Origin of the sequence: Algoriphagus zhangzhouensis, from assembly GCF_900148515.1 — a bacterium.
GTDB lineage: Bacteria > Bacteroidota > Bacteroidia > Cytophagales > Cyclobacteriaceae > Algoriphagus > Algoriphagus zhangzhouensis.
On the sequence record NZ_FRXN01000003.1, the window covers coordinates 115,343 to 173,013 of the forward strand.

54 protein-coding genes (2 of these 54 running past the window's edge) are annotated in these 57,671 nt (G+C 39.1%); 28 read left to right on the forward strand and 26 right to left on the reverse strand.

What is annotated here, in order from left to right:
- The 6 genes from BUF13_RS10785 to accC all read left to right on the forward strand — a co-directional run.
- A protein-coding gene (locus BUF13_RS10785; protein WP_073571823.1) for a YceD family protein crosses the window boundary here: on the forward strand, nucleotides 1-352 show its 3' portion. It extends 215 nt beyond the left edge of the window; only the last 352 of its 567 coding nucleotides appear in the window; its start codon lies off the left edge, out of view; it ends in the stop codon at nucleotides 350-352.
- A 26-nt stretch (nucleotides 353-378) separates the two neighbouring features.
- Nucleotides 379-570 carry a 50S ribosomal protein L32 gene (gene rpmF / locus BUF13_RS10790; RefSeq protein WP_008201274.1) on the forward strand — a complete coding sequence of 64 codons (192 nt, stop codon included), beginning with the start codon at nucleotides 379-381 and terminating at the stop codon, nucleotides 568-570.
- A 220-nt stretch (nucleotides 571-790) separates the two neighbouring features.
- Nucleotides 791-1,789 carry a beta-ketoacyl-ACP synthase III gene (locus BUF13_RS10795; protein ID WP_073571824.1) on the forward strand — a complete coding sequence of 333 codons (999 nt, stop codon included), beginning with the start codon at nucleotides 791-793 and terminating at the stop codon, nucleotides 1,787-1,789.
- A gap of 26 nt (nucleotides 1,790-1,815) precedes the next feature.
- A complete protein-coding gene (gene efp, locus BUF13_RS10800) occupies nucleotides 1,816-2,379 on the forward strand; it encodes an elongation factor P (protein ID WP_073571825.1) in 564 nt (187 codons plus the stop codon).
- Between the two features lie 85 nt (nucleotides 2,380-2,464).
- Entirely contained in the window at nucleotides 2,465-2,926 is a 462-nt protein-coding gene (gene accB, locus BUF13_RS10805) for an acetyl-CoA carboxylase biotin carboxyl carrier protein (protein WP_073571826.1), read from the forward strand.
- Between the two features lie 24 nt (nucleotides 2,927-2,950).
- Complete coding sequence (gene accC / locus BUF13_RS10810) at nucleotides 2,951-4,300, forward strand: acetyl-CoA carboxylase biotin carboxylase subunit (RefSeq protein WP_073571827.1); 1,350 nt, start codon at nucleotides 2,951-2,953, stop codon at nucleotides 4,298-4,300.
- A gap of 49 nt (nucleotides 4,301-4,349) precedes the next feature.
- On the opposite strand, the gene BUF13_RS10815 is transcribed toward accC, so the two are convergent.
- Together BUF13_RS10815 and BUF13_RS10825 are read right to left on the reverse strand one after the other, a co-directional pair.
- Nucleotides 4,350-6,026, reverse strand: coding sequence for a patatin-like phospholipase family protein (locus BUF13_RS10815; RefSeq protein ID WP_073571828.1), 1,677 nt, complete (start codon nucleotides 6,024-6,026; stop codon nucleotides 4,350-4,352).
- 581 nt (nucleotides 6,027-6,607) lie between these two features.
- Complete coding sequence (locus BUF13_RS10825; RefSeq protein WP_134204423.1) at nucleotides 6,608-7,165, reverse strand: hypothetical protein; 558 nt, start codon at nucleotides 7,163-7,165, stop codon at nucleotides 6,608-6,610.
- A gap of 427 nt (nucleotides 7,166-7,592) precedes the next feature.
- Here BUF13_RS10825 and BUF13_RS10830 point away from each other — a divergent pair, with 427 nt between their 5' ends.
- The 4 genes from BUF13_RS10830 to BUF13_RS10845 are packed head-to-tail and all read left to right on the forward strand — an operon-like array spanning nucleotide 7,593 to nucleotide 14,240.
- Complete coding sequence (locus tag BUF13_RS10830; protein ID WP_073571831.1) at nucleotides 7,593-9,908, forward strand: PSD1 and planctomycete cytochrome C domain-containing protein; 2,316 nt, start codon at nucleotides 7,593-7,595, stop codon at nucleotides 9,906-9,908.
- Between the two features lie 3 nt (nucleotides 9,909-9,911).
- Nucleotides 9,912-11,366 carry a DUF1501 domain-containing protein gene (locus tag BUF13_RS10835; protein ID WP_073571832.1) on the forward strand — a complete coding sequence of 485 codons (1,455 nt, stop codon included), beginning with the start codon at nucleotides 9,912-9,914 and terminating at the stop codon, nucleotides 11,364-11,366.
- Between the two features lie 4 nt (nucleotides 11,367-11,370).
- Entirely contained in the window at nucleotides 11,371-13,497 is a 2,127-nt protein-coding gene (locus BUF13_RS10840) for a c-type cytochrome domain-containing protein (protein ID WP_073571833.1), read from the forward strand.
- A 5-nt stretch (nucleotides 13,498-13,502) separates the two neighbouring features.
- Nucleotides 13,503-14,240, forward strand: coding sequence for a sugar isomerase domain-containing protein (locus BUF13_RS10845; protein WP_073571834.1), 738 nt, complete (start codon nucleotides 13,503-13,505; stop codon nucleotides 14,238-14,240).
- 9 nt (nucleotides 14,241-14,249) lie between these two features.
- On the opposite strand, the gene BUF13_RS10850 is transcribed toward BUF13_RS10845, so the two are convergent.
- From BUF13_RS10850 to BUF13_RS10910, 13 genes are all read right to left on the reverse strand, one after another.
- Complete coding sequence (locus tag BUF13_RS10850) at nucleotides 14,250-15,128, reverse strand: formate/nitrite transporter family protein (RefSeq protein ID WP_073571835.1); 879 nt, start codon at nucleotides 15,126-15,128, stop codon at nucleotides 14,250-14,252.
- A gap of 56 nt (nucleotides 15,129-15,184) precedes the next feature.
- Nucleotides 15,185-16,216, reverse strand: a complete 1,032-nt coding sequence (locus BUF13_RS10855; RefSeq protein ID WP_073571836.1) for a hypothetical protein — start codon at nucleotides 16,214-16,216, stop codon at nucleotides 15,185-15,187.
- 115 nt (nucleotides 16,217-16,331) lie between these two features.
- A complete protein-coding gene (locus tag BUF13_RS10860; protein ID WP_073571837.1) occupies nucleotides 16,332-16,724 on the reverse strand; it encodes a group III truncated hemoglobin in 393 nt (130 codons plus the stop codon).
- Nucleotides 16,725-16,728: 4 nt separating this feature from the next.
- On the reverse strand, nucleotides 16,729-17,973 hold the full coding sequence (locus BUF13_RS10865) for an alkaline phosphatase family protein (RefSeq protein WP_073571838.1): 1,245 nt from the start codon (nucleotides 17,971-17,973) through the stop codon (nucleotides 16,729-16,731).
- A 114-nt stretch (nucleotides 17,974-18,087) separates the two neighbouring features.
- Nucleotides 18,088-18,612, reverse strand: a complete 525-nt coding sequence (locus BUF13_RS10870; RefSeq protein ID WP_083586433.1) for a GNAT family N-acetyltransferase — start codon at nucleotides 18,610-18,612, stop codon at nucleotides 18,088-18,090.
- On the reverse strand, nucleotides 18,602-19,213 hold the full coding sequence (locus BUF13_RS10875; protein WP_073571839.1) for a hypothetical protein: 612 nt from the start codon (nucleotides 19,211-19,213) through the stop codon (nucleotides 18,602-18,604). The genes BUF13_RS10870 and BUF13_RS10875 overlap by 11 nt, the downstream gene beginning before the upstream one ends.
- Nucleotides 19,214-19,234: 21 nt before the next feature.
- Nucleotides 19,235-20,221 (reverse strand): phosphotransferase, encoded by a 987-nt coding sequence (locus BUF13_RS10880; protein ID WP_073571840.1) that lies wholly within the window; start codon nucleotides 20,219-20,221, stop codon nucleotides 19,235-19,237.
- Nucleotides 20,222-20,243: 22 nt separating this feature from the next.
- Nucleotides 20,244-20,828, reverse strand: coding sequence for a YdeI/OmpD-associated family protein (locus BUF13_RS10885; RefSeq protein ID WP_073571841.1), 585 nt, complete (start codon nucleotides 20,826-20,828; stop codon nucleotides 20,244-20,246).
- Between the two features lie 100 nt (nucleotides 20,829-20,928).
- Nucleotides 20,929-22,071 (reverse strand): efflux RND transporter periplasmic adaptor subunit, encoded by a 1,143-nt coding sequence (locus tag BUF13_RS10890; protein WP_073571842.1) that lies wholly within the window; start codon nucleotides 22,069-22,071, stop codon nucleotides 20,929-20,931.
- Nucleotides 22,071-26,393 carry a CusA/CzcA family heavy metal efflux RND transporter gene (locus BUF13_RS10895; protein WP_073571843.1) on the reverse strand — a complete coding sequence of 1,441 codons (4,323 nt, stop codon included), beginning with the start codon at nucleotides 26,391-26,393 and terminating at the stop codon, nucleotides 22,071-22,073. The genes BUF13_RS10890 and BUF13_RS10895 overlap by 1 nt, the downstream gene beginning before the upstream one ends.
- Before the next feature lie 70 nt (nucleotides 26,394-26,463).
- Nucleotides 26,464-27,852, reverse strand: coding sequence for a sensor histidine kinase (locus tag BUF13_RS10900; RefSeq protein ID WP_073571844.1), 1,389 nt, complete (start codon nucleotides 27,850-27,852; stop codon nucleotides 26,464-26,466).
- Nucleotides 27,849-28,517: a response regulator transcription factor gene (locus BUF13_RS10905; protein WP_073571845.1), complete on the reverse strand. Its 669-nt coding sequence runs from the start codon at nucleotides 28,515-28,517 to the stop codon at nucleotides 27,849-27,851. Before BUF13_RS10905 ends, BUF13_RS10900 begins: the two co-directional genes overlap by 4 nt.
- Before the next feature lie 92 nt (nucleotides 28,518-28,609).
- The gene (locus tag BUF13_RS10910; RefSeq protein WP_073571846.1) at nucleotides 28,610-29,857 is read right to left on the reverse strand and encodes a PepSY-associated TM helix domain-containing protein; all 1,248 of its coding nucleotides are present in this window, start codon (nucleotides 29,855-29,857) and stop codon (nucleotides 28,610-28,612) included.
- 220 nt (nucleotides 29,858-30,077) lie between these two features.
- Between BUF13_RS10910 and BUF13_RS10915 the strand changes: the two genes are divergently transcribed.
- Entirely contained in the window at nucleotides 30,078-30,839 is a 762-nt protein-coding gene (locus tag BUF13_RS10915; RefSeq protein ID WP_134204425.1) for a DUF6503 family protein, read from the forward strand.
- A 2-nt stretch (nucleotides 30,840-30,841) separates the two neighbouring features.
- Here the strand turns inward: BUF13_RS10915 and BUF13_RS10920 are convergent, their stop codons facing one another.
- From BUF13_RS10920 to BUF13_RS10935, 4 genes are read right to left on the reverse strand one after another with little or no spacing between them, the layout of a single operon-like run.
- Nucleotides 30,842-31,699, reverse strand: coding sequence for a transglutaminase family protein (locus BUF13_RS10920; protein ID WP_073571848.1), 858 nt, complete (start codon nucleotides 31,697-31,699; stop codon nucleotides 30,842-30,844).
- Nucleotides 31,700-31,701: 2 nt separating this feature from the next.
- Nucleotides 31,702-32,451 carry a proteasome-type protease gene (locus BUF13_RS10925; protein WP_073571849.1) on the reverse strand — a complete coding sequence of 250 codons (750 nt, stop codon included), beginning with the start codon at nucleotides 32,449-32,451 and terminating at the stop codon, nucleotides 31,702-31,704.
- Nucleotides 32,451-33,428 carry an alpha-E domain-containing protein gene (locus tag BUF13_RS10930; RefSeq protein ID WP_073571850.1) on the reverse strand — a complete coding sequence of 326 codons (978 nt, stop codon included), beginning with the start codon at nucleotides 33,426-33,428 and terminating at the stop codon, nucleotides 32,451-32,453. The genes BUF13_RS10925 and BUF13_RS10930 overlap by 1 nt, the downstream gene beginning before the upstream one ends.
- Nucleotides 33,429-33,436: 8 nt before the next feature.
- The gene (locus BUF13_RS10935; RefSeq protein WP_073571851.1) at nucleotides 33,437-34,864 is read right to left on the reverse strand and encodes a circularly permuted type 2 ATP-grasp protein; all 1,428 of its coding nucleotides are present in this window, start codon (nucleotides 34,862-34,864) and stop codon (nucleotides 33,437-33,439) included.
- Between the two features lie 205 nt (nucleotides 34,865-35,069).
- On the opposite strand from BUF13_RS10935, the gene BUF13_RS10940 reads away from it, so the two are divergent.
- The gene (locus BUF13_RS10940) at nucleotides 35,070-35,972 is read left to right on the forward strand and encodes a YitT family protein (protein WP_073571852.1); all 903 of its coding nucleotides are present in this window, start codon (nucleotides 35,070-35,072) and stop codon (nucleotides 35,970-35,972) included.
- A gap of 113 nt (nucleotides 35,973-36,085) precedes the next feature.
- Nucleotides 36,086-36,712, forward strand: a complete 627-nt coding sequence (locus BUF13_RS10945; RefSeq protein ID WP_073571853.1) for a hypothetical protein — start codon at nucleotides 36,086-36,088, stop codon at nucleotides 36,710-36,712.
- A gap of 99 nt (nucleotides 36,713-36,811) precedes the next feature.
- Here BUF13_RS10945 and metG read toward each other — a convergent pair whose 3' ends face one another.
- Nucleotides 36,812-38,869 carry a methionine--tRNA ligase gene (gene metG, locus BUF13_RS10950; RefSeq protein WP_073571854.1) on the reverse strand — a complete coding sequence of 686 codons (2,058 nt, stop codon included), beginning with the start codon at nucleotides 38,867-38,869 and terminating at the stop codon, nucleotides 36,812-36,814.
- A 220-nt stretch (nucleotides 38,870-39,089) separates the two neighbouring features.
- Nucleotides 39,090-39,734 (reverse strand): TetR/AcrR family transcriptional regulator, encoded by a 645-nt coding sequence (locus tag BUF13_RS10955; RefSeq protein ID WP_073571855.1) that lies wholly within the window; start codon nucleotides 39,732-39,734, stop codon nucleotides 39,090-39,092.
- Between the two features lie 100 nt (nucleotides 39,735-39,834).
- On the opposite strand from BUF13_RS10955, the gene BUF13_RS10960 reads away from it, so the two are divergent.
- The 6 genes from BUF13_RS10960 to BUF13_RS10985 all read left to right on the forward strand — a co-directional run bounded on the left by BUF13_RS10960 (nucleotide 39,835) and on the right by BUF13_RS10985 (nucleotide 46,330).
- Nucleotides 39,835-40,179, forward strand: a complete 345-nt coding sequence (locus BUF13_RS10960; RefSeq protein ID WP_073571856.1) for a type II toxin-antitoxin system RelE/ParE family toxin — start codon at nucleotides 39,835-39,837, stop codon at nucleotides 40,177-40,179.
- A complete protein-coding gene (locus BUF13_RS10965) occupies nucleotides 40,176-40,475 on the forward strand; it encodes a helix-turn-helix domain-containing protein (RefSeq protein ID WP_073571857.1) in 300 nt (99 codons plus the stop codon). The genes BUF13_RS10960 and BUF13_RS10965 overlap by 4 nt, the downstream gene beginning before the upstream one ends.
- 272 nt (nucleotides 40,476-40,747) lie before the next feature.
- Nucleotides 40,748-41,134: a hypothetical protein gene (locus BUF13_RS20630; RefSeq protein WP_170865146.1), complete on the forward strand. Its 387-nt coding sequence runs from the start codon at nucleotides 40,748-40,750 to the stop codon at nucleotides 41,132-41,134.
- Nucleotides 41,135-41,222: 88 nt separating this feature from the next.
- On the forward strand, nucleotides 41,223-43,679 hold the full coding sequence (ligA, locus tag BUF13_RS10975) for an NAD-dependent DNA ligase LigA (RefSeq protein WP_073571859.1): 2,457 nt from the start codon (nucleotides 41,223-41,225) through the stop codon (nucleotides 43,677-43,679).
- Complete coding sequence (locus BUF13_RS10980; RefSeq protein ID WP_073571860.1) at nucleotides 43,676-45,205, forward strand: arylsulfatase; 1,530 nt, start codon at nucleotides 43,676-43,678, stop codon at nucleotides 45,203-45,205. Before ligA ends, BUF13_RS10980 begins: the two co-directional genes overlap by 4 nt.
- Before the next feature lie 57 nt (nucleotides 45,206-45,262).
- Nucleotides 45,263-46,330 (forward strand): serine hydrolase domain-containing protein, encoded by a 1,068-nt coding sequence (locus BUF13_RS10985; RefSeq protein WP_073571861.1) that lies wholly within the window; start codon nucleotides 45,263-45,265, stop codon nucleotides 46,328-46,330.
- 2 nt (nucleotides 46,331-46,332) lie between these two features.
- Here the strand turns inward: BUF13_RS10985 and BUF13_RS10990 are convergent, their stop codons facing one another.
- Nucleotides 46,333-46,950: a DUF4230 domain-containing protein gene (locus tag BUF13_RS10990; protein WP_073571862.1), complete on the reverse strand. Its 618-nt coding sequence runs from the start codon at nucleotides 46,948-46,950 to the stop codon at nucleotides 46,333-46,335.
- A gap of 66 nt (nucleotides 46,951-47,016) precedes the next feature.
- On the reverse strand, nucleotides 47,017-48,021 hold the full coding sequence (locus BUF13_RS10995; protein ID WP_073571863.1) for an LLM class flavin-dependent oxidoreductase: 1,005 nt from the start codon (nucleotides 48,019-48,021) through the stop codon (nucleotides 47,017-47,019).
- Between the two features lie 179 nt (nucleotides 48,022-48,200).
- On the opposite strand from BUF13_RS10995, the gene dapA reads away from it, so the two are divergent.
- The 4 genes from dapA to BUF13_RS11015 all read left to right on the forward strand — a co-directional run bounded on the left by dapA (nucleotide 48,201) and on the right by BUF13_RS11015 (nucleotide 51,393).
- A complete protein-coding gene (gene dapA / locus BUF13_RS11000) occupies nucleotides 48,201-49,064 on the forward strand; it encodes a 4-hydroxy-tetrahydrodipicolinate synthase (RefSeq protein ID WP_073571864.1) in 864 nt (287 codons plus the stop codon).
- Nucleotides 49,065-50,384 carry an exodeoxyribonuclease VII large subunit gene (gene xseA, locus BUF13_RS11005; RefSeq protein ID WP_073571865.1) on the forward strand — a complete coding sequence of 440 codons (1,320 nt, stop codon included), beginning with the start codon at nucleotides 49,065-49,067 and terminating at the stop codon, nucleotides 50,382-50,384. It abuts the gene before it with no gap.
- Nucleotides 50,381-50,560, forward strand: a complete 180-nt coding sequence (xseB, locus tag BUF13_RS11010; RefSeq protein WP_073571866.1) for an exodeoxyribonuclease VII small subunit — start codon at nucleotides 50,381-50,383, stop codon at nucleotides 50,558-50,560. The genes xseA and xseB overlap by 4 nt, the downstream gene beginning before the upstream one ends.
- Before the next feature lie 131 nt (nucleotides 50,561-50,691).
- On the forward strand, nucleotides 50,692-51,393 hold the full coding sequence (locus tag BUF13_RS11015; RefSeq protein WP_073572438.1) for a hypothetical protein: 702 nt from the start codon (nucleotides 50,692-50,694) through the stop codon (nucleotides 51,391-51,393).
- Between the two features lie 47 nt (nucleotides 51,394-51,440).
- On the opposite strand, the gene BUF13_RS11020 is transcribed toward BUF13_RS11015, so the two are convergent.
- Together BUF13_RS11020 and BUF13_RS11025 are read right to left on the reverse strand one after the other, a co-directional pair.
- The gene (locus BUF13_RS11020; RefSeq protein ID WP_073571867.1) at nucleotides 51,441-51,956 is read right to left on the reverse strand and encodes a UpxY family transcription antiterminator; all 516 of its coding nucleotides are present in this window, start codon (nucleotides 51,954-51,956) and stop codon (nucleotides 51,441-51,443) included.
- A 75-nt stretch (nucleotides 51,957-52,031) separates the two neighbouring features.
- Nucleotides 52,032-53,777 carry an ABC transporter ATP-binding protein gene (locus tag BUF13_RS11025; protein WP_073571868.1) on the reverse strand — a complete coding sequence of 582 codons (1,746 nt, stop codon included), beginning with the start codon at nucleotides 53,775-53,777 and terminating at the stop codon, nucleotides 52,032-52,034.
- Nucleotides 53,778-53,949: 172 nt separating this feature from the next.
- Between BUF13_RS11025 and BUF13_RS11030 the strand changes: the two genes are divergently transcribed.
- The 5 genes from BUF13_RS11030 to BUF13_RS11050 all read left to right on the forward strand — a co-directional run bounded on the left by BUF13_RS11030 (nucleotide 53,950) and on the right by BUF13_RS11050 (nucleotide 57,479).
- Nucleotides 53,950-54,360: a GNAT family N-acetyltransferase gene (locus BUF13_RS11030; protein WP_073571869.1), complete on the forward strand. Its 411-nt coding sequence runs from the start codon at nucleotides 53,950-53,952 to the stop codon at nucleotides 54,358-54,360.
- An 87-nt stretch (nucleotides 54,361-54,447) separates the two neighbouring features.
- Nucleotides 54,448-54,948, forward strand: coding sequence for a hypothetical protein (locus BUF13_RS11035; protein WP_073571870.1), 501 nt, complete (start codon nucleotides 54,448-54,450; stop codon nucleotides 54,946-54,948).
- Nucleotides 54,914-55,699, forward strand: coding sequence for a DUF6090 family protein (locus tag BUF13_RS11040; protein WP_134204428.1), 786 nt, complete (start codon nucleotides 54,914-54,916; stop codon nucleotides 55,697-55,699). The genes BUF13_RS11035 and BUF13_RS11040 overlap by 35 nt, the downstream gene beginning before the upstream one ends.
- Nucleotides 55,700-55,815: 116 nt before the next feature.
- Nucleotides 55,816-56,388 (forward strand): hypothetical protein, encoded by a 573-nt coding sequence (locus BUF13_RS11045; protein ID WP_073571872.1) that lies wholly within the window; start codon nucleotides 55,816-55,818, stop codon nucleotides 56,386-56,388.
- A gap of 134 nt (nucleotides 56,389-56,522) precedes the next feature.
- The gene (locus BUF13_RS11050) at nucleotides 56,523-57,479 is read left to right on the forward strand and encodes a proline iminopeptidase-family hydrolase (RefSeq protein WP_073571873.1); all 957 of its coding nucleotides are present in this window, start codon (nucleotides 56,523-56,525) and stop codon (nucleotides 57,477-57,479) included.
- Nucleotides 57,480-57,640: 161 nt separating this feature from the next.
- Here BUF13_RS11050 and BUF13_RS11055 read toward each other — a convergent pair whose 3' ends face one another.
- On the reverse strand, nucleotides 57,641-57,671 hold the final stretch of the coding sequence (locus BUF13_RS11055; protein ID WP_073572439.1) for a group I truncated hemoglobin. It continues 344 nt past the right edge of the window; only the last 31 of its 375 coding nucleotides appear in the window; its start codon lies off the right edge, out of view; it ends in the stop codon at nucleotides 57,641-57,643.

Below are 57,671 nucleotides of genomic sequence, written 5' to 3' on the forward strand. Positions count from 1 at the left end.
CAGAAGTCTAGAGGAATTTGACCAAGATCTGGACATTCAGGAAGAACTCATTTTCAAATACGGCTCAGAAGAAAAAGAGATTGACGAGAATATTTACATGATCACTCGGGACACTCCAAGTATTAATGTAGCTCAGTTTATCTATGAATTCATTCTTTTGGCGCTTCCTGCCAAAAAAATTCATCCAAACCATAGAAATGAATTGGACGATGAAGAAGTGGAAGCTGAAGGCCTATATATTTATATAGATGGTGAAGGCGACTCAGAATGGGAAGATTCAGAAGAAGGAGAAGAAGAAGAAGATCAACCGGTAGATCCCCGATGGGAAATGCTGAAAAACTTAAAAAAATAAAAGAGAAATCATAAACCACGAATAAAATGGCACATCCTAAACGCAAAATTTCGAAAACCAGAAGAGATAAGAGAAGAACTCATTACAAATTGGAGGCTCCTGGTTTGGCTAAATGTCCAACTACTGGCGAAATGCACCTTCCTCACAGAGCTTTCTGGTTGGACGGTAAATTGTACTATAAAGGACAAGTAATCATCGAAAAAGAAGTATTGGCTTAATCCAATTCTTTCCAAATATTAGAAATCCATTCCCTTTCAGGAATGGATTTTTCTTTTTCAGACAATTACAATCCTCATGGATTCAGTAACTTAGCAATTGATAGTCCGATTAATTTTGGCAGTAAGAAGCAATTGTAATATTTTTGACCTTCCTTAGTGAAACCTATCAACCTAAGATTGACAAAGACTTCCTCATAGTCTTTGATTTAAACAAATTCTAATGGACCAAATCAGAGCCATGGTCACCGGGATTCAAGGGTATGTCCCTGAGTACCGATTGACCAACAAAGAACTTGAGAAGCTGGTAGAAACAAACGACGAGTGGATTGTCTCGCGTACCGGTATCAAGGAAAGACGAATTCTCAAAGGAGAAAACCAAGGTACCTCCGTTATGGGAATCGAAGCAGTCAAAGGATTGCTTGAAAAAACCAACACAGACCCTCTAGACGTAGAATTAATCATCTGCGCTACTGTTACCCCTGACATGCCATTTCCTGCTACTGCAAACATCATTGCTGATCAAGTGGGAGCTAAAAACAGCTTTAGTTTTGATATTTCGGCAGCTTGTTCAGGGTTTTTATATGCCCTTCAGATGGGTGCGCAGTATATCCAAACAGGCGCACACAAAAAGGTAATCGTTGTAGGAGCCGACAAAATGTCCTCCATCATTGATTACCAAGATAGAACCACTTGTATCCTATTTGGAGACGGTGCTGGTGCAGTGATGCTTGAACCAACTACTGAGGAATTTGGGATCATGGATTCAATCCTTAGATCAGATGGATCTGGTGCTCCATACCTTCACATGAAGGCCGGAGGTAGCCGTAAACCTGCCACTCATCAAACTGTAGAAGCCAGAGAGCACTTTGCTTACCAAGAAGGCTCTACAGTTTTTAAGTTTGCTGTGACAAACATGGCAGATGTAAGTGCAGAAGTAATGGAAAGAAATGGTTTGACCGGAGATGATGTAGCTTGGTTAGTCCCTCATCAGGCAAACAAAAGAATCATCGATGCCACTGCCAATAGAATGAACGTGGGGCCTGAAAAGGTAATGATGAATATCGAAAGATATGGAAATACAACAGCTGCAACCATTCCTCTATGCCTTTGGGATTATGAATCTCAATTGAAAAAAGGAGACAATTTGATTTTGGCAGCATTTGGAGGTGGATTCACTTGGGGTTCTGTTTACCTTAAGTGGGCTTACGATCCGAAATAAATTGAAATAATAAACTCAAATATATTATGGCAAGTACTGCAGATTTTAAAAATGGGTTATGCCTTGAAATCAACAATGATATCTATTCAATTGTTGACTTTCAACACGTAAAACCAGGTAAAGGAGCAGCTTTCGTCCGCACAAAAATGAAAAGCTTGACTTCAGGTAAAACTTTGGACAAGACTTTCAATGCTGGTGAAAAAGTAACAACCGCTAGAGTTGAAAAAAGACCTCATCAATTCCTTTACAAAGATGACATGGGGTATCACTTTATGGATACCAACACCTTCGAGCAGATCATGATCGAAGAGAAATTGATCGAAAGATATGACCTTCTAAAAGATGGTCAGTTGGTAGACATCATGGTTCATGATGAAACTGAAACTCCTTTGGTAGTCGAGCTTCCTCCATTTGTGGAGCTGATGATTACCTATACAGAACCAGGCATCAAAGGCGATACAGCTACCAATGCCTTGAAACCTGCGACAGTTGAAACCGGTGCTACGGTCATGGTCCCTCTCTTTGTAGATCAGGACATCATGATCAAAGTAGATACTCGTGACGGATCATATTCTGAGCGTGTAAAATAAATCCATAGCTGTGAATCGGTAAGGTTCACAGTTTTATTGTTTTTAAACCAACCCTGGCCGAGAGGCATTTAAAAAATAGAACCTTATGAAAGCAAAAGAAATCCAGGAATTGATCGATTACATTTCGAATTCCGGTCTAGCTGAAGTAAAAATCAAAACTGAGGAATTTGAACTTTCAATTAAAAAATACTCTGAAGCACCTCAAATGAAAGTGGTTGAAGCAGCTCCTGCTCCAGTTGCAGCGGCTCCAGCTCCTGCTCCGGTTGCAGCTCCTGCTGCGGCTCCAGCACCTAGCAACTCTAACTTGGTAGAGATCAAATCCCCAATGATCGGAACTTTCTACCTGACTCCAAATCCAGACTCTCCTGCTTTTGTGAGTGAAGGTGATTCCATCAAAGCTGGTCAGACAGTGTGTATCATTGAAGCTATGAAGCTTTTCAATGAAATCGAATCTGAAATCTCAGGAAAAATTGTAAAAATCTTGGTTTCTAATGCCACTCCTGTAGAGTACGATCAACCATTGTTCTTGGTAGATCCAGCAGGTTAATTTTTCACCCAAAATAAAATTGCTGTGTTTAACAAAATACTGATAGCAAACCGAGGAGAAATTGCACTGAGAGTAATCCGTACCTGCAAGGAGATGGGCATCAAAACAGTAGCAATCTACTCCACGGCAGATAAAGATTCACTTCATGTCCGTTTTGCGGATGAGGCGGTTTGTATTGGACCTGCCCCAAGCAAGGACTCTTATTTGAATATCCCAAGAATCATCGCTGCAGCGGAAATCACCAATGCCGATGCTATTCACCCAGGGTATGGATTTCTTTCTGAGAATGCAGAGTTCTCTAGAATCTGTGATGAATACGGAATCAAGTTCATCGGTGCATCTCCAGATATGATCGCTAAAATGGGTGACAAGGCTACCGCCAAAGCAACCATGAAAGCAGCAGGAGTACCTACCATCCCAGGATCTGAAGGTCTTTTGGACTCTGTAGAGCAAGGATTGAAGCTTGCAAATGAAATGGGATACCCTGTCATCCTAAAAGCAACTGCTGGTGGTGGTGGCAGAGGTATGAGAATCGTAAAAGAAGACAAAGATTTCAAAAAAGCATGGGATGATGCTAAAATGGAATCTGGTGCAGCTTTTGGAAACGACGGTCTATACCTTGAGAAATTCGTAGAAGAGCCAAGACACATCGAAATTCAGGTAGTAGGTGACAGCAACGGAAAAGCTTGCCACCTTTCTGAAAGAGATTGCTCTATCCAGAGAAGACACCAAAAATTAGTAGAAGAAACTCCTTCTCCATTCATCACTGAAGAACTTCGTGAAGAAATGGGTAAAGCAGCTATCAAAGGTGCTGAAGCAATCGGATACGAAGGTGCTGGAACTATCGAATTCTTGGTTGACAAAAACAGGAACTTCTACTTCATGGAGATGAACACCCGTATTCAAGTGGAGCATCCGATCACTGAAGAGGTTACTGATTTTGACTTGATCAAAGAACAAATCAAAGTAGCTGCAGGAGAAAAAATCTCCGGTAGAAACTACTTCCCTAAGCTATATGCTATGGAGTGCCGAATCAATGCTGAAGACCCATCGCACGGCTTCCGTCCTAGCCCAGGAAAAATCCAAAATCTACACATCCCAGGTGGACGTGGTGTCCGTGTTGACTCTCACGTATATGCTGGATATGTCATTCCACCGAATTACGATTCCATGATCGCTAAATTGATCGTTAGTGGTCAATCTCGTGAAGAGGTAATTGTAAGAATGAAAAGGGCTTTGGAAGAATTTGTAATTGACGGAATCAAAACAACGATTCCTTTCCATATTGCATTGCTTGAAAATGAGCAATTCAAGGCAGGCGACTTCACGACGAAGTTTTTGGAATCTTTCGATTTCTCCGTCATCAAAGGTTAAAAAGCCAACCTTAATCAACCTTAAAGCTGCCCAATTGGGCAGCTTTTTTTTATGCTTTCTTAAATTCCTTACTATAGACCAAAAACATTGGATCTTTCTCAAATTTCCTCCAATCTACCAACAACTTTTTCTCTAAATTCTTTACACTTGGATTGTGTAGCTCCTCTGGAAGTTCCTGAATGTATTTGATCAAATTATAACAAGTCGTAAACTGACCACAGGCAATCAAAGAATCAAGTCGGTGGACTTCCCTATCTGTTTGGTCCCACCAAAGGGTCGTTAGCATTTCTGAAGCAACTAGAGCTACTTCTTTGATTCTTGCAGTAATTTTAATTTTCTCAGCCTTTTCATCCTGAATCTGAAGATTCATATTATTTGACTCACCATTCAATTGGTAAACAGTAGAGGTAATCCTGCGATTGGTAAATTCTTCAGCTCTGTACAGCAAATCAAAGTTCAGGCGACGAATCTGTCTAAAAAAGACCTGATTGATCATCAGCATGGCAGAGCTTAATCTATCTGAAACCATTCTTTTGACCAAGGATAACTTAATACTCCCCAAAGCCTCCACCTTAGGTAAAATTGGCTTGGGAACAGCCTCTTGAAAGCTTTGTTTGAATTGACTTTTTAGATAGTTCACAAGGTAACCTCCAAGCAAGCCTAGTAAGGTCAAAAGCCCACCTACTCCTATCAATCCGGAAGAAATGGAATACAAGAGAACCCAAGTTCTTCCATAAAACAAACCCAAAACACTAGCTCCTATCAAGCCCAAAACACCTATCAAAAGAATAATCCAATAAATAGGTCTAAGCTTCACCATGGCTAGTTTCTGAGCTATAAAATTGGTTAAGGAGACTTTGCTATTTCTTTCTTGCTGGTCAGGTGTCCACGGTGGCATTCGGAAACTCCCCACATCATTGACAATCACCAAATCTAAAGGCATCTGGTCAAGAGAACTTTGATCCATATTCACCATACTACCTATTCCCTGATTGTCCACAATCCCTCCATCCATAATACCGATTCCTTTGGAAAAATTAGGTCTACCAGTCAATCTTTCGTATGATTCACTCGTATGATTTTCTATATAATCATTGGGAAAAATCATCGGGGCAAAGCCTACAGGAAAGCACGAAGAGGAGGCAATTGCATCACTGATATGGATAGACTCTCTCACATCATTCAATTCCCGACATTTCAGTTCATAGTTTCCGAAAGTATTTACATTCTGAAATCGAAAAGCCAAACCATAAGAAAACTCAGTTGCATTAAAGCAGATATACTTTAGATGTCCTTTTAGATTTTCTTGCTTCAAAGCTTGAAAGTCTTCAGAGACTAAATATTCTCTATAAGTCAAAGCAAAGGCATTGATTAGGGATCTAGTCCGAGTTGTACCATCCCAGAGCTTTTGATCCATGAATTTGTCGAAAGCCAAATCAACCAATTGGTCCTCATCGAGGAAGTGATATAAATTCTGGTAGAATGTATCGAAGTCTTCTCCCTTGCCGTTGGAAGTTGCAAAATAGGCTGCTGTTATTGTTCCTCCACTGACCGAACTTACTGCAATCACATTTTCTAAGAGAGGCTTGTCTTCAAATTGGATATGATTTAGGTAGTCCAAAACTCCCAAACTGAAGCTTGTAGCCCGGTAACCACCTCCACTAAAACAAAGTCCGATAGTTTGAAATGGAACAAGCGGATTAGGGTACTTGATTTCTTTTTGCATCTTGATTAAAAAGTTGAGTTAAAAAATAATCAGAGTTATAAGTTAAGGAAACATTCCCAATTGAGCAGAATAAAAATTTCTTTAAACCAATTGATTTATACCTATTTATGAATGTCTAAATATGGATTACAAAATCGGAGTAACTTGTAAATACCATATCCGTAACCAAAATCAAGGACAAAGTGCCTACTCCAAACATCAAACCTAGAGTAGCAGGGATGCTTATTTTTTTCACCTTAAGCGATAGGACCTCATTAATTGATACACCAGTCTCTATCAGGATCTTAATTCGTTTATTATTTTTCTGTAAAAACACCCCTTTGATCGAATCGTTTTCGACAATAGAATAGACAATATCATAACTGGTTTAATTTTTCAACACTAGATATAATTTATCTCCCGGTTCAACTCTTTCGATCTGCCTTGGCTCAAATGTCTTGCTCCTTTCACCTTTTGGAATAGGTGGGTTTATGTAATCTATATTTCTATAGACTTTACAAGAAAAAAGTAAAGCCATCAATAGGCCAAAAAGAAAAATCTGGAAAACAACATTTGAAAGCTTTCTAGGCGCGACCTTTCCTTTACTGGGATCTTGGATACTTTTTAAAAATGGAACCATCACTTTCATATTTCTTAAGATTATGTGGTCTTTTTTTATTCTTTTTTACTAGAGATAATTCAAATAGAAAATCTTTCAATCTCTCAGACCTACCATCAATAACGTACATCCTGGGTTTCTTAAAACCAGTTGCTATTGAACCTGCCGCTGCGCCTCCGAGTCCGAAAAAAAGTGCCGGAACCATTGTATTGAATCCATAACCAAAGTCCAGCCAGGCATCTGGACTAGGGTCATAAGTAATTGCTCCAATGGTATACCCTGCAGCAAATCCTGTAACGCCCCCTATTAAAATCAAATGACCTGAAGATCTTTTGGTTCGGATGAAAGAAATATCTTGAGTTTGAAGGATTACAGTATCTGATCCATGAAGGATTTTCAATTCCTCGAAATCTTCGGAGACACTTATGATTCTACCCTTTTGGATTTTATTCTCCTGAGAATCATATATCCTTAAAAATGGACCTTTTACATTGGTGCTTTCCTGTGAAAAGGCTCCAAAGGCCATAAACATTATGAGCAATGAGAAGGAGTATTTTATGATTTCTTCGGTTTAAATCAATTCAATCAAAAGCTTCAAAAGCATAAACCAAAGAAATTAAATCCAGCTTTTATCTTTCTTGACTTCTCCTTATTTATTCATTGAATCTTCCTAAATCAAAGATTCATTTTAGTAAAAAATACTACTGACCTCCATCCCAATCTACCTAAATGTGCTTTCTGCAATCTTAATAAGGACCACAAATATTTTGAGACAAATAAAACCAAAAAGTATAGGTAAACTTGAAATCAAAAAGTATCTGAAAATATAAAACGCCTATCAATAAATTATTTAGCCCATTTGCACTATTTTTAAGTCTAAACCTTGAATAAAGCCGATTTTTTGTTTAAAATAGCCGGGTCTTTAATAAAATTTTTCCATAACTTATACAGTCAAAATAATTACCCGAATGACCTTTAAAAGACAAAACATACTTGTAATTGGATTTGCCATTGCTGCTTTATTTTCCTGTAAGGAAGGGAAACAAGGAGGGAGTGAATTGGCAGAAATCGACCAAGTAAGTTATAATTTTCATATACGCCCTATCCTTTCTGATAAATGCTTCGCTTGTCATGGACCTGATGCCAATAAAAGAGAGGCAGACCTTCGTTTGGATGTTGAAGAAGCTGCTTTCGCAGCGCTGAAGGAAAACCCTAATAAATTCGCAGTTGTACCAGGAAAACCGGACGAATCAGAGGTTTTCCATAGGATTATTTCAGAAGATCCGGGAGAATTAATGCCTCCTGCAGAATCCAATTTGAAGCTTTCTGATAATGAAATAGCAATCATCAAAAAATGGATTGAACAAGGTGCGAAATACGAACCACATTGGGCTTTTGTAAAAGCTGAAAAAGCTGAAGTTCCCAGTCAATCCGACTGGGGAACTAACCAAATAGATAAATTCACCTTCAAAAAAATGAAGGAAATGGGCCTGGAGCCCAATCCTGAAGCCGAATCTTATGAATTGATCAAAAGAGCAAGCCTCGATCTAACGGGCCTTCCTCCTAGTCCTGAGATGCTGGAAAGATTTGGGGATTTTTCGGGTCAAAACAGTTATGAGGACCTTTTGGATGGTCTTTTGGAACAAGATGCTTACGGGGAAAAACTGGCAATTCTTTGGATGGATATTTCTCGATATGCAGACAGTTATGGATATCAGGATGACAATATCAGAACCCAGTGGCCTTTTAGGGATTGGGTAATTCATGCATTTAATAATAACCTGCCATACGATCAATTTTTGACTTGGCAGATAGCTGGAGACCTTCTCCCTGAAGCTACCAAGGAACAAATTCTTGCCACTGCCTTTAATCGAAACCATAAGTATACCGAAGAAGGCGGTGTGATTCCGGAAGAATATCGAATCGAGTATGTTCTGGATAAAACAAATACCTTTTCAAAAGGGATTCTGGGTATTACCATGGAATGTGCCCAATGTCATGATCACAAATACGATCCTTTCTCTCAAAAAGAATATTATGAGTTTTTCGCCTTTTTCAACAATACTCCTGAAAAGGGTTTCGAAGGTGATGTTAGCAGATCAAAACCAGCTAAAACCCCTATTCTTTTTGTTGATCAAGGCGATTTGGATGGAATCTTGGATTTCATTAATTATCAGGATACGACCCAATTGAGTATTTCTGTCATGGGTGAATTGGAAGGTGAAGATGCGCGGTCCACATTTATTCTTGACAGAGGAGTATATGATGCTCCTTCGACAGAAGTTTTTCCATCTACCCCTGAATCGATCCTAGAATTCCCAGAAAACCTTCCTAAAAACCGTCTAGGATTAGCTCAATGGGCTACATCAAGAGACAACCCTCTAACAGCTCGGGTTTTTGTCAATTTGATCTGGCAAGAAATCTTTGGAACCGGAATCGTCAAATCTGCCGGGGATTTCGGGATGCAAGGTGATTTACCATCCCATCCAGAATTATTGGATTGGTTGGCAGTAGATTTCATGGAAAATGGCTGGGACATCAAGCGTCTTTACAAGCAGATATTAAGTTCAGCTACTTACAAGCAATCAGCTCATATCTCGAAAGATCACCTAGCTGTCGATCCTGCTAATATTTATTTGGCTCGAGCTCCAAGAATGAGACTGCCAGCAGAAAATGTTCAAGATCTGGTTTTGGCGAGTAGCGGTCTTTTGGTAGAAAAAGTAGGAGGACCAAGTGTCAAAGGATACCAACCTGAAGGAATTTGGGAAGCTGCGAGCTCCGGAAGAGGGGTTTTAGCCACCTATGTGCAAGACAAAGGCGAAAGTCTTTATAGAAGAGGTCTTTACAACTTTATCAAGCTAACTGTCCCTCCTCCCAAAGCAATCATTTTCGACTCAAGTAATCGAGACCGCTGTGAAATCAGTAGAGGCCGTACTAACACACCTCTCCAAGCATTAGTTATGATGAATGATCCAATGGTTTTGGAAGCTTCAAGAGTCTTGGCTGGTAAACTTTGGGAGAAATACAGTGACTCGGATGAAGCCATCAACGAAGCCTTTGTAAGGATCCTATGTCGACCTATGAAGTCGGAAGAAAAAGACCTACTGGAAGGTTACTTTGAAGATCAATTGGCAAGGTTTGAAAGTCATCAAGACCAAGTTCAAGCAACATTAGAAGTCGGTGATTACCCATTAGAACAAGAAGATATTAATCCTCAAACAGCTGCCTTGATGCAAGTCATAGTCAGTTTATACAATTTGGAAGAAACGATAACAAAGATTTAAAAAATGGAAAAGGAAATATTAGAGCAGGGTTTAAATCTTAATCGAAGAAAATTTCTTTCCCGATTGAGTTTGGGAGTAGGAAGCGCTGCCTTAGGCTCACTCTTGATTCCCGATTTATTCTCAGGAAAAAGCGGTGCAGAAGAAGCGATGATGGCAGCTTTGCCTCATTTCGCTCCTAAGGCTAAAAGAGTGATTTACCTTTTCCAGAATGGTGCTCCGTCTCAATTGGAGTCATTCGATTACAAGCCACTTTTGCAAAAAAGTTATGGACAGGATTTACCTGAGTCCATTCGAAAAGGTCAAAGGTTAACTGGAATGACAGCCGGCCAGGATAGATTCCCATTGGTTGGATCCTATTATGATTTTCAGCAATATGGAGAAAGTCGTGCTTGGATTTCCTCACTTTTCCCTCATACAGCAAGCATCGTGGACGATATTTGTATCGTCAAATCTATGCATACTGAAGCCATCAATCATGATCCGGCTTTGACATTCTTCCAAACTGGAGCTCAAGTAGGAAATCGCCCGAGTATGGGAAGCTGGTTGAGTTATGGTTTGGGAAGTGAAAACAGCAACCTTCCGGCATTTTGTGTCCTACTGAGTCGTGGAAAAGGGAATGGTCAAGGGGTTTACTCCAAACTTTGGAGTAACGGATTTTTGGATGCTACACATCAGGGGGTTCAATTCTCCAACTCTGAGGATCCAGTCCTTTATTTGAAAGACCCAGAGTCAATGAGTAGAAGTGAAAGAAGAAAAATGCTGGATCAAATCGCAGCAATGAACGATTTGAGCTACAAAGAATTCAATGACCCTGCGATTTCAGCTAAAGTTCAGCAATATGAAATGGCTTTCAGAATGCAGACCGCCGTTCCAGAAATCACGGATGTCTCCAAAGAACCGGATTCTATCGTCAAACTATACGGCCCAGATTGTTTAGTTCCGGGTACGTATGCTGCAAACTGTCTTTTGGCAAGAAAACTATCTGAAAGTGGAGTGAGATTTGTCCAATTATACCATCAAGGATGGGATCAGCATGGAAACCTTCCAAATGAAATGGCTTTGCAAGCAAAAGATGTGGATCAAGCCTCTGCGGCTTTGATTACTGATTTGAAGCAAAGAGGTTTATTAGATGAGACCTTGGTCATTTGGGGAGGAGAATTTGGAAGAACAAACTATTGTCAAGGCAATATTCAGGTGGACAATTATGGTAGAGACCACCACCCACGTGCATTCTCCATTTGGATGGCCGGAGGAGGCGTCAAATCAGGTATGGTTTACGGCGAAACTGACGAATTCGGGTACAACATTGTCGAAAACCCTGTTCACGTGCACGACTTCCAAGCAACAGTCATGAATTTAATGGGAATAGACCATGAAAAACTAATCTTCAAACACTTGGGAAGAAGATACAGACTTACTGATGTTTCAGGACATGTCATCAAAGATTTGATTGCCTAATAATATGCCCACTAAGAATACCCTACGCAATCTCTTGGAGAATTGCCTCTTTGTATGGGTTGGATTAAGCTTAATACTTACTCTTGCTCCCGCTCAATACCAATTCCCAGAAATAATTCAGGTAACAGGAAGAGCGCACCCCTTAATTCTTCATTTCCCGATTGTTCTTTTACTACTCGGTCTAATATTCTTTTTCTTACCGGCCCTTCAAAAAAACCCGGAAGTCAAGGAAATTGGAGAATTTACATTTCTTTTCGGATCCAATCTGGCAGGTATCACTGTTATAGCAGGTTTGATTCTAGCTCGTGAGGAATATGAAGGAGACGCCCTCCTACTCCATCAATGGGCAGGCTTGGGAGTATTTTTACTTTCGGTACTACTTTATTTCTTTCGGGCTAAAAAAGCATCCATCAAGACAACTTTAAGCCTAATTCTAGCAGCAGGAATTGTTCTGACTGGACATTGGGGAGCAAACCTAACACACGGAGATGATTTCCTTTTGGCTCCATTGAAATCAGAGGTTCAAGATCTACCAACTCTAGCGGAAGCAGAAGTCTTTCGAGATATGGTCAATCCAATTTTAGAAGCCAAGTGCCTTTCCTGTCATAAAGAAGGCAAAATCAAAGGTGAATTGAGGCTAGATCATGTGGAAGGCATTCAAAAAGGAGGCAAAACGGGGCCACTTTTCGTAGCTGGAGATCCAGAAAAATCCATTCTTTTCGAACGCATCCACCTTCCTGTGGATGATAAAAAGCATATGCCTCCAAAAAACAAAGCCCAGCTTTCTGATGAGGAGATGATGGTTTTGCAAGAGTGGATAGCGCAAGGAGGAAAATTCGACCAAAAAGTAGAAGATTCAAATCCAGAAAGTGAATTATTCCAGCTCGCATCCTTGAAATTTGAAAAAAACAAAAGCTATGATTTCGAAGCCGCTGATCAGGAAACGATACAGGAATTAAACAATTTTTATCGTTTAGTCACTCCTCTTTATCCAGAATCCCCAGCGTTATTAGTCTCCTATTACGGGATTGCAGCATTTGATCCAGAATCATTGAAAGACCTTAAAGATGTCAAGGAGCAAGTGGTAGAAATCAACTTGAATAAAATGCCTCTTAAAGAGGTTGATCTTGAATTTTTGAAGGACTTCCCTCATTTAGAAAAGCTGTCTCTCAACTTTACAGATATTGAGACCAAGCACCTACAGGCTATTTCCGAAATCCCAAACCTGCAGGATTTAGCAGTTTCTGGAAATGCTTTTGGTGAAAAAGACTTTCAAGCTTTGGAGAACATGACTGGGCTCCGGAAATTATTCCTTTGGCAAAAAGGAATAAGTGATTCTCAGAAAGACCAACTATCCAAAAGCCTCGAGACTACTGAAATTGACTTCGGATTTGATGGAAGCGGGATCACATATGAATTAAATCCACCAAGCATCAAACAGGATAAAGTCTTCTTTTCAGACAGCCTGAAGATTGAGATTACTCACCCCATTCCAAGCACAGAGATTCGATATACACTGGATGGATCAGAACCTGATAGTTTAAATTCTTTGATTTATACTAATCCTGTTTGGGTAAACTCTTCAGGAAAATTAAGAGCAAAAGTATTTGCTGAGGACTGGAAAGGCTCAAATAGCAGCGTAACAGTCTATATGAAGGCTGGATTGAGCCCTGAGGAATATAAACTCCTTACTGATCCAAACGAAAAATACAAAGCCCAAGGAGCTCGAACAGTATTTGATAAAGTAAAGGGGAAAAACAATCATACCTCCGGTGAATGGCTTGGGTATTCTGAAAAACCATTTGACATCGAACTAAAACATGACAAAAGTCATAAAATTAAGTCTCTTGGCTTGAGCTTATTATACAATGAAAGTGCGTATATTTTTCCACCTACTCGCGTGCAAATCCTGGCACTAGAGAATGGAAAATGGATTACACTTGTCGATGATCACCCTAAACCCTCCGAAAAAATTGAGGAGATTCGATCAGAACTGCTTCTTTACCCTATAGAAGATTCGAATTTTGAAAAAATCAGAGTCACGGTAAATCCAATCACATCTCTACCTTCCTGGCACGCAGGAGCAGGAGCACGAGGATGGGTATTTATCGACGAACTCCTGATTAACTAAAAAAATTGGACCCTGCATTTTATAGGTACAGACAAGAAGTTGAATCAAAGCTAAAGCGAGCATTCCTTCAAGAGAGAGAAATAAAACTGGCCGCCAAATGGGTCTCTGAGAGTATCAGAGACAAAGGCTGGATTTATGTAAGTGGTACCGGTCATTCACACATGATGGCCGAGGAAATTTTCTACCGAACGGGCGGATTTGCCCGGGTTATTCCGGTATTGGACCCAGACCTTATGCTTCATATCAGTGCTTCCAATAGCACTATGGTAGAAAGGCAGGAAGGCTATGCCCACGACCTTCTAAAAAGCTATCCCATAACTGAAAAAGACGTTTTTTTCATTTTCAGTAATTCTGGCAGAAACCCAGTGACTATAGAAATGGCCATGTATGCTCAAGAAAAAGAGGCCAGAGTCATATCCATTACCAATTTCATTCAAAGCAAAACTTTAGACTCAAGACATTCATCAGAGCAGATGCTTTTCCAGGTGTCTGATTTATTCTTGGACAACTGTGGTGAAATCGGAGATGCTGCAATTGATATCGAAGGTGTGCCTATCAAAGTTGGGCCTACCTCAACGGTTATCGGAGCAGCCTTAATCCAAGCGATTATGGTTCAAGCCGTTGAAAACCTGGTCGAGTTGGGTGTGGATCCTGAGATATTTAAAGGAGCAAATGATGGGGATACCGACCAACCAGTAGATAGCCTAGTTGAAAAGTATAAGAAACAAGTAAAGGGGCTTTAACGGCCCTTTTTACTTTCCAATATTGAAAACAAATGCTCGGTATTTAAGTAATGCTACGAAAATAGCTCCGCCAAATGCATTTCCAATCAATGCGGTCGATTCGAAAGTTAAATAATCCCAAAAGCTGATTTGATCAGAGGTAATCATTCCTGAGAACACTTCTATATTTCCAATAATACTGTGATGGAGGCTTGTGAATGACAATACTGAGGTGATTAGGAAGATCACGACTATTTGACTGATTGTATCTCTAAAGGAGGCCAAAAGCCATGAAAGAAGCCCCATCAACCATCCAGCAAGCATGGCACTCACCAAGATCACTGGCACTGAAGCATGGGTCACATGAAGAGCTATTTTTTCAATAACTGCCAGGTCAAAAATACCCAACCTTGGCCCCAACCAAATCAACAAAATCCCTATAAAAAACCCTCCTAAAAGATTTCCACTTACCACCAAGCCCCACAATCGAAACATGCTCTTTGGACTTCGTTTATTATTCAAAACAGGCAAGGTCAATAAAGCTGTTTGCTCTGTGAAAAGTATACTTTGACCTAACACTACCAAAATAAAGCCCAATGGATACACAAAGGAAATCATCTTAAAAATAGTATCCTCAGCAACCTTTCCCTCCAAAAAGAAAAATAAGGAGCATAACAAAAGGTAGCTAAAACCGATTTCCATCCCGGCGGTTAAAGAACTCAATATTATTGAACTTGAACTCTTGTCATAGGTCTTAAGAGCATCGGTGATCTGATCTCGAAGTACCTCCCCATGAGTCTTGGTCCCGTCCTTTTTCTCATTTTTTGAACTCAGGATCTCTCTATCAATCTCCCTTTGTCTTTTCTTTTCTTGTTCTTCGGGAGTAATTTCCTTCTTTTTCCAGATCATTCGGTTTTCCGTTAGGATGCATGATAAAAATACAGCCTCAGAAATTAAAAAAGAAACTAATAACTACGACAGGCAGAAATAATACTTTTATCAAAAGCTTTATCATTTTTCATGATAGCATAGAATTCTCCCAGAAATCGCTCTACCTCTTTTTTCTCACCATTGGACATCCATTCTTGATGATCATCCACTATTGAAAACATGGTCAGCTCTTTTTCTAAAAACTCAGCCCTGATGGCTTGAAATAAGGCCTCATCTCTGCAAAATCCTCGATAAAGCCGCTCTGTAACGCTTTCAATCTCTACCAAGTTACTTACTTGTGCATATGGAGGATTTACAAAGCCTGTCATGTCAAAATCATAAGCTAAAGGAATGACGGTTCTCTCATCCAGTTGCATCACCTTTTGATTATGCTTGAATAGTCCAGAAAAATCAGTGTTTCCAATCATGTACTGAAAAATATCATGTCTTACAGCTGCTGAATCCTCCAATAAAGTTCCTAAGATCTTTTTATCATCCACAATCTCGGCATTGAACCTATCAGCCACATCATCATCATCCTCAATCAAAAAACCAAAAAGCTCTACTTCCTCTTCCTTTTTATCATCTTCATTCTCAAAGTAAATCCGAACCATCCTTGTGGAAAAAGTATAAGGGGTCACTTCTTCCATCATTTTGTAGCACATAAACTCCTTGGCAATGTAAGCATCTGCGTTTTTAGCTCTGGAGCAGGGCATCACAAGTTTCAGGCTTTTATTTTCCTCAAAGACAGTTCCTTCGCGTCTTTTCTTTTTGAATTTGAGTCTCAATGGAGGGAAATAACAATTAGTCAATCTAAAATTCCCTCTCGTTCTCATTTCTACTTCTAACTCTTCCCATTCTCCCACCTCATTCTTAAACCAAAGAACCTCATCCACATAAGTGGAATCATTGCTGTTACTTCGAATATCTTTTACAGAAAATTTCAACTTTAAATCCAATATTTCATCAGAAGCAAAAAGTGGGGTTTGAGCATTAAGCTCTGAAAAGCCTGCAATAAATGTCAGTAGCAGGAAAATAAATGGAAGCTTATTCTTTAAAACAATCATCTCAATCAATCAGTAGCTTAGGAAATTAATCTAAAAAACGAACTCTATTTCTTACAAAAGTCCAATTAAGCTACAAAAAAATACTGATAATCAATCAACTAGAAAACAAAATTAACTACTGCCTCGCCTCCCAAATCCTCATAAATAGCATATGAGCCATCCGCCTTGCATGCTCTTTGGCAAAGTCTGCATTTTCGCCCTCGAAATAGCGATTGATCGTGGCAAACCAGAGTTCTAACCAATTTCCAAAATGGGCTTGTTCAATAGAATTTCCAAATTGCGAATCCACCTCCCTGTGAACTCCAGTAGGATTGAATTTTCCTCTCCCAGGCCCAGTTTGAAGCAAAATCATTTCCCAGAAATCGCTCAGGTGAATAAGGTGATGATCCCAATCTTGAACAACTTGATTGAAAATAGGCCCAAGTGTTTCGTGTTTTCTGACTTGATCGTAAAATCTCCTAACCAAAAAATCAACTTCTTTCCTACTTCGAATCTCTACTCTATCCATGTGATTATTTATCTTTCAAAACAGGCTTTAAAACCTCTTCTTTCCCGTCAATATCAGAAGGGATAGGAAGCCCCAAAAGTTCACAGAGCAAAGGATAAATATGGATATTCTCAAATGGATCAATTTTAAATCCTTCTTTAATTCTAGGACCATTCGCATAGAAAATCCCTTGCATTTCTATGTAGTCAGGACTATATCCGTGTACTCCCGAAACTGAAAGTCCGTCCAATCCCATCATATTTTTGGCTCGAAATAGGCTTCTTTCATTGACCAAGTTATATCCCATATCAGGAATGATCAGCAAATCGCCCATCAAATCTTTATGCAAGGCCAAATCCTTGTAATACTCCCTATCATCAATATCGATCACATGAATATGCTCTCCTCTGGACTCAATCAACGATTTGATAGATTCTTTTTGACTGACATCATTTAGATGCAAATGCAGCAAAGTACCAGAGTTAACAGCTCTTGCCTCAACTCCTTCCAAGAGTGGTTCGTAATTCAACAAATTCTCAAGGGGAACCTCAGCCATCCCATGGTCCGATACCAACACAATATTGACAGGTAAATCCAGACTTTTCACACCCTCAAACAAAGCTCCTAATTCATGATCAAGCCTGTAAAGTGTTTTTTTCAATTCCTCATCATTATTGGGCCCAAATCGGTGACCGGTATCATCCATATCTGAAAAATACATGGTAATGATCCTTGGTCGCTCATTTTCAGGAAGCTGAAGCCATTCAAATACTTGAGAAACTCGTGTGAGATTGGGAACTGATCCATCGTAATCAAAATAATAGGTAGGCCTAATCCCTTGAACATCCGCCTCACTTCCCACAAAGAAATAACTTGCGGAAATCATTTCATTTTGTTCAGCTAAAACCCAGATTGGCGTACCTCCATACCAAGTTCCATCTGTAACTATATCACGATTGGAAATTGAGTACTGAAGATCTTTTTTGGGATTATAAAAATTGTTGTCAACTATTCCATGATGCTCAGGCTTCACTCCTGTTGCAATGGTGTAATGGTTTGGAAAGGTCTTGCTTGGAAAAGAAGGAATCAAACCTTCTGCAGCCGTTCCTTTTTCTATAAATCTAGAAATATTGGGAGGTTGAAAGCGCTCCACATAATCATAGCGAAACCCATCCAATGAAATCAAAATCACATATTGCTCTTCTTCTTGAGCAATGGATTGGGGAATCAACCCAATAAAAACCAGGAGAAAAGCTAATAGTAGACGCATGTTAATTATGGTTATTTATCTTTCATTTTCAATGCACAAATCTGCAATGAAAATATTTTTTCAATCCCAATTTCGAATAATAAAATCGCATCTTATGCGAATTAATACAATTTGTTAAAATTCAATTTTCATTAAATAGTCAGTCTGTACCTCATCACCAAAAGGAAAAGGATGAGAACCGAAGATTTTAAGACCATTTTTTTCATAGAAACGGATAGCCCGTGCATTCTTCTCCCAAACTCCCAACCAGAGGTATTTCTTACCTTTTTCCTTGGCTTGAGAAATTGCCAAATCCAAAAGTGTTTTACCAAGACCCATGCCCAAATAATCTTCCAAAACATACAGTCGGGCAACTTCTAAGCTTTCAGGATCATGAATATCTGTCTGTGATGGAACTTCATTTATTTTAGTGTACCCGATTATTTTCCCATCCAAAATTGCCGCAAAAAACTGTGAACCATCAGACTCAAACTCCTTTTGAAACTGTTTCTCAGTAAATGCATCATTCATATAAAAAGACACATTCTCTGGTTTATTCCCTTCAGTAAAAGCCTGTAAAAAAGCTTTTTGAGCCATCTTCACTAAAGCAGGAATTTCTCCTACTTTCACCTTTCTTATTTCTACTGATTCAATTTGCACGGTTTAGTTTTTTTAAAGCTACTTGAACTTGACTTAAAGGATACCCTCCCAAAATCGCTCGATATTCTCCACTCGGATGGATGATTACGAAACTGCCGCATGGATATGGATATTTGAAAAACTGATCTTGAAAAATATGTTCCGGATCTGAAATCCAAGTTACTTCTTCTCCATACTTTTCCAAACCATGGGGATTCCCATACATATATACTGGAGGAGCAGCATCTCCTTTTTCAGCCCATTTGGACAAGGTTTTATGTTCCTTTGAAAAGGAATCCGAATTATCACCTGCACCGGAAGAATTACATTCATCTTTTCCAGGATAGAATATCACGATCAAAGATCTCCCACTTTCCAAAGCTTTAAGGTTTCCTGTTTTTGCAAAAAATGGAAGAGGATCTACCTTTCCAAAAGGCATTCTATGAACCAATATTTTACCATGTTCTCCATCTGGAATTCCAAAAAATGGACCTTCTAATATCTGTTGTTCAAAATACACTTTGCTCACATCTCTACCCATCTCATCCTTATAACCAGTTTGGGCAAAAGCAGTCTGGATTGAAGAAAAAACTAGAATGAATAGAATGTAAAATTGCTTCATGAATGAATTTTAATTTTCAAATTAAATGTCTATCCCGTTAAATTTCATCCATTGGTCCACAGTATGGATCCAAAATTTCAAAAATTCTTCACTCAGGAAAAGATTCGCAAAATCATTATATCTCTGCACATGAATTCCAGTGTAATAAAGCCAAATCGCCAATCCTCCAAAGGGCATCATTTTCATCTCCTCTTCTGAAAAAGGCAAAACTTTTCGGTAGCCTTTCAGAAACGCTTCCTGTTTTTGAATGTATTTCTCTTTGTCAGGCTCATTTTTAAACAAAGTCATTAATGCATATCCCACATCTAAAAACAAATAGCCTTTACCCACATTGTCAAAATCGAACAAATGGATCTCTCCATTTTCCGAAACTTTGAAATTCTCATACCAAACATCTAAATGGATGACTCCTTGTTGTAGCTTTTCAATTGGTTGACCTTCCAATACAGACTTCATTTCCTCATAGGCTCTTTTGAAATAGTCTAGTTCTTGAAAATCATTGGAAAAATGACTCAAAGTTTGACTCCAAGCCCAGTGGATCAAAGAGTCAGGATTGTACTCTTTCCTTTGGATAGAAAAATCTATTCCTGCTGAATGTATTTTAGCCAATAATCCCCCTAATTCTTCACATAAGCCCACATCCGGGTTACGAACTATTTTCCCATTGGCATAGGAAAATAAGACTCCAAAACGCATTCCTTCAAAGGCTGGAATTTGGATCAAATACTCTTGACGCGAATTTTGAACTGGAATTGAAACTGAAATCCCTTGAGCATCCAAGTATTTCAAAAACCTTAATTCTTCCTCAATTTCCTTCTGAGTTTTCCAGTCAAAGCAATACAGTCTGAATACAAACTTTTGTTCTCCAGATTCAATCAAATAGGTATGATTGACCCCTGTTTTTAAAACCTTGCAAGAAATCGGACTTAGAAAATTGTATTCTTTCCCCACCAATTGGGCTAAAAAGTCAGGAGAAATAACTGTGCTGATGGCAGGTGCGAAATTCATAACCGGCAATTAAATGATTTTTTCAATCATTTAAGCCTTTCCCCTCCAGGATTGCAGGAGTATATTTTTCGATTCTTGAGACCCTTGTTTTGGATTGCTTGGCCTGCGAAAAGTATAATAAATACGCCCTTTGCCTGCCTGGAGTCAAAGATTCAAAAGCACTTTTTAAATTTGAATCTGTCTCCAAAATCTCCTTGAATTCATCTACCATTTCAAATTCCGCTGTCTTTTTCAATTCAACCTGAAGCCCAGCCTTTTCGACTTCGATCGCCTGAAAAACATATTCCTTGATCTGTTTTTGATGACTTTCTATTTCTTCAAAATTTGAAAACCTGATCTGTCTAGCCGCCTGAACATTCTTGGTTTGCTGAATCAACATCCCATGAGAATCCTGAAGTAAAGCTCCTTTATGAAATAGCAATGCACAATACTCTTTGAAACCATGAATCAAGACCACATTTGCACCTTTCAAAGTATAGCAAGGATGTCCCCATTTCAATTCTTCAACTAATCCAGTCTCCAAAACTAGTTTTCTCAATAACTGGTAACAATCCTTCCATTTGGAAGCTTTATCAAAGAAAAAATCCACTTTTTGATTCTGGTTCATTGCTATAAAAATTTATTTCGAAAGCTAAATAATCATTTTTTTAAGGATTGACCATGATAATCGAGAAACAAAAAAACCCGGACAAAATCCGGGTTTCAAATTAGATTAGGTTAAATATCCCCTTGGTCAGGATCTTTGCATTTGGTGCGATATCGGATTTAGGAACAACTTGTACAACACCGTTCTGGGTTTCTCCCAAATCGACTTCAACCTTTTTCAATTGATAGGTATCTCCCTCTTGGGATTGTTGAACCATGATAAAGTATTTCCCATCTTCTTCTCCAACTGCCGTTTCTGGAAGAGCCAATCCCTCTTGAGGATCTAATTGAACTCTGGCCTCTAGATACATTCCCGGAACCAAGCTTCTCTCTTCCTCATCATTAACCATATCGGCATGGACATTCAATTGTCTTTCATTGTTGATTGCCTGACCAATCACATGTATTTCTGCATCCATTACTTTTCCTGGTTGATCTGGCAAAAAGACTTTCACGTGCTGACCAAGTCTTAATTTGCCTGCATCTTTTTCAAAGACAATCAATTCCACATGAAGATGGTCCTTATTTAGCAAAGTCATTGCCTTGCCGGAAGCTGCCAAAAACGAGCCTGGAACTGCAAAAACTTCTTCCACAAAGCCATTGATCGGAGAAATCACAGGGATCTTAGATTTGATAGTTTGTGCAGTTAATGTCCCAGCATCAATTTGGATCATTTTCAATTGTTGCTTCAAAGCTTCAGATCTCGCCAATGTTCCTTGATATTCTGAATTGGCTTTTAAGTAATTTTTCTCTGCTGAAATCTGCTCCGCAAAAAGTGTCTTTTGACGGTCATTTTCAGCCTTTAGATAGGCCAATTGACTTGCGGCCTCTAAATAATCTTGTTGAAGCTTAACAAACTCAGGGCTTTCCAGGTAGAACAAAACCTGCCCTCTCCTTACTGATTGTCCTTCAATCAAACTTAGACCAGAAACATAGCCTCCGTAAAAAGGTGTGATTTCCTGCATTCCTTCCACAGGAACTTTCACCATACCCTGCAAAGCCAATTCTTCGGAAAAATCATTGGTCTCCAAACTTCCCCAAGTCATTTTCATAGTTTCAAATTGCTTTTGGGAAAGAGCAACCAAACCAGAATCGGAAGTCCTTTCAGTTACCTGAATAGCCTCGTCTTGTTCTGGATTAGACCCACATCCTGAAAGGATAAGAGACAAAGCAAAGCCGGAAATAAATAAATGTCGGATATTCATTAGAATGTCAAATAAGTTAGCTCAAGAATAGATTGCTGGTAGTCCAGCTTACTTTGTAAATATTGTAATCGGATGTTTCTGGCATTTTCCAGCAATTGAACGAATTGCAGAAAATCAATTTCTCCGTTTTTGAAAGATTGATTGGCTTGATTTTGAAGTTGGTTAGAAAGTGTTTCCCCTTCTGTTTCGAAATAGTCAATCACTCTTTTACTCTGCTCTAGAGATTTTATCAAAGCCTCCCTCTGCGTATCTAGTTTTAAGGAATAAGAAGCCGCCTCCAAGGCTACCTGCTCTTCATAAAACTTTCCTGCTTTCACTTTAGCCTTTTGGGAACCAAAGAACAATGGAATACCTAATCCCGCCTGAAAACCAGGATATACTTCGGCTCCCGGTTCTGGGTTGGTTCCACGAAATACATCAATACTAATATCTGGAAGCATGGCCCTTTTTTCGGCTTTGACCTGATAGGAGGCCTCTTCCATACCTGCAGCATACCACTGCAATGCAGGATGATTATCAAATTCTTCAGGAATCGTCAAATCAGGAAAATCGTCAGCCAAAACTAATTCCTCATCCAAATTCAGCAACTTTTGAAGTTGCGTTTTGGCAATTTCGAGGTTTTGACTTGCCTCATTTCTTTTCAAGACTATCTCCTTTTGCTTGGAATCAGCTGTCAATTTTTCCAATAGATTGCTTTCTCCTAGTTCAAATTTTCGATTGGCGGCTCGTGCAAACTCCCCATAAAGGCTATCTAGAAATGCATAGTTCTTCTCTGATTCTTTCCAAAAAACGACCTCCACATAGCGTTGACTCACTTCTTTTTCTACTCCCATTTGGGCTAGTTCTACTTGTGCCAAAGCTTTCTCAGATCTTGCTTGATACAAGTTTTTCTGAGCTCCATAAAGGGTTGGGAAATCAAACCTCTGATGGATTCCCCATTTACGGTTGTAGAAGCCATTTTCAGCAATATCATTTTGATCCTCGGCATAGTAAACCGTGGTCTTATCTATTTCCCACCCGGATTTGGAAAACGCATTTGCACTTTCCGAAGCCATTCGAGCCGCTTGCAAATCTAGATTTTGACTTCTTGCGATACTAAGCGCCGAATCCAGGCTGACAGAAACTTTTTCCTGAGCAAAAACCTCATTTCCACCAAGAAAAGTCAAAAACACCAAGATAAGCCCAAGCTTAGAAGCCGTTCCCCCAACTGATTTTTTAGAATTAAATGTCATATATAAAACAGGTAAAACTACCAAGGTCAGAATTGTTGCTGAGATCAAACCTCCAATTACAACGGTAGCCAAAGGTCGCTGAACTTCCGCCCCTGCGGAACCAGAGACCGCCATTGGTAAAAAGCCCAAAGCAGCTGCTGAAGCAGTCAATAATACAGGTCTGAGTCTTTCTTTTGCCCCTGTTATCACTAAGTCCTTCAAGGAATCAAATCGATCTTCCATAGATTTGAAATGCTCAATCAATACAATACCATTCAATACCGCAATCCCGAAAAGTGCAATAAAACCAACACCTGCCGAAATACTAAATGGCAGATCTCGTAACCAAAGCAGCAGCACTCCACCAATCGCTGAAAGCGGGATCGCAGAATAGATCATCATTGCGTCTCTCGCTGAAGAGAAAGCAAAATACAGGAGGATAAAAATCAACACCAATGCGATTGGAACTGCAATCATCAACCTTGCTCTCGCTTGTTGAAGGTTTTCAAATTGACCTCCATAATCTACTCTATACCCTTCCGGAATATCAATCTGGGTTCTGACGATCTCTTGAATATCATCCACCACAGACTGCAAATCTCTATTTCTCACATTAACTCCGATCACGACTCTTCTCTGTGTATTGTCTCGAGAGATTTTCGCAGGCCCTTTGGTATAGGTCACTTTTGCCAATTCAGAAAGTGGAACAAAACCTCCATTTGGCAACTCAATAGATGCATTTTCCAAATGGACGATGTCTTTTCTAAAAGGCTCCTCAAATCGAACCACCAATTCAAATTGCTTCTCTCCTTCGAAAACAGTCCCTGCTGACATTCCGGCAAAGCCCATCGTTACCACCTCGTTTAAATCAGAGATATTCAAACCATACTTGGCGATTTTCACTCGGTCATATTCAATCTTCATTTGAGGAAGACCGTCTACTTTTTCAAGAATAATATCGGCCGCCCCATCTACACCTTGGATTGCAGCTTCAATTTCTTCTGCAGTTGACAAAAGCACGTCCAAATCTTCACCAAAAACTTTGATCGCCAAATCAGCCCGAACCCCTGTAATCAATTCATTGAATCTCATTTCGATTGGCTGAGTAAACTCGAAATCCAATCCGGGAATGGCTTGCAGCGCCTCTTTAAACTTATCTGCCAACTCATCTTTGGTTTCCACAGTAGTCCATTCCGAAGGTGGATGAAGAGTCACAATTACATCACTTTCCTCCATAGACATTGGATCAGTTGGTATTTCAGCGGCTCCAATTCTGGTAACTACCTGATTTACCTCTGGAAATTCCATTAGGATTTTTTCCATCTCAGTAATCACCTCCACAGTTTTTGTTAGGGTAGTTCCCGTCTTTAAAACTGGCTGGATTACAAAATCTCCCTCATCCAAAGTCGGCACAAATTCAGATCCCATAGAGCTAAAAAGCAATACAGCACCAATCAACATTGCTCCTGCGAAAGACAAGACAATTTTCCCATGATCAATTGCCCAACGAATTGTAGGATCATAAACCTTGTTAAGGGCTTTGATAATTCTCACGGAGATATTTTTCGGTCCCTGATGCGCTGATTTCAAAAATAGAGCAGAAGCTACCGGCACATAAGTCAATCCCAAGATCATCGCTCCGATCAAGGCAAAGCTGAATACTTCGGCCATTGGACGGAACATCTTTCCTTCTACCCCTGAAAGGGATAAAATCGGAATAAAAACAATGATGATAATGATCTGCCCAAAAATCGCTGAGTGCATCATTTTCGAAGATCCTTCAAAAGAAATTTCATCTTTTTTCTTCCTCTTTTCATCCGGGTTCATTACTGCTAGAACTCCTGATGATTGCGTAAACTTAAAGGCAATGTATTCTACAATAATTACGGCTCCATCGATGATAATCCCAAAATCTATAGCTCCCAAACTCATCAAATTGGCATCTACTCCAAAGATGTACATCAGGGAAAGTGCAAACAGTAAACTCAACGGAATCACAGATGCCACAACCAAACCTGATCTAAAATTCCCCAAAAGAAGTACCACTACAAAAACCACAATCAAACACCCTTCAATCAGGTTTTTTGCAATAGTGTTGGTCGTTCTTCCAACCAGGTCAGAACGATCAAGAAATCCATTGATATAAACACCTTCAGGAAGGGTTGACTCCATTTCTGCAATTCGTTCTTTGACCAAATCTATGGTACGTTTGGAATCAGCTCCTTTGAGCATCATAATCTGCCCTAAAACTTTTTCCCCTTCTCCATTTGCTGTAATCGCACCAAATCGATTTGCACTACCAAACTGGACAGTTGCTAAATCCCGGATATAAATCGGAGATCCATTTCTCTGCTCCACAACGATATTTCCAATATCCTCTAAAGATTCAACCAGCCCTTCTCCTCGGATAAAGAAACTTTCATTGGTCTTTTCAATATAACTACCTCCTGCGATGGAATTATTTTGCTCTAAAGCCGTGAATATCTGATGCAAACTGATATTCATTCCTCTCAATCGTTCTGGGTTGACAGAAACCTCATACTGCTTTAAAAAGCCTCCCCAAGTATTTACCTCAATTACGCCTGGTATCCCCGCTAATTGTCGTCTGACTACCCAATCTTGAATCGTTCTCAGGTCAGTAATGCTGTACTCATCTTCATAGCCTGGCTTGACATCGATCACATATTGGTATATCTCTCCCAGACCTGTCGAGATAGGCCCCATAAATGGTTTCCCAAATCCTGCAGGAATACTTTCCTCAGCGATCTTTAATCTCTCTGCGATCAATTGTCTAGGCAAATAGGTCCCTAAGTCATCATCGAAAACGATTGTCACTACAGACAATCCAAATTTTGAAATAGAGCGAATTTCCTTTACCCCAGGAAGGTTGGCCATTTCTAGCTCTACTGGATATGTCAAGTACTTTTCTACATCCTCTGTAGCCAAATTTCGGGAAGTGGTGATCACCTGCACCTGATTGTTGGTCACATCAGGAACAGCTCCAATTGGAATGTTGCTCAAGGCATAAATTCCAAAGCCAATCCAGAATAAAATAAAAATTCCAACAATGAGTTTATTGGAAATACTCCATCTAATAATTGAATCTAACATCGGTATAAAATTGTACCGTAAAGATCACAACAGGGAGTTAGGATACCTTTAGAATTGACTTAAGATTTGCTTAAGATTGAAATTCGGTTGGAAAACCTACAGAAAAGGTTGAACCTTCGTTTTTTCGGCTGAAAACTTGGATGGTAAGCCCCATTTCATCTGAAATTTTCTTTACAATGGCCAATCCAAGCCCTGTTCCTTGCTTGCCTTCAGAATAATCTTCTTTCTCTCTAAAAAATGGATCAAAAATCCGTCCCAAGTTCTCCTCAGCTATCCCAACTCCTTGATCTATCACTTCAATCTTCACCCCAGAATCCGGTTTACTAACCCTTAGTATCACAGGACTTTCTGCTTCAGAATATTTCAATGCATTTCCCAAAAGATTATTCAAAATGAGCCTCAATGCTTTCTCATTGGTTTTGACAAAAATTGGCATTCCTAATTCATATGCCAACTCAATATCCCTCCCAGTTTGTTGACTTTTCTCGGCAACAAATTCTTCACAAAAAGCCATCAATTCACATTCCTCTACCTCATGCAACTTTCCTACATCAGCTCTAGCTAAAGCCAATAGCTGATCCGTAATTGCAGTCATCCTATCGATCGAATTCAAGGAGGTTTGAATCTTTTCTACATACTCCTCAGGAGTCCTTGGCTTCCGAATCAAGACTTCCAAAGTCCCTCTCAACACTGCCAAAGGCGTCCTCAATTCATGAGATGCATCCGATGTAAATTGCTTTTCTCGCTTCAAAGCACTTTCCAAACGATTCAAAAGGTTATTGATAGAGGAAGAAAGCTGTCCGATTTCATCATTCGGTTTGATCAAAGGAATCCTTTCATTTAGATTACTCTGAGTGATCAAATTGGTCTTTTTGATAATGGACCTGATGGGTTCGATGCTTTTATCAGCATGATACCTCATCACCAAAAACACGGAAATCAATATCCCCGGATACAAAAGCAAAAGGACGTTCCTGAGATTATTCAATAGGGTTCGAATATCTTCAAATGACTTTGCCACTAGAAGATATCCTTCTTGTCGCGCACCATTCATCAATGGAATCTGCATTTGGCGAAGTTCTCTAGCTCCGGTTCTATGAGTCCAAGCTTCCCCACTTCCAGCTTTTTGTGGAAAAAAGTCGAGATGGTTTTCTCTCAAATTTGGCGAACGGTCCATACTTTCTCCTCCATCATCGACGATTTCAATGAAAATAGGATTGAGCTGAATTTGGCTATGCTCTTGCTCCTGCCACTCATCTTTATGGGAAAACCGAATCTCACCATCCACGATGAAAATCTGGCTTTTGTGCTTGTCCGTTTCTAATTGGAGTTCTCTATCAATGGATGAAACAACGGTAACCCTAACCACCACATAGATGATCGCAAACACAAGCAAAATAATCAATGCTGTGACTCCTGTAAGCCTCAAAGCGATCTGTTGTCTATACGAATTCCTCATTGTTCCTTGGCCATGTAACCCACACCTCTCACAGTTTGGATATAATCCTCCTCTTTATTCAAATCCAACTTCTTTCTCAATGAATTGATAAAAACATCAATCACTCCCGTATTGTATTCAAAATGGATATCCCAGACGCTTTCAATAATTTTGGTTCTGCTACAAACTTTGTTTTTGTGCCTGATCAGATATTCCAAAAGTGAAAACTCCTTTTGAGTTAAGCTCACTTCCTTATCCCCTTTGAAAACCTGAAAACTAGCTGGAAGCAATTTTATTGGACCTAAGTTTAACTCTTCAGATGGGGTGTTTCTACCTCTGAGTTGAACCTTGATCCTCTCAAGTAGTTCCTCAAAATGAAAAGGCTTTTTGATGTAATCATTTGCACCAGCCTGAAGTCCAAAGATGGTTTCATCTACGGTATCCTTTGCAGTCAAAAAAATAGTTGGGGTCGTAGTATCTTCCTTTCTGAATTGTCTCAACAACTCAACTCCACTTAAACCTGGAATCATCCAATCAAGCAAGAGCAAATCATACTCACCTGATTGAGCCAAATCCAATCCAGATTTTCCGTTGTCGGCAATATCTACGGCAAAGCCTTCCTCTTCCAATCCTTGTTTAAGAAAATTGGAGATTCCAGGTTCATCTTCAACTACTAAGATTCGCATGTTGCAAAATTCCGAGTTACAGAAATGCAAAGGCACATTTCCTTCTTAAATTTTGCTTAAATATTTAGAAAAATAGCTGAAAGACAGAAAGATTATGCCATCTCAGCTACTTTTTGAGCAGGCTGAGCCTTCTTTCTAGCTGGCTTTTTCTTCTTTTTGTTCAACCAGATTAATGTCCCGGTAATAGGAAGTGAAGTGGCGATTAAACAACCTAAGAACCATAGAAATTTGGTGAATGAACCAAAAATTTCACCTGTATGAAGACTTTTCACAGACCTTCCGATTTGCTGACGAAGGCTCATATCTGTAAAAAGTTTGGTCTCTTTTACAGCCAATGAGCTTTGATCAAGAGAAACCTGATCTGATCCAGCTTTTGCAAAAAATGCAGTTGAATACTTGCTGATTGAAATATCTTGAGAACCGTTTTGAGGAATGGATATTCTCAAATTTCCATCATACGGTAGTGCTTCATTGGCAACAGTCACAGCTTTGTCCAGAGAGAAATCCAAAACTGGTATTTCAGCTTTTTGCTCTTTTTCACCTTCCGGACCTCCACCTCTTTGACCAGCAGGAGCACCTTGTCTTGGAGGGCTATAAGTATCCCAGGTCTTTTGCCATCCCTCGCGATACCATTCAAAGGACCAGAAAAGTCCCGTTGCAGACATCACAAAGAGAATAAATAGAGAATAAAAAGCTAAGGTATTATGCAAATCATGGTTGACACGTTTCCAGTTTGCATTCCACTTGATTTTCAATCCTTGTTTCCAGCTTTTGGCTTTTTGCGGAACCCAAACTACTATCCCAGTGATCACTCCCAACAAAAACAGGGAGGTCGCAATACCATTGATCAGCCTACCTAATTCACGGTTGCCCATACTTTCCAAAATCGGCTCTTCTATTTTATCAATCAATAGCCAACGGTGCAATGAAAACATATAACCCATAAATTCCTCTGTACTGGATCTTTCAGAATTATCTGCCACAATGTCCCCATTATATGGATCAACATAGTAGGTGGTCCCTCTCCCCTTTTCGCCTTCTTTTAATAAACCCACTTGAACAGTTCTGTCATCCCCATCCATGACAAAAAGAGATGTGACATTCCCATTCAAATCAGACTCAACTTTGGACTTGATCTCATCCAAGGACAATTTAGTCTCACCTTCCTCAATAAAATACCTCTCCGAATCCGCCAATTCTCTGATTTCAGTATTGTAAACGTAGATTGTTCCACTCAAACAAACTGCAATTACAATAAGACCTGAGATAAGACCAGCCCATAAATGGACTTCTCGAAAAGCAGATCTGACTTTCTTCCAAAGAGTTTTATTCTGAGACATAGGATAGGCTTATTTAGATTTGGTCAAAATTAATATAGAATTTCAATTATTAAGAATGATTCTAAAAATAATTAAGAATGATTCTAAAAATAATTAAGAATGATTCTAAGAAATATCATTCATTAGACTGAAAACTAGAATCAACGTTTAATCATTCTTCTTAAATTTTATTTGAAAAAAACTCGAAGTAGCTAAATTGCTTGAATCAAATCACCCCAACATGAAACTCAAAAACCTTTTTCTCCTCTTATTACTTGGTTTATCATTTTGTACAAGTCCAGAAAAAAAATTACCCGAAGTAAATCCGGACTTTAAGAAAGTGCTGGATGCTCACGGAGATTGGTCAAAGTGGATAAATGCAAAAGCTCTCTCTTTCACACTATTTCATGAAACCAACCTGACTCAGGAAAACCATTTCTTCAACCTTGAATCAAGAGAAGGCCGAGTAGATTCTCAAAATTTTCAAATTGGATTTGATGGAGAAAACGTTTGGATCAGCCCAAATAGAGAGTCATTTGGAGGAAGATCAGTTCGGTTTTACCACAATCTTTACTTCTATTTTTTTAGCATCCCTTATATCTTGACCGATCCGGGAGTAACAGTCGAAAAAATTGAAAACAGAACACTGAATGGGCAATCTTTTGAAACCCTTCAAGCTAGTTTTGATGCGGGAACAGGAGATAGCCCTGATGATCAATATTTCCTTTTGATCAATCCTGAAACTAACCGATTGGAATGGCTCATCTACAGAGTTACATTTTTTAATCCTGAGAACAAATCCTTCAATGCGCTAAAATATGAAGACTACAGGGATGCAGGAGGTCTAGTTTTCCCAAGAATTTTGACTGGATATACTTTGGAAGGAGACTCTACTACAAATATCAGGTATCAAGTAAGTTTTGGTGATGTGATCCTTCAAGATGAAGAGTTTGATTATGAAATTTTCCAAATGCCCAATACGAATGCAGTAGTAGCAGACTAAAATCAAGGTCTGATCACTTTCACATCCACTTGCGTATGCAAAGAAGATTGTGCCGATCCTAGATACGCTCCCTGAACTGGCATAGTCAATAATGGATCTGGATGCACTGCCAAAGGTATGTATCGGTGGTCCGTAAAAAGTCCCAAACTTGGATCTAACCCAACCCATCCCGATCCTGGCAAATAAACTTCTACCCATGCATGCAACTCATGTCCATCCTCCAGGTCTGGATTAAAAGCATAACCAGAAACAAACCTGGATGCGATGCCCATCGACCTCAATATTTCGATCTGAAACAAGGCTAAGTCACGGCAAGAACCTTCGTGACGCTCAAATGTCAAATCAGGTGGCCAAATATTTTGCTCATGCCTGATTTTATGCTTGAAATCGTCATGAATTAATTGAGTCAAATTGACTAAAAAGTCCACCAAACTCGATGATTTTTTCTTCAAAGGAATTACTACCTCTCTAAAATCTCTTTTGGATAATTGGTGGAGAAATGGAACTAAGAAACTTTTTAGCTCCTGATAATTAAATATGGGATATTCCTCATTCCAGGCAGAATCTTCAAAATTCTTATCCAAAATGAATCCAAAGGGATTGAAAGAATCCAAACGGAATATCCACTCTGTATTGATTTGTAAATCCTCTGTCTGTCCTGTAAACCAGGCCTGCTGATACCAATTACCTGCAAGGTCCTGTCGGAAATTTGAATCTAACGGAGCCGGATTGATTCTGACTTTTTGATGTTCTATTCTAAAGTAAGGACGGTGCTGCGGAACCAAAAACAATTTATGTACTCCCAAACCTACCGGGTCGGAGTATTTATAATTGGTCAGATGATGGACTTGGATCAGCATCCTTAGACCTCTTCCTTTTCCACAGGTTGCTTTTCTTCACCTATTGCCGAATTCAAAATATCCGCCGGTAACTCAGCGATGGCATTTTTCAATCTATTGTTCCAAAAAGCTGAGATATGTTCCAAGTCCTTTTGGTCAAAACGCTTTTCGGTGATAAAGTATTCATTGTTTTTCAAGACCACTGTATCGATAGGAAAATCCACGTCATTAGCGGAGATCCTTGTCGCATCAAAGGCTAGAAAAGCACATCTCAAGGCATATTCCAAGGAATCTTCATGATGCAATGATCTTTTCAATACAGGATTACCAAACCCTGTATTCCCAATTATTACAAATGGAGTTCCTTTTCTTATTTCAATCCAATTTCCCTGAGGATAAAGCAAATACAACTTGGGCTCAGTATCATGCTCCAATTGCCCACCTATTATTGAAAAAAGGTTGAAATGGAGCCCCGCTTCTTCGAGAAACTCTTTGTCTTCACGAGCAACGACTTTGACTTGATTTCCAAATTCATTGACAGCATGAAACAACTTGGTAAATGATTCGTCCTGCTTTTCGATCACTTCTGAGAAATAGGTAATCGCTTTATCTCTAACCGACCGTAAGCCACTAGTCATGATAAAGAAGGAATGTTTTTCCCGGTTGACTGTAAAAACCTTTTTGGAAGACGTCGTCTCGTTTCCAGATGTTATTCTCGAATCAGAAAGGCCGACCAAACCGTTTTTGGTCTTGATGCCAATGCAAAATGTCATTATTGATCGTGGGTTTGAGAGATAAAATTATCTCGAAGTCGAAAGTAAGTACTGTCGATCAAATCTGATAGATTATTGAGTTTTATTTGCAGATTATCCAAATATTCATGGAGTCCAAATCCAATGATATCTGACACTTCTGCAAATTCCAATCTGGATCGAAGCTCCCCAACGGACTTCTCAGCAGGGTTTTTAAAGCCTCCATCCAAATTTCCGGAGATGTGATGCAGGCAATACTCTGCTTCTTTGAGACAATAATAAATGGATCTTGGGAAGTATTTATTCAATACCAAAAACTCCACGACATTCGAAGGATCAATTGTACCATATACTCTTCGATAGGTATTGAATCCTGTCACTGATTTTAGCAATGCCATCCAGTGAAGAAAATCCAAGGGAGTACCGACATCTTGCCCAGATGGTAATAGGATATGGTATTTCACATCCAGAATTCTCGAGGTCTTATCCGCTCTTTCCAAAAACTGCCCCAATTGTCGGAAATACCATCCCTCTACCCTTGCGACACTATTATCCGCGATTCCGTAAATCAACAAAATTTGATTTTTAATCCGTTCGAAGAAATAGCGAGGGTCTGCTTTTTTCCAGATTTTTTTATCCTTCCCTTCGAGCATCATATAGTAAAGCTCATTGACCTTTTCCCAGGTCTCTTTACTTAGGTTTTCTCGGATGATCCTAGCATTTTCCCTTGACTTCATAATGGAAGAAAGCATGGAATTTGGATTCTCCGAATCAAATGCCAAGAAATAAAGGATCTGATTTTTACTGGTATCCGAATAGAGAGATTGAAACAATTCCCAATCCCCTGTAGCAGCAATCAAAGGCTGCCATTGTTCCTTCAAATCAACAGGCAAATCCTGCATCAAGTTAAAATTCACATCAATGAAACGGGCATAATTTTCGGCACGCTCCAGATATCTTCCAAGCCAATAAATATGGCTAGCTACTCTACTTAACATATTTCCTATTAATTATATAACACCCAAGTATCCTTACTTCCGCCTCCCTGAGAACTATTCACCACCAAAGACCCCTTTTTCAAAGCAACTCTGGTCAAAGCACCAGGAATCACTTCAATCTCATTTCCATATAAAATATAGGGTCTCAAATCCACATGTCTCCCACTGATTCCTTCCTCTGTCAAGGATGGAACTGTCGAAAGAGACAAGGTAGGTTGAGCGATATAATTGGTTGGATTGGATTTGATTAATTCTCTAAACTTGGCATGTTCTTCTTTAGTGGCTTTTGGACCGATCAACATCCCGTATCCTCCCGCAGCATTGGTTTCTTTGACCACCAATTCTTCAATATGATCCAATACATATTTTCGGTCTTTTTCATCTCTACATAGATAAGTCGGTACATTGTTCAAGATCGGCTCCTCACCCAAATAATATTTGATGATTTTAGGAACGTATGCATAAACTGCTTTATCATCTGCCACGCCCGTTCCAGGGGCATTTGCCAAAGCCACATTTCCGGCTTTGTAGGCTTCAAAAATTCCTGGAACTCCCAACATAGAATCGGGCCTAAAGGTCAAAGGATCCAAAAACGCATCGTCTATCCTTCTATACAAGACATCTATCTGCTCCAAACCTTTCGTGGTTTGCATATAGACCTTTTTATCCTCCACGATCAAATCGACACCATTCACCAATTCCACTCCCATCTGAAGGGCTAAATAGGAATGCTCATAATATGCAGAATTGTAAATCCCCGGTGTCAAAACGCCTACCACCGGCTTTGATTTATTGGAGAGGTGCTGAAGCATCTTTAGAAGCTTTGCAGGATAATCAGAAACAGGTCGAATACCTTTTTGATTAAAGATATTTGGATAGGCACGCTTGATGATCTCACGACTTTCCAACATATATGAAACCCCTGATGGACATCTCAAGTTATCCTCGAGTATATAGTAATCACCATCCTTATTTTTGATCAAATCAGTCCCGGTGATATGGCACCATATTCCTTTGGGAGGAGTCAAACCAATACAAGGTTTCAAATAATCCTTACTTCCCAAAATCAGCTCTTCGGGTACTATTCCATCTTTCAGGATTTTCCGATCATTGTAAACATCCTGTAAGAACAAATTCAAAGCATAGGTCCTTTGTTTCAATCCGGCTTCCAACTTTAGCCATTCATCATTTGGTATGATCCTAGGAACGATATCCAAATGCAATATTTTTTCAAGTCCTTGATTGTCGTGATAAACATTAAATGTCATCCCCATGGCCCGTTGGGTTTGATTTGCTGAAAACTGCAAATGATTCATTTTCCGAATCGGGATCTTCTTTAGGCTTTGGTAAAACTCCTCATAGTGAGGGCGGATTTCTCCAACGTTGGTAAACATCTCATCATAATGCTCGGAGGCATTATATCCTTCTATTTTCATACAAATCAAAAATTTAGAGTCGCATTTTAATTTAACCCAATTTGCCAGTAATTCAAAAACTAAAAGATATTTTTGAATAAAAGACAAGTTTTAAACACTTTTTAAACAAAATCCTTAATAGAACCTGGTTATGGATTGAACTATTAATTTTTTAATTCGTGCTTTTTAATTTCTTCCAAGTCTAATTTTTGCAGTAATTTCGAATATGGTAAAGCGAATTTTGAAAATTCAGGATACGGCATGGGTTCAGCGAGTAACCACCATGCGTCTAGTCAAGGATGTGCTATTTATTGGCATTGGTGTCGTAATGGCCAGTATTGGTTTGAAAGGGTTTCTTCTTCCCAATGGATTTTTTGATGGAGGAGCTATGGGGATGTCGCTTTTACTTGAAATGCTGACACCGCTTGATCTCTCACTTTTGATCATCTTAGTCAACCTCCCCTTTATTTATCTGGGTTATAGACAATTATCCACCTCTTTTGCCATCAAGAGTACTTTAGCCATCCTGACATTGGCACTTTTGGTCCACTACATTGAGCTTCCCGTAATCACTGCCGATAAACTACTGATCGCTGTTTTTGGTGGGTTCTTTTTAGGTTGTGGAATTGGTTTTGCTATTCGAGGCGGAGCTGTTATTGATGGGACTGAGGTTTTGGCTATTCAAGTTTCCAGAAAATCCAGTTTGACAGTCGGTGATTTCATCACTGTATTCAACGTTTGCCTTTTTATCGTCACAGCCATCTTTGTCAATTTGGAAACGGCCATGTATTCCATGTTGACCTATTTCTCAGCCTCCAGAACGGTGGACTTCCTAATCAATGGTGTGGAAGAATACATTGGGGTGATGATTATTTCAGAACATTCAGAGGATATCAAAGCTAAAATCACCTATGATCTGGGACGGGGAGTCACAGCTTTCAAAGCTGATGGAGGCTTTGGTGAAAAAGCTAAAAATCCAGATCGGAACGTCCTTTTCTGTGTGGTTACTAGACTAGAAGTCACGGGTGTTTTGACGGAAATTACCAAAATCGACCCGAAAGCCTTTGTAATCCAGTATCCGATCAAAGACACCAAAGGGGGAATGATCAAGAAAAGACCGCTGCACTAGGAATGTTCAATGAACAATTTTCAATGATCAATGTTCATTACCTGAAATGGTCTCGAAATCTTAAATATTGCCCTTCTTAAAATTTGTTTAAAAATTTTCAAAATCGGTTATGAATGTGGATTTTCATTCTGATTCAACTTTTTGAAAAAATGACCCTTTATAACAAGTTTACCAAAATTAAATTCTTCGCCTTTCTATTTTCAATGTTCCTTTACTTTGAAGGTATTGCATGTTCATGCCCTCCATTTAGGATATATAGTGCGGAAAGAATAAAAAGCGAAAATGAATTTATTTTTATTGGCACCCCAATTGAAAATTTGATTTTAGACAATGGTCTAAGGCACTTTTGGAATGGTGAAAATGAAGGGACAGAAGTTAGATTTAGGGTTGAAAAAGTAATTAAAGGAAAAATCACATCTCAATTCGTTGCAATAAATCAATTTATTCATGGAAACTGTGCACGATTCTTTCAATTTGGTGAGAGGTATATAATTGTTGGTAACGAGATTAAGGGATTTATCCCCAATTATGCCAAGATCTTTGAATATCCATATCTAAGACACGCAATTATTCAACAAGTATTATATGACGGTATTTATTCTCAAAAACAATTGTCAACAAGTGAACCTGAAATTGTCAAATATTGGAATGAATTAGCAAAAGCTTTTCGAGTAATGGATACCGACGCATGTAGAACTTTTACTTTAAACAGTCAGTATGCCTCTTTATTTTTGGATTAAATATTTTTAAGTCACGACCATAACGTATAGCTTTTCAAAACAAAAAAGCCAAGAGAGTTAGTCTCTTGGCTCTTGATACTTGATTCTAGATACTAAAAATTAGCTTATCGTCGATCCACTAGCAGTACCCTCATGTGGAGTCAACAATTTCAATTTCCCATCTTTGTCTTCTGCCATCAGGATCATTCCTTCAGAATCGATTCCCATCATTTTTCTAGGCGCCAGATTAATCAACATCGTTACTTGCTTTCCAACCAAAAACTCAGGCTCAAAATGCTCCGCAACGCCACTTAGAACTGTTTTGTGACCTAATCCTGTATCTACTTTCAACTTGATCAGCTTTTTGGATTTTGGCATTTTCTCTGCCTCCAAAATAGTCACCACTCTCATATCCAGTTTCGCAAAATCATCATAAGTGATAATTTCTTTCATAGCTGTCACAGGTGCGTTTGCTGCTTCATTCATCTTCTTAGCGTCTAATAATTTTTGTAATTGTGCTTCTACTACGTTGTCTTCGATTTTCTCGAACAATAACCCCATCTGACCAATAGTGCTTCCTTCTACCAAAAGGTTTGGATTTCCAGCTTGCTCCCAAATTGGGTTCTTGATTCCAAACAAATCGACCAACTTTTGAGCCGTGAAAGGAAGGAATGGTTCTGAAACAATCGCCAGACTAGCTGCGATATTCAAGGCAATATTCATGATGGTGGCTGTTCTAACCTCATCGGTTTTGATCGTCTTCCAAGGTTCAGTATCAGCCAGGTATTTATTGCCCAAACGAGCCAAATCCATCATCACCCCCAATGCTTCACGGAATCTATAACGCTCTACAGAAGCAGCGATTTTGGAAGGGAATTCTGCCAAAGCATCCAAAACCTCCTGATCATAACCAGTCAATTCACCTTTGGAAGGAATCACTCCCTGGTAATATTTCTGAGTCAGGACAACAGCTCTATTGACAAAATTACCGTAGATGGCAACCAACTCGGAATTGTTTCTCGCTTGGAAATCCTTCCAGCTAAAGTCATTATCCTTGGTTTCTGGCGCATTGGAAGTCAATACATATCGCAAGACATCCTGCTTACCAGGAAACTCTTCTAAGTATTCATGCAACCAAACTGCCCAGTTTCTGGAAGTGGATATCTTATCCCCTTCCAAATTCAGGAATTCGTTGGCGGGGACATTGTCAGGAAGCACATAGCCACCGTGAGTTTTCAAAATTGCTGGGAAAATGATGCAGTGGAATACGATGTTATCTTTCCCGATAAAGTGAACCAGTTTGGTATCTTCATCTTTCCAATAAGGTTTCCAGTCTTTTCCTTCCTGTGCTGCCCATTCTTTGGTAGAAGAAATGTATCCAATTGGCGCATCAAACCACACATATAGGACTTTCCCTTCCGCATCCTGCAAAGGAACTTTGATCCCCCAATCCAAATCACGAGTCATGGATCTTGCCTGTAAGCCATCTCCAGCTTCCAACCAAGAGCGACACTGACCCAACACGTTATTTTTCCAATCCTCGGCATGCTCCTCCAAAATCCATTTTTTCAAGAATGGCTGATACCTTGCCAAATCCAAAAACCAATGTTTGGTTTCCTTCAACACTGGCGTTCCTCCACTCAATTTAGACTTTGGATTGATCAATTCAGTTGGACTCAAGGAAGAACCACATCTTTCACATTGATCGCCGTATGCATTCTCAAATCCACACTTTGGACAAGTTCCCTCGATATATCTATCGGCTAAAAACTGTCCCGCTTCCTCATCGTAATATTGCTCGGTACTTTGCTCCAAGAACTCTCCTTTTTCATAGAGATCCTTGAAAAATTCCTGTGCCGTTTCATGATGAATCGGAGCGGAAGTTCTAGAATAATGATCAAAGCTAATTCCGAATTGCTCAAAGCTATTTTTCATCATGGAATGATAGAAATCCACGACTTCTTGAGGGGTTTTGCCCTCCTTTTTTGCTTTGATGGTAATCGCAACTCCATGCTCATCAGAACCGCAGACATAAAGCACATCTTTGCCATTGGATCTCAAAAATCTAGCATAGATATCTGAGGGAACATAGCATCCGGCCAAGTGACCAATATGCAAAGGACCATTGGCATAGGGCAATGCTGAGGTGATGGTATATCTTTTGAAATTTTTACTCATTTATTGAGGGGAATTTTCTATTTCTAAATCAGGTCGCAAAGATAAGGAAAACCATTAAACCCGGAGTATTCAATAGTAAGTCTATTACGTATCTCAATCGCTTCAAAATCAAAAAAAACTGATTTCAATTTTACCATAGCGATGCTATGCGAAAATTTCCAATCAGTTTGATTTTATCGCAATTGAAATACTCATTACGAATCCTATCTAAAAATCCGGGTTAAACAGGATCAGGTGCATTGGTAAATTCCTCCCTAGCCTCCTCGGTCAGAATCCCATTGTAGATGACAGTAATCGCTTGATCATATATGTCTGCAGGCGGAATTTTCATTCCTTTTTGGATACTTTCTGGGAATTGACTCAAAAATTTTGGGCTCAATAGCGACTGGACAGCCGAGGCATACAGCGTTACTACCAAACTTACATTGATATTTTCTTTGACCAGCCCTTGGCTGATCCCCTGCTCTATCAATTTTTGGAATCTTTCGAAAGCAGATTCATTGATATAATCTCTCAAATCCTCCCAAACTTCAGGAGCATGCTCATGCAAATCCTCAAACAAACTGGGATTGATGGGGGCCAAATGCTGGGCAATCACGGATAGAGATGACTTCAATTTCAAGGGAAAACTGATGTAACGATTATCCAAAATCGCCTCGACCTTGGCAGTCATACGGGTTTTCAGCTTTTCAAAAGAAGCTTGGAGAAGTTCCAACTTCCCAGGAAAATACTTGTAAAGTGTCTTTTTGCTCATCATCAGCTCCTGAGCAATATCATCCATAGTGGTATGCCTATACCCTTTGTCCAAAAACAACTGATAGGACTTATCCAAAATCTTATTTTCTATGCTGATCTTTTTGCTCATGCCAGATGGGATGCTTTGGGGCAAAGTTTATAATTCCATTCGAGAAAACAATGTCATTTCCACAATTGGAAATTATTATCTTTTAAGATAACTTTGAGACATGAAAAGAAAGATAATATTCTATGAAAACTACTTTATGGATTTTTACCTTTCTCAAGAATCAAAGGTCCAAGAAAAAATACAGTATGTATTAGAACTAATTCGGCAAGTGGAACGAGTTCCTGAAAAGTTCCTCAAGCATATGGAAGGAACAAATGGATTATTTGAAATTAGAATTGCTTTCAAATCAAACATATACCGCATTTTCTGCTGTTTTGATGATGGCCAGTTAGTTGTTTTGTTCAATGGATTTCAGAAAAAATCCCAAAAGACACCTAAACAAGAACTCTTGAAAGCAGAAAAAATTATGAAGGAATACTTTGAGTCAAAATCAGAAGAGAAATGAAAAATTATAGAAGCATTAGGACATTTGATGAGTTGATAGATTTGGAGCATGGTAAAATAGGTACAGAGAGCCGAAATACCTATGAAGAAAATGCTCAAATGTTCATTGTTAGCGAAATGCTCAAAGCCGCAAGAAAAGAAGCAAATTTGACTCAAGAACAGCTTGCGGAAAGAGCAGGAACAAAAAAAAGCTATATCTCAAAATTGGAAAATGGAAAAGCAAACATCCAACTTTCTACATTGTTCCGGATTTTTGAAAAAGGGCTCAACAAGAGAATTGGACTAACTTTTCTATAATTCTAACAGAATTAAATATAAAAACATCAAATCTTTTACTCATCTTATTGATGGTTTCCTTTCAATGGAAATGCACGAATAAGATCTATATCCCAGACATTCAAGTTTCCACCAGAGATAACATCATTTCGGATAACTCCAATAATTCTCCCAATACTGATTTTGAAGAAAATTTAGGGATTCCACCTATAGACAAAACCGAAAATCCAACTGAGGTTCGATTTTATTTACACGACACTTCAAATGGAACAACATCATTAAAATTAATTGGGTTGTTAAATCAAGAATGGCAGGCTTTGCATTTTGAAGATACTCTTGATTCCAAAAGTTTAAAATGCGAAAAATTAGATGTCACAGAAGGCCAAATTCGGGCGACTATAAGAGTACTCTTCAATTACGGATTGGCATATCTCCCTAATCAGTCAGATTTAATAACAAAAATAGAAGGGTTCCATGAAAAGCTCGATTTGGTTAAATCAATGGATATAAATCCAAATGACCATTCTTCCTACACAATGGAGTTCAATATCAAAGGCAAGTATAGAATAATTCAATTCTCAAATCCAGATTTTTATTCGAAAGTCTTTCCAGACGTTAAAGAATTTAATCAATATTCAGCTATCGTAGAAACCTTTAGGGTCATGATTCCGAGCCAATAAGTCTTTCCTTTTTCAATTTTTCAAGCCACCTCAAGCCCACATGTTCTCCAAATCCGATTAAATTTAAATTTCAATTACCCTTTTTTCCATGACTCATCAAGAAGCTGCCGAGAGAATCGCTCAACTGACCCAGGAAATCAATCACCACAACCACCTATACTATCAGGAAAGCCGGATAGAGATTTCGGATTTTGAATTTGATCAATTGCTGGAAGAATTGGTTCGAATAGAAACTGAATTTCCTGATCTATTGGATCCAGATAGTCCTAGTCAGCGGGTCGGTGGTACCATCACTAAGGAATTTCAGACCGTTGAGCATGAAACCCGCATGCTTTCTCTTGGAAATACCTATACAATTGAAGAGCTGGAAGCTTTTGATGAAAGGGTTCAAAAAGGCTTGGGAAGTACCGATTACGAGTATTTCTGCGAAATGAAATTCGACGGAGTGGCGATTAGTTTGGTCTATGAAAATGGAAAATTGCTCCGCGCCGTCACACGAGGAGATGGATACAAAGGCGATGATGTCACCGCCAATGTGAGAACCATCAGAAACATCCCTTTAACGGTTTTTGGAGAAGGAATCCCAGCGAAATTTGAAGTTCGGGGAGAGATCTTTCTGCCTTTGAAGGAATTTGAAAAAATCAATAAGCAACGTGAAGAAGCTGGAGATGCACTACTTGCAAACCCTAGAAATGCTGCTTCCGGAACTTTGAAAATGCAAGACTCTTCAGTCGTAGCCAAGCGCCGATTGAATTGCTATTTCTACCAATTATTGGGAGATGATTTGGGAGTAAGTACCCATTCAGAAGCTATCCATTTGATTGAAAAATGGGGCTTCAATGTTTCACCAACCTATCAAAAGGCCCAGACCATTCAAGATGTACTTAACTACATCGAAAACTGGAGAGAAAAAAGGCATACCCTGCCATTGGAGACTGATGGTGTCGTTTTAAAAATCAATGATTACGATCAACGAGAAGAATTGGGATTCACTGCCAAAAATCCCCGTTGGGCAATTGCCTATAAATACAAAGCGGAAAGCGCTGAAACCGAGCTTCTTTCCATCACTTATCAAGTGGGAAGAACTGGGGCTATTACCCCTGTTGCCAACTTGGCTCCTGTCAGCTTAGCGGGAACAACCGTCAAACGGGCTTCTCTGCATAATGCCAATGAAATCGAGCGGTTGGGAATCCATGAAGGGGATCATGTTTTTGTAGAAAAAGGAGGGGAAATCATCCCAAAAATCACAGGAGTTAACTTGTCAGTTAGGAAAGCTGGAGCCCAACCTATCCAGTACATTGAAATCTGCCCGGAGTGTGGAACTCCCTTGGAAAGAAAAGAAGGAGAAGCCAAACATTATTGTCCTAATGCAGCCTCTTGTCCTCCACAGGTATTAGGAAGAATCGAGCATTTCGTTTCCAAAAGAGCGATGGACATTGATTCTTTGGGAACAGAGAGAATCCGAGCCTTGATTGATCAGCGATTCATCAGTAATTATAGCGACATCTATTTGCTTGAGCAGAAAGAAAGGGAATTGCTAGGCTTAGAAATGAGCCATGATCAATACGAGAAGGAAGGAAGTGGCTTGCTCTATATCACTTTGGAAAAAGCGCTATTTGCTTTGACTGACCAGATTTCTTTCAAACAAATCCAACAGTATTTAGAATCAGCGGCAGAACTCCCTCTTTTTGAAACATTGAAAGGTTTTCAGGAGCAAATCCGAAAATGGAAAAAGAAAGTCCCTTCCAATGTGGGCATGGTCGATTTCCTGATCAACTCTTTGAAAGATCATGGAGACCTGCCGAAACTGGAAGATTATGTCCCTGTTGCTGTTGTTTTGGAGATTTTCTTGGGTCGTCGAGTGGATTTTGAACCCATCTTGGATGCCAGTTATAAAGAAGGAACTGTTCACGGAATCATGCTTCGTTTGAATCTGGATCTTTCTGAAGAATTAAGAGAGCGAATCAAAAAATTGAAAGCAAACACTTTCCAAGAAGGGGTAATCTCCAATATGCTGGAAGGCATCAAGGCATCCAAAGCGCAGCCATTTGAAAAGGTCTTGTTTGCCATAGGAATCCGAAATATTGGTGAAAATACCGCCCAGTTGTTGGCAAGGCATTTCAAATCCATTCAGGCTCTTCAGGAAGCAACTTCAGAGCAACTTTTGGAGATTAATGGCGTGGGAGAAACACTCGTTCACAGCATTCATGAGTTTTTCTCAGATGATCAAAACCAACAAAATATCCAGCAACTTCAAAGTCTAGGTCTCAACTTCGAAATTATCCAATCTGAAGAAAACACAGGCACTCAGATTTTGGCAGGAAAAAGGATCCTTGCTTCCGGCAAACTCGAAAACTTCAAGCGTGATGAAATCAAAGACTTTGTTCAATTACATGGAGGACAATATTTGAGTTCAGTTTCCAAAAACCTAGACTTTATCATCGAAGGAGAAGGAATGGGACCAAGTAAAAAAGAGAAAGCAGAAAAATTAGGAGTACCCATGATTTCCGAGGAGGAGTTCATGAAAATGATAGTTGAAGCATGAGAATTACACAAGTCTACTTAATAGCAAGTTTTTTACTTTTTTCTTCTTTTCAGATTAAATCAGACAGACCCAATATCATACTGATTTATGCAGATGATTTGGGGATTGGGCTTTTGGGACATGAAGGACAGGAAATCATTAGCACTCCAAATATTGATCGCTTAGCTAAAGAAGGAATTCGCTTTGAACGAGCCTATTCCAATATGCTTTGTGCACCTGCAAGAGCTTCCTTGATTTCTGGAATGCATGATAGTCACCAGGATGGATTTGACATCAACGCAGGTGGATTATATAAAACCGTTGATGAATCCAATTATCAGGAAATAGAAAATCAAATCAATCAGAATCTGAAACCAATACCTGAAAACCAGGTATTCCTTGGTCAAGTAGCTCAGAAAATGGGCTATAAAACTGCCCAAATTGGTAAATTGGAATGGGGCTTTTCTGCCACTGATTATCAGATGAAAAGACATGGTTGGGATTATTACTTGGGCTATTTGGATCATGTCAGAGCCCATGGATTTTATCCGAATTTCCTTTTCGAAAATGGTAAAATGATCTTTTATAAAGGAAACACTTATCAAAATGCCGCCAAATCACATGAACCTGAAACTGAGGAAGCTTATAAAGAGCGTTGGGACCGGGTTGGCAAACAAGTGTATTCACAGGACATTTTTATGCAAAGTGCCCTGAACTTTATCGAAAGCAATCAGGACAATCCATTCTTCCTTTATTTCCCAACTCAATTACCGCATGGTCCGGTAGCTATTCCGTCTGTTCACCCCGACTTTGCCAATGATCCAAGATTGACTCAAATCGAAAAAGAATATGCCTCCATGGTCAAATTGCTCGATGACAATGTGGGTCAGATTTTGGAGAAGCTAGAAAAATTGGGATTGGATGAAAATACGATCGTCATTTTCACCGCAGACAATGGCCATGAAATCTATTATGGTCAAAAAGGGAGAACTCTAAAGCCCTACACCAATATGGAAACCGGTGTCAGATTCGATGATTTCGAAAGAAAATATTACAGTGAATTGGCTGGGGATGTCTTCAATGGAAATGGAGGAAGAGCAGGCATGAAAAGAAGCAATTTGGAAGGAGGAATCAATGTTCCCTTGATTGCCAGATGGCCGAATCACATTAAACCTGGAACTACTTCTCATCGGCTGACGGCTAATTACGATTTGCTATCCACAATTGCAGACTTGGTGGGATATCAAAAGCCAATGGAAACAGATGGAATCTCCTTTTCCGACGAACTGACAGGATTAGAAGCAAGGTCTGGAAAGCATGACTTTGTGGTTTATTCCTCCTATATCGGCCCAACTTTGATCACCGAAGACGGATGGAAAATCAGGACTTATATGCCTGAAAATGCTTTTGAATTGTATTACCTACCTGATGATCCTCGAGAGGAGAAAAATTTAGCGGAGAAACATCCAGAAAAACTAAAAGAGCTGAAGGAAAAACTCATGGAAGCCTGTGATGGGGATCTTAAAAATGGTCATTTCACCAACTAGAAGGATGGAATTAAACCCAAAGCAATAGATGAAGTCAAAGGGATAGAATAAACTTTTATGAAACACCAGACTTTTTTATTCCTTTCGATCTTTTGCTTGACAATTTGTGCTTGTTCCAAGAAGGACAATCCGACTCCTGTTCCCTCAGAATCGGTTTACTTCCCTCCTATCAATTCATCAGTTTGGGAAACCCAATCAATTCAAGATTTAGAATGGGATGAAGTAGCTTTAGGAGGCCTTCTCGACTTTCTGGAAGAAAACAACACCAAAGGCTTTATCATTTTGCACCAAGGAAAACTGGTAGTGGAAGAATACATGAATGACCACTCCATTAATACTCCTTGGTATTGGGCAAGCGCAGGAAAAACTTTAACATCCACAGTCACAGGTATTACTCAAGATCAGGGGCTTTTGGATATCTCAAGGCCTGTTTCGGACTATTTGGGGACCGGTTGGACAAGTACTCCACTCTCAAAAGAAGCTCTAATAACTTCTCGAAATCTATTATCAATGACTTCGGGAATTGATGATAGTTATGGAGATGATGTTTCTGCCGAAAACTTGCATTACAAGGCAGACACTGGAACTCGCTGGGCCTACCATAATGTATATGTCAAATTACAAGATGTGGTGGCGGAGGCGAGTGGGAAAACTTGGGACAACTATTTCAAATCAGAACTTCGGGATAAAATTGGGATGACAGGAGCCTGGGTTCAACTGGGAAACCTTAGTGTATATTTTAGCGATACGAGAAGCATGGCCCGATTTGGCTTGATGATTTTTGCTGGAGGAAAGTGGGAAAATGATCAGATAATTTCTCAGGAATTCCTTAATGAAGCTATTAACACCTCCCAAAACATCAATTTATCTTACGGATACCTTTGGTGGCTCAATGGCAAATCCAGTTTTCATCTGCCTCAAAGCCAGTTACAATTTCCAGGTTCATTGGTACCGACAGCTCCCTTGGATATGTATGCAGCTTTGGGAAAGAATGATCAAAAAATCTATATCGTTCCCAGTGAAAAGTTGGTTATCATCCGATTAGGCGAGTCCCCAAATGAAGACTTTGCTGTCTCAGAGTTTGATAGGGAATTCTGGAACCTAATGATGGAAGTCCTAAATTAATTTTAATTCTTTTCAATTCCTTTCAGCTGCTCCTCACCTCCTATCACCATTTCCTGATACATCAAAGTCCAACCCATGGTATTTGTTAATTGATAAATGGAAACCAATTCACTCATCAATCTATCACGGGCATCTTTTTTCAAGTCTGATTTTTCAATTTTCTGTCTCAATCGATCTGACACAGTAGACTTGATCTTGTTGTAATCATTTGCTCCAAATTGATTGAAATAATCTTGAGTGACATCGTAGTATTCAATCTCAGGATAAATATTGATTACAGGATCTGGAATTTTGGTGATTCTTACGGTCTTACTTTCCAAGTCTACCTCTGTTTCTAACTTCCTCAAATCATACTCCACGGTTGCTTTTGCATTAGCAACAACCAAGGCTTTCTTATCCAGCTTGATCATGTCCAAAAACATGGATTGAGAGTTTTTGAAAGTAAAAACCTGAGAAAAATACCCCTCAGTCACAATCAACTTTCCAACCTGAACGATCTGTTCCTGTATCAAGGAAGATTCTTCCCGGATCTGATCTTTGTCCTCTTTTTTTTCCACCCAATACCAAATACCACCTAAGATAAGTGCAGCAACAATAAAACCGTTGATAAATCTATTCATGGAATTTGGTATTGAGTGATTTGACAAGTTATGCTATAACGTCCTGTTTGCTTTGAGGTTCGATTACTAAAACGTCATTTCACTAAAAGCCTTTGCAGTTAATTCCAAAGAATGGATTCTAGCTTGATGGTCGAAAATATTGGTAGTGATCATCACTTCATTCACCCCAGTATATTTGATCAATTCCTGTAAACCTTCTTTTACCGCTTCTTTTGTCCCCACAAATGTCACAGCCATCATATTCTGAAGTGCAGCTGCCTCAGGCTCTGAAATGTGGCGAAGGAAATCTTTTAAAGGCTCTCTAAGCGGTAAGGATCTTCCTTGAATCACACCTAAAGCCATTTGGAAAAATGATGTAGCAAAAAGATCAGCTTCTTCTTGAGAGTCTGCGGCAATGACATTGACACAGGAAATCACATAAGGCTCCTTTAAATATTCAGAAGGTTTAAAATGGTCTTTATAGTATTCTACAGCCTGAACAAACTGTGCTGGTGCAAAATGAGAGGCAAAGGCATAAGGCAAACCTCTTTCAGCAGCCAAAATTGCACTGCTCATACTGGAGCCCAGGATATAAATAGGAACTTCCAATCCTTCTGCAGGAAATGCGCGTACAGAAGAACGCGAATTATCTAAAGAAAAATATCGTTGCAGATCTTCCAAATCATTGGGGAAATCCTGAACTGTTTCAATTCTTCCTCTTCTCAAAGCAGAAGCAGTCTTTTGATCTGTTCCCGGAGCTCTACCTAATCCCAAATCAATCCTTCCTGGATAAAGTGTCTCTAATGTTCCAATTTCCTCAGCGACCATCAAGGCTGAATGATTTGGCATCATAATTCCTCCAGAACCTACTCTGATCTTTTCGGTGCCTCCGGCGATATAGCCCATCAGGACTGTTGGGGCTGAACTTCCCACATAAGGCATGTTGTGATGCTCTGCCAGCCAGATTCTGGTAAAACCCAATTTCTCTGCATTTCGAGCAACATCCAGACTCCTTTGGTAGGCATCTTTGGCATCAAAACCATCTTTGATTACGGCTAGGTCTAAGATGGAATAGGATACTTTATTATTCATATTGGTTTAGTTTACTATCCCTGCAAACCACGAGAAAAAATAAATCGTTCGCGGTTTAAACTGTTTAAACCATGATTTCTCACAATTTATCTTATATCAAATCCCTCAAAAATCTTCCCGACTTCTGCCAAAACTCCTAGAGACCTTTATCTTTGCAAGCTCTTAACCTTAAATAAACCATGAACCAGCTGTGCGGTACGGGTGTGGCATTAGTCACGCCATTTAATGACGATTACACGATAGACTTTCCAAGTCTAGCAAAACTGATTGATTTTACGATTGACGGAGGGGTTGACTATTTGGTAGTATTAGGTACTACTGGAGAAACAGCTACTTTAACATCAAAGGAAAAGAAAGAGGTTCTTGATTTTTGCTTAAAACAAAATAATAATCGCGTACCTGTGGTTTATGGAATTGGAGGAAACAACACTCAGTTGGTTTTGGATGAAATTGCCAACACTGACTTTGCTGGAATAACAGCGATTCTTTCTGTCAGCCCATATTATAATAAGCCTAGTCAAGCTGGTATCATAGCACATTACAAAGAAATCGCCGATGCCTGTCCGGTTCCAGTGATATTGTACAATGTCCCAGGAAGAACCATGTCCAATATGACTGCTGAAACCACTTTAGCTTTGGCTCAACATTCCAATATCATCGGAATGAAGGAGGCAAGTGGAAATTTGGAACAATGCATGCAGATCGCTGCCAATAAGCCTGATGATTTCTTGTTGATTTCAGGTGATGATTTAATGACCAAAGCCCTTTATTCAATTGGAGGAGTTGGAGTTATTTCTGTTTTGGCAAACGCGATCCCTTCAACTTTTAAAGCCATCTGCCATGGCAAGGAAAAAGAAAGTAGAAAGGCGGCCTATTCTCTTCTAGAAGTCAATGACTTAATGTATAGAGAAGGAAATCCTGTTGGTATCAAAAACTTCCTTTGTCATTTGGGAATTTGTGATGATCAGGTGAGGCTTCCAATGTTAAGAGCTAGCCTAGAATTGAATCAATTGATCAAAACCGCTGCACAAAAGTTTATGTAAATGATTCCAAATTCGCTGTCAATTGCTGAGCTAGGGGATCTCATCAAATCCACTCTGGAAAATGAGCTCTCTCCTACCTATTGGGTTATCGGTGAAATCGCTGATTTCCGACAGGCACCTCAGGGACATGCATATTTCGAATTGGTAGAAAAACAAGGCAATCAGGTATTAGCAAAAATCCGATGCAATTGCTGGCAGTTTACATATAGAGCTATTGCTTCTCGCTTTGAAAGTCTGACGGGAAGCGGTATAAAAAATGGAATGAAGGTTCTGGCTCAAGTTCAGGTAACTTTCCATTCTGTTTATGGCTTGAGCCTCAACATCAAGGACATAGACGCTTCTTTTTCTTTGGGAGAAAGGGCCAGAATCCGTCAAGAGACCATCGATAGATTAACTAGAGAAGGATTGATACGACTCAATGCTTCCCAACCTTATCCACCGGTTATTCAAAAAATTGCCATTATTAGTAGTCCAACTGCTGCTGGATATGGTGATTTTCTGAATCATTTGGATCACAATCCCAACGGCTTTAAAATCTACCACAAACTATTCCCCTCTTTGATGCAAGGAAATGGGGCAGCTCAAAGTTTAATTCAAGCTTTGGAAGCAATTGAATCCGAAAAATTGAATTTAGGACTAGAAGCAATCATCATTATTCGAGGAGGTGGAGCTCAATTGGATTTGGACTGTTTTGATGATTACAATCTCGCAGTCAAAATCGCCCTAGCCACTTTGCCTGTATTAACAGGAATTGGGCATGAAAGAGATGAAACCGTCGCTGATTTAGTCGCTCATACGAGATTAAAGACTCCGACAGCAGTGGCTGATTTTTTACTGGCAGGATTTCGGATTTTTGAGGAAAATTTGGGTTTAACATTAACTCGGCTGGACAGGTTGACACGAAGTACAATTCAATTCGCAAACAGCCAGTTGGACCAAATCAATCATCGGATCAAAGGCTCAATTCAAAATAGACTGAATCTGGAAAATGAGCGAATTGCATCCAAAAAATCGCGAATTCTAACGGCTTTTCATGGACAAATTCAATCCAATCAGATTCAAATAGAAGCCAAGGAAAAAGAGATTAAAAAAGGTTTGGAATTATTTCTAAAACAGGAAAACAAGAATTTGGAAGTGATAGAGAAAAGTCTTTCACAACTCAATCCAATTTCACTTTTGAAACGTGGATATACCAGGACCGAAATTGGAGGAAAGCCTATTCATCTGTCAAAACCAAAAAAAGGAGATACAATCCAAACCATTACTTCCAATCAAAAAATAAGTAGTACCATTACCGATATTGAAACAAAGGAATCATGAATTATCAAGAGGCATCCGAGAGGTTAGAGAAGATCTTGGCGGAATTAGAAGAAGGAAAAAAGAGTGTGGATGAACTTTCTGAGCTTGTCAAAGAAGCTGCGGACTTGGTAAAGTTTTGCAAAAACAAACTCAAAACCACGGAGGAAGAGGTACAAAAAGCTTTTGAAGAAGCCTAATTTTTTAAAAAGAGGCAATAAATACTCAAGGCTTAGAGTTTTAAATACAATTCCTTCAGGTGATTGGCATATTTGTTGCCAAATTTGCAAAAGGGAAGAGTATTCCTCCTTCAGCTCAGAATCGTGACGACATGAAAAAGACAATCCAACTAGTATTTATCCTTTCGCTTTTAGCCACATCCATTGATCTTCAAGCTCAAAACTTCTACAAAGAAAAGATCTCCAGAAACTATATTTTCTCCTTTGGTGTAGGACCTTCCTTTGCTTACATTGATAATGGAGGACAATACAGAGACTTCAAATTTGATATCAAACCTTCCGTTTCTGCCTCTTTGACCAAAAGAGTTACACCGAAATTTGATGTTCGAGCCACAATGGGTTACCAATCCATCAGTAGCGGTGGAAATCCAAGTCAAAGAGTTCAAGATCATTGGACGCTTTATGGTTCTTCATTCACTGCAAAAGGACCTGCCTACTATTTTGATGTTATGCCAAGCTGGAATTTGATTCCTTTCCCTAATCACATGTTGAGAAGCATGTTCAATCTTTATGGAGGCGTAGGTTTAGGGATCATCAATGTCACAACCAAACAGACTAAATCATTTTCCTCTGAAGAAACTCCTACCAAGCATTCCATAACAACAGGATATGTTCCTTTTAGAGTTGGATTAAGTTATACGTTGGGACCATATTCAGATATAGCAGGTGAAGGGACCATGCTTTTTACCTTTTCTGATAATCTTGATGGAAATGTTGGATTCAACAGATTTGGTGATCATTTAGGACAAGCTCAAATCGTATATAGAAGATACTTCCGCCCTAAAAATCGATAAGAAAAAAATAAAAAAAGAGGCCAGAAATTAATTTCTGGCCTCTTTTTTTATATCTCAACATGATTAGGTAATACTTCCAAAAACTTCCTTGGAACACTCATCAGCATGTTTTGATATATTCCTGGAATCCTTATTAGGAAGTAATCCTTATTTCCTTTCTCAATACATTCGCCTACCATATTTTGAAGGGGACCACCCATTACTTTCACTTTTTCTCCTGGCTCAATTTCACTTCCATCAGTCTCAACTGCCACGCCTGTATCTACGACTCTTTTGATGGTATCTAGATCCTCTTCGCGAACTGTAGCATGATTGCCTGAAAAGTGGACAAACTTCACTGCTCCTGGAATCTGTAAGCATTCCCAAAGTTTATTTCTCTGGGTTTTGACAAAGACATATCCGTTAAAAAGTGGTCGCTCAACCTTTTTCTTTCGGTCGGACCATTGTCTCAACTCGGTGACCAATGGCAAATAAACATCCCAGCCCTCTTCTCTTAATCTATTCGCAACTTTCTTTTCTGATCGTGATGTGGTATACATCACAAACCATTTTAATTCACTCATCTCGTGTTATTAATTTGGGTATTCAAATTTACAAAATCCAATCCGATCTTGTCAATTCCCATCACAATATATGTTTTAGATCCTTGCCTGATAAGTATAAAGTTGATAATACCTAGCCTCCAAAGCGATGAGTTCATCATGTTTCCCTTGCTCTGCTATTTTCCCTTGCTCTATCACTAAAATCTGATCTGCTTGACGAATCGTGCTGAGTCTGTGAGCTATTACAAAAGTGGTTCTCCCTTTCATCAATTCCTTCAAGGAAGCCTGGATCAGGGTTTCTGATTCGGTATCTAGATTGGAAGTCGCCTCATCCAAAATCAAAATCTTCGGATCTGCCAATATTGCTCTGGCAATAGCTATCCTCTGCCTTTGTCCACCGGACAACTTGACCCCTCTTTCCCCAATCAGGGTATCCAATCCATCTTCAAATCGATCTGTAAATTCTTGAACATGGGCCGCATGAACAGCCTGCTGCAATTTCTCCTCTGAAGCATCTGGTCTCGGGAAAAGAATATTTTCTCTGATTGTTCCTTCGAAAAGAAAATCATCCTGTAACACAACACCCAACTTTGCCCTAAAGGATTCTAAAGTGATTGATTGTAGGTTTTTCCCATCCAATGTGATTTGACCAGAATCTGGATTTAAGAAGGTTGCTGCCAATCCAGCTATGGTAGTTTTTCCAGAACCTGAAGTTCCTACCAAAGCAGTAACAGAACCTGCAGGTGCATCAAAACTTACACCCTTTATCACCTCTTTCCCTTCTTCATAGGCAAATGAGACGTCTTTAAATTTGATATCTCCTTTGAAATCAGAAATCTCAATAGTCCTTTCACTATCATCCGACTCCAAAGGCGTATTCATGATTTCCTCAGTTCTATCCAAACCAGCAAAAGCTTCTGTCAATTGGGAACCAATATTGGACATCTGAACAATTGGGGCAATCATAAAGCCCAGATATAGAGTAAAGGCCAAGAAATCACCAAATGTTAATTCTCCTTGCATAATCATCCAGCCACCAATTCCCATGATTCCCGCAGAGGCCAAACCTAGTAAAAGCGTTCCTGCTGAAGTCACAAAGGAAGTAGCTGTCAAGCTTGCTTTCACATTCAAAAACAGTTCATTTACTCCTTTCTGGAAAGTTCCTATTTCTTGTTCTTCGGCATTAAACCCTTTGATCACTCTTATTCCTCCCAAAGTCTCAGTCAACCTTCCTGTTACCTGCGCGTTGATCTTCCCTCTTTCCCTGAAAATAGGACGGATTCTTCCAAATGCCTTCATCGACACAAATCCAAAAATAATCACCGGTACCAAGACATACAGGGTCATCATTGGGCTGATGCTAATCAATAAAACCATGGAAATGATTGCCGTCAGAACTCCACCAATCATCTGAGCGAAGCCGGTCCCCACCAGATTCCTCACTCCCTCCACATCAGTCATAATTCTAGATACTAACTCCCCTGTCTTGGTATTGTCAAAGAAGCGAATGGGTAGTTTGATTATATGACTCTGGACTCGAGAACGAAGCTGTGCAATTAGATTTTGGGCCTCCACAGAAAGAATCTGAGTTAAGGCATAAGATGTCACAGACTGAATTACGATTGCTCCTACAACGGCCGCTATCAGCCATTTGAGCAGGTTAATATCATTGGAAGGAATCACATTATCCACTAAATATTTACTCGCACCTGGAAGAACCAATCCTGCCAAACGGCTAATGACTATTAAAAAAAGTCCAAGAAACAGATGTTTCCTTCGAGGCCAAATGATGGTTTTAAAAACCTGACTGATTGTGATTTTTCGTTCTATTTTAGGCGCCATAGCGGGGATTGAATTAGACTTAGGAACTGTAATTCAAGGAAGGAGGTTCAAAATAGGGAAAAGAGAATAGAGATAGTTCAATTATTCCCCCAGGCTAGAAAATTGATAACCAAAATACAAAACCGAGCTTTTTCGTTTTTTGGATGCATTTTGCAAGAAGAGTTTAGAAAAAATGGAGCACAAAATTCTTGAAATATCAGCAAATGAAGTCTTGCTAATTAGGCATACCGTCATGTGGCCCACTAAACCCATTGACTATGTTCGTTTACCTAATGATGAAAACGGGAGACATTTTGGATTATATATCAATGATCAATTGGTCTCTGTAATCTCACTTTTTATAGAAAACTCCTTAGCCCAGTTTCGAAAATTTGCCACTTTGAAAAAGTACCAAGGAAAGGGTTATGGCACGATACTTTTGAATGAAATTATGTTGATTGCCCAAGAGAATAAGCTCTCCAAAATATGGTGTAACGCTCGAGTTGAAAAATCATCCTTTTATGAAAAATTTGGGATGCAGATTACCGATAAGACTTTTGAAAAGGGTGGAATTATATATGTAATTATGGAAAAGGGTTTCTAGCAACCATTCATTGAGAAATTGTCGACTGCTATTTGTAAATTAAAGGAATACTGACTGGGTAACTTTAATTTTAAAACAATTTCAATAATGGATCTAGAATTAGGCATCAGTTTATTGACTTCCATAGGAGTAATTGTTTCGGTCATATTCCTAGCCATAGAAATCAAGAAAAACACCGAAGCAGTTCGGTCCAATTTTTATGATTCATTTGCGAATTCTAATCGGGAATTTTTGAATCAATTAATTGTCGATAAAGAATTGGGTAAGCTCTTCGAAAAAGGGACAAAATCATGGAACAATTTAGGAGAAGATGATAAAAGGACATCCAATTACCTGTATATCCAAATGTTCCGAATTTGGGAAAACCTGTTTTACCAAAACAAAATGGAAGTGCTAGAGCCATGGCTTTGGAACAGTAATAAAAACACGATTATTTCTTATTTTCATCTGAACGGAATTCAAGAATGGTGGAAATTTCGAAGACAATCTTTCTCCAGAGAGTTTGTGGATTTTTTAGAAAAATCTGAAAAACCAGAAAACGAAATCAAAGTGATTGAGGATTTACAAAAAACATTTAAAGACAAATAATCCCTTCATAATAATTGTCAAAACAGACCAATTTTCGATGATAAACCTCTTTAGGAAAATTCGCCAAAAACTACTTTCAGGGAATAAGCTCAGTAATTATTTACTCTATGCCTTTGGTGAAATTCTTCTAGTTGTAATCGGGATTTTGATTGCATTAAAAGTGAATAATTGGAATGAATCAAGAAAAACACTTACAGAAGCCAAAACATATATTTCCAGCTTTTATGATGAAAACATCACTAATCAAGAAAGCCTAGAATCCGCTTTATCCTTTTCCAAAACAGCAAAAACAGATATAGACACTTTAAAGGCAATTCTTTTAAATAGGGAATACACTGACATAAGAATCAAATCCTATATCGGCAGTATGATGGCGCTTTCGAATTTCAGCCCTACGACTACTACCATGGAGAATATTTCAGCCTCTGGAGAATTTGACTTAATTACTGACATTAATCTCCGAAAGAATATTATTAGCACCTACAACTCCTTTAAAACAACGACAAAACTTGAAGGGTTACTTGAAACATATGTTAACGAGTTTTTGACACCATTTTTATTAGAAAATCTTCGATTTAGTGATTTCAGTTCTATAAACTCTGATTTTATTAAAAACCCCATTTTTGAAAATATTGTATTAGGGTACGATGCACTTCTGATTCAAGAGATAAATGGCTATGAAAAGAATTTAGAAAGGCTAAAACAACTAAATGAGAATCTATCCCAAGAAAAAAGCAAATACAATGATTGAACCTATACTGAAAAAGGAACTCACCCCTATTCCAATGACTTCAGTTTCCCGATTCTATCCAGCTATCTTTCGCTGTTACAATTCTAATCTCTCTCAATAAAGCCTTTAGATCACTAATGCTCTCTTTTATACACTTAATAGAAAGAAATATATCAGGTAAAAAAGTATTGATCCTGTTTATCCTAACAAACCTGGTTTACATTGCTATGCTTGGGGTTACGATCCCAAATACAATGGAATATGCCAAGGGAATGAAGTTGCTAGACATGATACCTACAGGCTATGACTGGGAATATGTAAATGAACTTTTCACAAACTTGGGAGAGGAAGGAAGATCTGTATACTTAACAAACCAAATCCCATTGGATATGATATACCCTCTTTTATTTGGTGCATCATACTGCCTCCTGCTAGGCTATTTTCTCAAGAAACTTCAAAAGCTTAAGTCTCCTTATTCCTATTTGTGCCTATTCCCAATTATTGCTGGATTTTCAGATTATTTGGAGAATATAGGGATAATCATGATGTTGAAAAGCTTCCCGGAAATTTCAGAAGCCCTAGTAAACATCACCAATACATTCTCAATCACCAAAAGTGTGTTGACAAGTCTCTATTTTGTGATTTTAACCATTGTTCTTATCAGCTTTGGTATACAGGCGATCAAAGAAAGGACTGCTAAAGCATCCTAAAAACAAATATTTACCTCTCTCAAAAAATCTTACAGATAAGTTAATATTTAAAAATAAGTTAATGGTGATCAATATCTGAGTACCCAAATTGATGAATCACCATGACCTTAATTAAACCTCCCCATTTCCTGATCATGCTAAAGAAATCAAGCCTTTATTTCTTTTTACTATTAATCATTTCAAGCTGTAAATTGACATCAAAACCTTCAAATCCAGTACTTGAACAAGGGGATGGATACGTCGAAGTCGAAGGCGGGAAAATCTGGTATGGAATTATGGGCAATGGGAATAAGCCTCCTTTGCTTTGCCTTCACGGAGGCCCAGGAGGAACAGGAAAGAGGTTTTATAACCTATCTGAAATATCAAAAGAGCGACCTGTCATCTTTTTCGATCAGTTAGGTTCAGGTAGATCTGACCATCATCAGGACACTACACTATTGAAGGTCGAAAACTTTGTGGAGCAAGTGAAAGCACTGAAAACAGCTTTAAACCTAAATGAATTTTACTTGGTCGGAAGCTCTTGGGGAACCGCTTTGGGGCTAGAGTACTATTTGGCATACCCAGAAGGCGTTAAGGGCATCATTTTCAACAGCCCTTATTTTAGCACCTCCATTTGGACAGAGGATGCTGCAAAACTTGTAGCAAATCTTCCCGATTCTATCCAAACTGCAATCCATATTGCTGAAAGAGATAGCCTTTTTAACACAGATTCTTACAATGCTGCTAACACCTTCTTTGCTAGTAAACATGGGAGAAGAAAAGAACCAGTGAAACACCCATTTGACACAGTTCCTTCCAACGGTAACACATTTATCTATAACTACATGTGGGGACCAAGTGAATTCACAGCTACAGGAACTTTAAGGAATTACGATAATGTAAAAAGTCTTCAAAAAGTAAAAGTTCCAACCCTATTCACTACTGGAGAATTTGACGAGGCCCGCCCTGAAACAGTCAAAATGCTTAGTGAGATGGTCGATGATTCCCAGTTTGTTGTAATCCCAGACGCTGGACATTCCACTCTAAATGACAATAGAGAGGCTGTGGTAAAAGCAATTCAAGAATTCCTGGAAAGTCAAAAGGAAAATTAAACAATGATATTGTGAACAAGTAGGCAAATTTATTTTTGGAGCCCTTACTTTTGAAAAGTTAAGAACTATAAACAGAAATATTATTTGTTGTTTTTTTTTAAATAAAGCTCTCCAAAGCGAAAAGCATTCAGGATTAATCACTATTAGGGAATCCTGAAGGCTTATTGTCCAATAATCATTCCTTTCAAGGAC

Bases quoted from the DNA above. Each gene is read 5' to 3' on its own strand.
- BUF13_RS11045 (WP_073571872.1), top strand. From the start codon at position 55,816: ATGCTCTCTTTTATACACTTAATAGAAAGAAATATATCAGGTAAAAAA.
- BUF13_RS10900 (WP_073571844.1), bottom strand. From the start codon at position 27,852: ATGAGGAATTCGTATAGACAACAGATCGCTTTGAGGCTTACAGGAGTC.
- BUF13_RS10930 (WP_073571850.1), bottom strand. From the start codon at position 33,428: ATGTTAAGTAGAGTAGCTAGCCATATTTATTGGCTTGGAAGATATCTG.
- BUF13_RS10925 (WP_073571849.1), bottom strand. From the start codon at position 32,451: ATGACATTTTGCATTGGCATCAAGACCAAAAACGGTTTGGTCGGCCTT.
- BUF13_RS10840 (WP_073571833.1), top strand. From the start codon at position 11,371: ATGCCCACTAAGAATACCCTACGCAATCTCTTGGAGAATTGCCTCTTT.
- rpmF (WP_008201274.1), top strand. From the start codon at position 379: ATGGCACATCCTAAACGCAAAATTTCGAAAACCAGAAGAGATAAGAGA.
- BUF13_RS10895 (WP_073571843.1), bottom strand. From the start codon at position 26,393: ATGTTAGATTCAATTATTAGATGGAGTATTTCCAATAAACTCATTGTT.
- BUF13_RS10890 (WP_073571842.1), bottom strand. From the start codon at position 22,071: ATGAATATCCGACATTTATTTATTTCCGGCTTTGCTTTGTCTCTTATC.
- BUF13_RS11035 (WP_073571870.1), top strand. From the start codon at position 54,448: ATGGATCTAGAATTAGGCATCAGTTTATTGACTTCCATAGGAGTAATT.
- ligA (WP_073571859.1), top strand. From the start codon at position 41,223: ATGACTCATCAAGAAGCTGCCGAGAGAATCGCTCAACTGACCCAGGAA.
- dapA (WP_073571864.1), top strand. From the start codon at position 48,201: ATGAACCAGCTGTGCGGTACGGGTGTGGCATTAGTCACGCCATTTAAT.
- metG (WP_073571854.1), bottom strand. From the start codon at position 38,869: ATGAGTAAAAATTTCAAAAGATATACCATCACCTCAGCATTGCCCTAT.
- BUF13_RS10960 (WP_073571856.1), top strand. From the start codon at position 39,835: ATGAAAAGAAAGATAATATTCTATGAAAACTACTTTATGGATTTTTAC.
- BUF13_RS10995 (WP_073571863.1), bottom strand. From the start codon at position 48,021: ATGAATAATAAAGTATCCTATTCCATCTTAGACCTAGCCGTAATCAAA.
- BUF13_RS10850 (WP_073571835.1), bottom strand. From the start codon at position 15,128: ATGATCTGGAAAAAGAAGGAAATTACTCCCGAAGAACAAGAAAAGAAA.
- BUF13_RS10860 (WP_073571837.1), bottom strand. From the start codon at position 16,724: ATGGATAGAGTAGAGATTCGAAGTAGGAAAGAAGTTGATTTTTTGGTT.
- BUF13_RS10880 (WP_073571840.1), bottom strand. From the start codon at position 20,221: ATGAATTTCGCACCTGCCATCAGCACAGTTATTTCTCCTGACTTTTTA.
- BUF13_RS10865 (WP_073571838.1), bottom strand. From the start codon at position 17,973: ATGCGTCTACTATTAGCTTTTCTCCTGGTTTTTATTGGGTTGATTCCC.
- xseB (WP_073571866.1), top strand. From the start codon at position 50,381: ATGAATTATCAAGAGGCATCCGAGAGGTTAGAGAAGATCTTGGCGGAA.
- BUF13_RS10795 (WP_073571824.1), top strand. From the start codon at position 791: ATGGACCAAATCAGAGCCATGGTCACCGGGATTCAAGGGTATGTCCCT.
- BUF13_RS11050 (WP_073571873.1), top strand. From the start codon at position 56,523: ATGCTAAAGAAATCAAGCCTTTATTTCTTTTTACTATTAATCATTTCA.
- xseA (WP_073571865.1), top strand. From the start codon at position 49,065: ATGATTCCAAATTCGCTGTCAATTGCTGAGCTAGGGGATCTCATCAAA.
- BUF13_RS10815 (WP_073571828.1), bottom strand. From the start codon at position 6,026: ATGCAAAAAGAAATCAAGTACCCTAATCCGCTTGTTCCATTTCAAACT.
- BUF13_RS10935 (WP_073571851.1), bottom strand. From the start codon at position 34,864: ATGAAAATAGAAGGATATAATGCCTCCGAGCATTATGATGAGATGTTT.
- BUF13_RS10835 (WP_073571832.1), top strand. From the start codon at position 9,912: ATGGAAAAGGAAATATTAGAGCAGGGTTTAAATCTTAATCGAAGAAAA.
- BUF13_RS10940 (WP_073571852.1), top strand. From the start codon at position 35,070: ATGGTAAAGCGAATTTTGAAAATTCAGGATACGGCATGGGTTCAGCGA.
- BUF13_RS10855 (WP_073571836.1), bottom strand. From the start codon at position 16,216: ATGATTGTTTTAAAGAATAAGCTTCCATTTATTTTCCTGCTACTGACA.
- accB (WP_073571826.1), top strand. From the start codon at position 2,465: ATGAAAGCAAAAGAAATCCAGGAATTGATCGATTACATTTCGAATTCC.
- BUF13_RS10885 (WP_073571841.1), bottom strand. From the start codon at position 20,828: ATGAACCAGAATCAAAAAGTGGATTTTTTCTTTGATAAAGCTTCCAAA.
- BUF13_RS10985 (WP_073571861.1), top strand. From the start codon at position 45,263: ATGAAACACCAGACTTTTTTATTCCTTTCGATCTTTTGCTTGACAATT.
- BUF13_RS11020 (WP_073571867.1), bottom strand. From the start codon at position 51,956: ATGAGTGAATTAAAATGGTTTGTGATGTATACCACATCACGATCAGAA.
- BUF13_RS10965 (WP_073571857.1), top strand. From the start codon at position 40,176: ATGAAAAATTATAGAAGCATTAGGACATTTGATGAGTTGATAGATTTG.
- BUF13_RS10990 (WP_073571862.1), bottom strand. From the start codon at position 46,950: ATGAATAGATTTATCAACGGTTTTATTGTTGCTGCACTTATCTTAGGT.
- BUF13_RS10945 (WP_073571853.1), top strand. From the start codon at position 36,086: ATGTGGATTTTCATTCTGATTCAACTTTTTGAAAAAATGACCCTTTAT.
- BUF13_RS10980 (WP_073571860.1), top strand. From the start codon at position 43,676: ATGAGAATTACACAAGTCTACTTAATAGCAAGTTTTTTACTTTTTTCT.
- efp (WP_073571825.1), top strand. From the start codon at position 1,816: ATGGCAAGTACTGCAGATTTTAAAAATGGGTTATGCCTTGAAATCAAC.
- BUF13_RS11025 (WP_073571868.1), bottom strand. From the start codon at position 53,777: ATGGCGCCTAAAATAGAACGAAAAATCACAATCAGTCAGGTTTTTAAA.
- BUF13_RS10905 (WP_073571845.1), bottom strand. From the start codon at position 28,517: ATGCGAATCTTAGTAGTTGAAGATGAACCTGGAATCTCCAATTTTCTT.
- BUF13_RS10955 (WP_073571855.1), bottom strand. From the start codon at position 39,734: ATGAGCAAAAAGATCAGCATAGAAAATAAGATTTTGGATAAGTCCTAT.
- BUF13_RS10830 (WP_073571831.1), top strand. From the start codon at position 7,593: ATGACCTTTAAAAGACAAAACATACTTGTAATTGGATTTGCCATTGCT.
- BUF13_RS10875 (WP_073571839.1), bottom strand. From the start codon at position 19,213: ATGAAGCAATTTTACATTCTATTCATTCTAGTTTTTTCTTCAATCCAG.
- BUF13_RS10920 (WP_073571848.1), bottom strand. From the start codon at position 31,699: ATGCTGATCCAAGTCCATCATCTGACCAATTATAAATACTCCGACCCG.
- BUF13_RS10915 (WP_134204425.1), top strand. From the start codon at position 30,078: ATGAAACTCAAAAACCTTTTTCTCCTCTTATTACTTGGTTTATCATTT.
- BUF13_RS11015 (WP_073572438.1), top strand. From the start codon at position 50,692: ATGAAAAAGACAATCCAACTAGTATTTATCCTTTCGCTTTTAGCCACA.
- BUF13_RS11030 (WP_073571869.1), top strand. From the start codon at position 53,950: ATGGAGCACAAAATTCTTGAAATATCAGCAAATGAAGTCTTGCTAATT.
- BUF13_RS10910 (WP_073571846.1), bottom strand. From the start codon at position 29,857: ATGTCTCAGAATAAAACTCTTTGGAAGAAAGTCAGATCTGCTTTTCGA.